Origin of the sequence: Bacillus sp. 22475, from assembly GCF_052044835.1 — a bacterium.
In the GTDB taxonomy this organism is placed as follows: domain Bacteria; phylum Bacillota; class Bacilli; order Bacillales; family Bacillaceae_G; genus Bacillus_A; species Bacillus_A cereus.
On sequence record NZ_JBQENW010000005.1, the window covers coordinates 221664 to 279334 of the forward strand.

Below are 57671 nucleotides of genomic sequence, written 5' to 3' on the forward strand. Positions count from 1 at the left end.
AGCGGCACGCCTTTTGACATATCAAGCGGCTTGGCTTGAATCAGAAGGGCTTCCGTATGGAAAAGAATCAGCGATGTCAAAAGTATTTGCAGGGGATACAGCGATGAAGGTGACGACTGAAGCGGTGCAAGTATTTGGCGGTTACGGTTATACGAAAGATTATCCAGTAGAGCGTTATATGCGAGATGCAAAGATTACACAAATATATGAAGGAACACAAGAGATTCAGAGGCTTGTAATTTCTCGTATGTTAACGAAGTAGGAACGAAAGCGTAGGTATTCTCCTACGCTTTTTCCTTCCAAAAAATAATAGAGAGAGGTGAAGGGAATGGTTAAACATAATGTACATGCATCGGTGAAAGATGAAAAATTAGTTGCGTTAAGACGTGAACAAATGATTAAAGGTGCGGTGCAACTGTTTAAACAAAAAGGATTTCCGCGTACAACAACGAGAGAGATTGCAAAAGCGGCTGGATTTAGTATAGGGACACTTTATGAGTACATTCGTACAAAAGATGATGTTTTGTATTTAGTTTGTGATAGTATATATGAACATGTAAAAGAACGATTAGAGGAAGTAGTGTGTACAGAAAAAGGGAGTATAGAAAGTTTAAAGGTAGCGATAACGAATTACTTTAAAGTGATGGACGAATTACAAGAAGAAGTATTAATTATGTATCAAGAAGTACGTTTTTTACCGAAAGAATCTCTCCCATATGTATTAGAAAAAGAGTTTCAAATGGTAGGAATGTTTGAGGATATTTTAGAACAGTGTACGGAAAATGGAACATTTATATTAAATAAAAAAGAAATACAGCTTCTTGCACATAATATTTTTATACAAGGACAAATGTGGGGGTTTAGACGTTGGGCACTGCAAAAACTGTATACGCTCGAAGAATATACAGAAATGCAAATTAGGTATGTGTTGCAAGGTGCCCATATGCTTCCGAAATAAGGAACAGACAAATTATTAATTTTATTACCATATAAAAGTTTCCCGTTTTTTTTGTAGCATATTTGTGCGACTTTTGTTTATAATGAATAGTATGGATTTTTTTAGGCAGACCGTTATATATAAGGTTATATTTGATGAAAGGAAGTGCCGCATAAGTGAATTTTAAGCAATATTCACCAGAAGAGCTAAAAGAATGTTCAATGATTGAAGTTGTACATAGCGTTTTAGGGGATAAAAGACAAGCAACGACATTCAACGAGTTGGTTCAAGAAATCGCTCAAGTGCTGGGACTATCTCAAGAGCAAGTTAATGCGAAACTCGCACAATTTTATACAGACTTAAACATCGATGGACGTTTCATTAATTTAGGAGAAAACCGTTGGGGACTACGCAGCTGGTACCCATATGAGCAAATTGATGAAGAAATCTTACCGCAGCCAAAACCGAAGAAGAAACGTAAAGTTGAAGAAGACGGTTTTGACGACTACATTGAAGAAGATGAAGATGACTTTGACGATGCAGAAGGAAATGCAGACGAAGAAGATGATGTAGAAGATTTGGACAAGGTTCTTGAAGATGAAGACGGAGATGACGACGATCTTGATGATTTAGAAGAGGATGAAGACGACGACTTCGCTGAAGAAGAACTTGAGTATGATGAAACTGAAGAAGAAGAGGAAGAACTGTAGTTCTTGACTTTTCATTATCGTCCATGTAGAATCATTTTTGGGCTCTTTAAAAAAGGACGATAATACTTTTAAAGTGTAAATATAAAAGAAAATTGCTCCCTACTTATTACTTTATGTGATGAGGGGAGCAATTTTCTTTTTTGTTTTTTGTTTAGAAAATAAAAAGAGTCTAACAATAAGATGGATACAGTGTTATCTACATACGTTGCGCTTTGCAACGGTGATTATATAACAGCAAAATAGAAGGGAGCTTTTTCATGACTAAGTATATTTTTGTAACAGGCGGTGTAGTATCGTCTTTAGGGAAAGGTATTACAGCAGCATCTCTTGGAAGACTTTTAAAAAATCGTGGTTTAAATGTAACGATTCAAAAGTTTGATCCATACATTAACGTAGACCCAGGGACTATGAGCCCATACCAACACGGTGAGGTATTCGTAACAGATGATGGCGCAGAAACTGACTTAGACCTTGGTCACTATGAGCGTTTTATCGACATTAACTTAAACAAATACAGCAACGTAACAACAGGTAAAATTTACTCTTCAGTTCTTCAAAAAGAGCGTCGCGGTGAATATCTAGGAGGAACAGTTCAAGTTATTCCTCACATTACTAACGAAATTAAAGAGCGCGTATATCGTTCTGGCCGTGAAACAAATGCGGATGTTGTTATTACAGAAATCGGTGGAACTGTTGGTGATATCGAGTCTCTACCATTCTTAGAAGCAATCCGTCAAATTAAGAGCGACATCGGTCGTGACAATGTAATGTACATTCACTGTACGTTAATCCCGTACTTAAAAGCAGCGGGTGAAATGAAAACAAAACCAACGCAACATAGCGTTAAAGAACTTCGTAGCTTAGGTATTCAACCAAACATTATCGTTGTTCGTACAGAACTTCCTGTTTCTCAAGATATGAAAGACAAGCTTGCATTATTCTGTGACATCGATACAAAAGCAGTTATCGAAGCTCGCGATGCAGATACTTTATATGCGGTTCCATTATCTCTTCAAGAACAAAACATGGACCAAATCGTTTGTGACCACTTAAAATTAGACAATCCAGCTGCAGATATGACAGAGTGGACTGCGCTAGTTGATAAAGTACGTAACCTTTCTAAGAAAACAAAAATCGCTCTTGTTGGTAAATATGTAGAACTTCAAGATGCATATATTTCTGTTGTAGAAGCACTTCGTCATGCTGGTTACTCATTCGACACAGATGTAGAAGTAAAATGGGTAAATGCTGAGCACGTAACAGCAGAAAATGTACAAGAATTAGTAGGAGACACAGATGGTATCCTTGTACCAGGTGGCTTCGGCGATCGTGGTGTAGAAGGTAAAATCGTTGCGATTCAATATGCTCGTGAAAACAAAGTTCCATTTTTAGGAATTTGCTTAGGTATGCAACTTGCATCAATCGAATTCGCACGTAATGTATTAGGTTTAGAAGGTGCTAACTCTTCTGAAATCAACCCTGATACGCCATATGCAATCATTGACTTATTACCAGAACAAAAAGATGTAGAGGACCTAGGTGGTACACTTCGTCTTGGTCTATACCCATGTAAGCTTGCTGAAGAAACAAATGCTTACAATGCTTATAATGAGCCGGTTGTATATGAGCGTCATCGTCATCGTTATGAGTTCAACAACCAGTTCCGTCCGGATATGGAAAAAGAAGGATTCGTATTCTCTGGTACAAGCCCAGACGGCCGTCTAGTTGAAATCATTGAATTAAAAGACCACCCTTGGTTCGTGGCAGCACAGTTCCACCCAGAACTTGTTTCTCGTCCAAACCGTCCACAACCATTGTTCCATGACTTCGTAAGAGCTTCTATTACGAATAAAGAGAGCAAGTAATAAAAAAAGCGCCGCCACTTTAAAGTGACGGCGCTTTTTTTAATATTCGTTTAACATTTCATCGATTGTAAATTTGATTCCGTGATAAGCAAATAAAGCTACTATTAAGCTTGGGAACCCGTAGCGATTACCTTCATCGTCTGGAATAAGACCTTTTAACAGTTTTGTATCAATATGTACGTCTGTATATTGTTCCAGTGATTCCGTACCTTCTTGAAGAGCAGAAATGCCGACAATAGAGTGTCCCTCTTCTTGTAGTTTTTTTGCAATTTCTACAACCGCTTCATCTGTTGAAAAACGGCTAATAAGAAGTACACGATCCGCAGAGGTTACTTCTGCTTCTTTACCATTTTCAAATAAGCGTTTTGCTTGCTTCATTGGTTCAGCACCGAATAGTGCTTCGGCAACAACGCCCTCCATTTCATTTGTACCATATAAATAAATGAAACCATCGCCAACTAGTGCTTGAGCAAGTAAACGAGCACTATCTTCTATATTCATTTCCTCTTTTTGAGAAACTCTGGAGAAATAACCACTTAATTGAGTTGAAAAAATTTTTAACATAATGTTACTCCCTTCGTACGTGTTTGCCGGCTTTCATTATAGTTTATTTTTTTAGAAAGGTGAAATCGTAGGGTAGCATAACAAAATAGGAAACGGTAAAATAAGAAAGAATAGGAAGGAATTTGCCAAAGAATAGCGAAAATAAATCGTTAAGATATAAGAAGCTTTAAATCTTGTACTTACACAGAAAGGTTGGGAATTATGGAAGGTAAAATTTTAATTGTTGATGATCAATATGGGATTCGTGTGTTATTACATGAAGTGTTCCAAAAAGAAGGTTATCAGACATTCCAAGCAGCGAATGGATTTCAAGCTTTAGATATCGTGAAAAAAGATAATCCAGATTTAGTAGTGTTAGATATGAAAATTCCAGGCATGGATGGTATAGAGATTTTAAAGCATGTAAAAGAAATTGATGAGAGTATTAAAGTCATTTTAATGACTGCTTATGGAGAGCTTGATATGATCCAAGAAGCAAAAGATTTAGGAGCTTTAATGCATTTTGCTAAACCATTTGATATTGATGAAATTCGTCAAGCTGTGAGAAATGAGCTCGCTGTAGAGGCGTAAAAATGAATTTTTTATAAAAAATATGGAAAAAAGCGTTTACATGGACTATTGTGCAGGTGAATACGGTTGAGTTTTTGAGTACAAGTTGTTATCCTATTGAGTGTAGAAAAAAGTCCGGTATGTAGATATACATATTTTACCTTATTCTGGTCATACTACCAGCGATAAGAACTTATCGGATACAAAAAACGTTTTTTAGGAGGATTCACCATGCCTTTAGTTTCTATGAAAGAAATGCTAAACAAAGCACTAGAAGGAAAATACGCAGTTGGTCAATTCAACATGAACAACTTAGAGTGGACTCAAGCTATCTTAGCTGCTGCGGAAGAAGAAAAATCTCCTGTAATCCTAGGTGTATCTGAGGGTGCAGCTCGTCATATGACTGGTTTCAAAACAGTTGTAGCTATGGTTAAAGCTTTAATCGAAGAAATGAACATCACTGTTCCTGTAGCGATTCACCTTGACCATGGTTCAAGCTTCGAAAAATGTAAAGAAGCAATCGATGCAGGTTTCACATCTGTAATGATCGACGCTTCTCACCACCCATTCGAAGAAAACGTTGAAACTACTAAACAAGTAGTAGAATACGCACACGCTCGTAACGTATCTGTTGAAGCTGAGCTTGGAACAGTTGGCGGACAAGAAGACGACGTAATCGCTGAAGGCGTAATTTACGCTGACCCAGCAGAGTGTAAGCACCTTGTTGAAGCAACAGGTATCGATTGCCTAGCTCCAGCTTTAGGTTCTGTACACGGTCCTTACAAAGGTGAGCCTAACTTAGGATTCGCTGAAATGGAACAAGTTCGTGACTTCACTGGCGTACCTTTAGTATTACACGGTGGTACTGGTATCCCAACTGCTGATATCGTAAAAGCTATCTCTTTAGGTACTTCAAAAATCAACGTAAACACTGAGAACCAAATCGAGTTTACAAAAGCTGTTCGTGAAGTATTAAACAAAGACCAAGAAGTTTACGATCCTCGTAAATTTATTGGACCTGGCCGCGACGCTATTAAAGCAACTGTTGCTGGTAAAATGCGTGAGTTCGGTTCTAACGGTAAAGCGTAAGAATAAAATTCCGTTTTGGAAACCGTCTAGTCTTTTAGACGGTTTCCTTTCGTTGTATAATGAAAGCGTGAACAAGTCGAAAGATTTTATCATTTTTGGTTTTTAAATAGAAAATAATGTGCATAGTCCTATTAATAAATGTGATAACGTATCTAAATTGATAAAGTAAATTCGATGAATAGTTGATCTTTATCTATTCGTGCTACAGGGGAAATAGAGATAATGGTTTCCTATTTATTGAGTTTTGGGATGGAAAGAGTAATTGAGATTCTTAAGGGGAGCTTTCTATAAAAAGATAGAAAGTAAATACATTCACAAGAAGGGAGCTCAATATGGAAAAATTGCTAATTGAAGGCGGAAGAGCTTTAAATGGAACAATTCGAGTAAGCGGTGCAAAGAACAGTGCTGTTGCATTAATTCCAGCGACAATTTTAGCAGATACTCCAGTAACTATTGGTGGTGTCCCTAATATTTCGGACGTGAAAATGTTAGGCGACTTACTAGAGGAAATTGGAGGGAAAGTAACTTATGGACAGGAGGAAGAGATGGTAGTCGATCCTTCTAACATGGTTGCAATGCCTTTGCCAAATGGAAAAGTGAAAAAATTGCGCGCTTCTTATTATTTAATGGGTGCGATGCTTGGCCGTTTTAAAAAAGCTGTTATTGGGCTTCCGGGTGGATGTCACTTAGGACCGAGGCCGATTGACCAGCATATTAAAGGGTTTGAAGCGCTAGGTGCACATGTTACAAATGAACAAGGTGCCATCTATTTAAGAGCAGATGAACTACATGGAGCACGTATTTATTTAGATGTTGTTAGTGTGGGGGCTACGATTAATATTATGCTAGCAGCTGTACGAGCAAAAGGTAGAACTGTTATTGAAAATGCAGCGAAAGAGCCCGAGATTATTGATGTAGCTACATTGTTAACAAGTATGGGAGCACGTATTAAAGGTGCTGGTACAGATGTAATCCGAATAGATGGTGTGGACTCTTTACATGGTTGTCACCATACTATCATCCCAGATCGTATTGAAGCTGGTACGTATATGATTCTAGGAGCTGCATCAGGAGGAGAAGTAACGGTTGATAACGTTATTCCTCAGCATTTAGAATCAGTTACTGCTAAGCTAAGAGAAGCTGGTGTTCAAGTTGAAACGAATGATGATCAAATTACAGTGAACGGTAATAGAAAGTTAAAAGTAGTTGATATCAAAACGCTTGTATATCCAGGTTTTCCAACAGATTTACAACAGCCTTTTACGACGCTTTTAACAAAAGCACACGGGACGGGAGTTGTAACAGATACAATTTACGGTGCCCGTTTCAAACACATTGATGAATTACGTCGTATGAATGCTCAAATTAAAGTAGAAGGTCGTTCGGCAATTGTAACTGGTCCTGTGTTACTGCAAGGTGCAAAAGTGAAGGCGAGTGATTTACGAGCGGGAGCGGCACTTGTTATTGCAGGGTTAATGGCAGATGGAATTACAGAAGTAACAGGACTTGAGCATATTGATCGAGGTTATGAGAATATAGTGGACAAGCTTAAAGGGCTTGGAGCAAACATTTGGCGAGAACAAATGACAAAACAAGAAATTGAAGAGATGAAGAACGCATAAGTGATACTTCCGTAAGGGGGAAGCGAAGCATCACTACTTGCGGAAGTACACTTTATAGAAAAACACGGTTCACAAAATACGGCAGAAATATAAAGACTTAAAGGAGAGGGATTATTGTGGAAAGAAGTTTATCTATGGAGTTAGTACGTGTAACAGAGGCTGCAGCATTATCATCAGCGCGTTGGATGGGGCGCGGGAAAAAGGATGAAGCAGACGGTGCAGCAACATCAGCTATGCGTGATGTATTTGATACAATTCCGATGAAAGGTACAGTCGTAATTGGTGAAGGTGAGATGGATGAAGCACCAATGCTATATATCGGAGAGAAATTAGGTACAGGATATGGACCACGTGTAGACGTTGCAGTTGATCCTTTAGAAGGGACAAACATCGTAGCAGCTGGTGGCTGGAATGCTCTTGCTGTTATTGCAATTGCAGACCACGGTAATTTGTTACATGCTCCTGACATGTACATGGATAAAATCGCGGTTGGCCCAGAAGCAGTTGGGGCAGTCGACATTGATGCGCCTATTATTGATAACTTACGTGCAGTTGCGAAAGCGAAAAATAAAGACATTGAAGATGTTGTAGCAACAGTTTTAAACCGTCCACGTCACCAAGCAATTATCGAAGAAATTCGTAAGGCTGGTGCTCGTATTAAATTAATTAATGATGGAGATGTAGCTGGAGCAATTAATACAGCGTTTGACCGTACAGGTGTAGATATTCTATTTGGATCTGGTGGAGCACCTGAAGGTGTATTAGCAGCAGTTGCTTTAAAATGTTTAGGTGGAGAAATTCACGGAAAACTATTGCCACAAAACGAAGCTGAATTAGCACGTTGTAAAAAAATGGGCATAGAAGACATTAATCGTATCCTTCGTATGGAGGACTTAGTAAAAGGTGACGATGCAATCTTTGCAGCAACAGGTGTAACAGATGGTGAACTATTACGTGGTGTTCAATTTAAAGGTAGCGTAGGAACAACACAATCTCTTGTTATGCGTGCAAAATCAGGTACAGTTCGCTTTGTAGATGGTCGTCATAGCTTAAATAAAAAACCGAACTTGGTTATTAAGTAAAAAGCGTAAGCGGCTCGTTCAGAAAGGTTAAAATGGTCGATCTTTTTAACTATCGGAGCCGGAACTAAATTAAATAAGAAGCGAAGACAAATTTTCTTGTCTTCGCTTCTTGTATTTGTGTTCCAACGTATTGATTAAAACTAGATAAAAGGGTTACAATAGTGAATATTACCCTACTTGAACTTATTGCCTTTCATTATTGATTATTTGCCTTCCGTATTTTTTCCCTTTACCCATGAAAAAAGAGAATAACGTTAAAGTGTGGTGTCTGAATGAATTTGTCAATTGCAGCATTAGAAAACATGAAATTAAAAGAGTTATACGAGCTTGCGAAAGAATTTAAGATTTCGTATTATAGCAAGTTAACGAAAAAAGAGTTAATCTTTTCTATTTTGAAAGCTCGAGCAGAAAAAGAAGGTTTCTTTTTCATGGAAGGCGTATTAGAAATTATTCAATCAGAAGGATTTGGATTCCTACGTCCTATCAACTATTCTCCAAGCTCAGAAGATATTTATATCTCAGCTTCGCAAATTCGTCGTTTCGATTTACGTAATGGAGACAAAGTTTCTGGTAAAGTACGACCTCCGAAAGAAAATGAACGCTATTTTGGGTTATTACAAGTTGAAGCTGTAAACGGAGATGATCCAGATTCAGCAAAAGAGCGTGTGCATTTCCCTGCATTAACACCATTATACCCAGATCGCCAAATGAAATTGGAAACGGAACCGAAAAAGTTACCGACACGTATCATGGATTTAATCGCACCAGTTGGATTTGGACAACGTGGTTTAATTGTTGCGCCTCCAAAGGCTGGTAAAACAAGTCTATTAAAAGAAATTGCACACAGTGTTACAACAAATCATCCAGAAGCAGAATTAATTGTGCTTTTAATTGATGAGCGTCCAGAGGAAGTAACAGACATTGAACGTTCTGTTAAGGGCGACGTTGTAAGTTCTACTTTTGATGAAGTACCAGAAAATCATATTAAAGTAGCTGAACTTGTGTTAGAACGTGCAATGCGTCTTGTAGAGCACAAAAAAGATGTTATCATTTTAATGGATAGTATTACCCGTTTAGCGCGAGCTTACAACCTCGTTATTCCGCCAAGTGGTAGAACATTATCGGGTGGTATCGACCCAGCGGCTTTCCATAGACCGAAGCGTTTCTTTGGAGCGGCACGTAATATTGAAGAAGGCGGTAGCTTAACGATTTTAGCAACAGCCCTTGTTGATACAGGATCTCGTATGGACGATGTTATTTACGAGGAATTTAAAGGAACTGGAAATATGGAACTTCACTTAGATCGTTCGTTAGCTGAACGTCGTATCTTCCCAGCGATTGATATTCGTCGTTCTGGTACACGTAAAGAAGATCTATTAATTCCAAAAGAGCATTTAGACAAGTTATGGGGCATTCGTAAAACAATGCGTGATACACCAGACTTTGTTGAAAGTTTCTTACGTAAGCTTCGTCAAACGAAGACAAACGAAGAATTTTTACAAAACATTGTTGCAGACTCGAAAAGATATGTAACAACTAAGTAAAGGGAAAAGATTGGGACTCGCTTATTTTATAGTAAGCGAGTTTTTTATGCCTTTTAGGTGATATTAAAGAGAGAAATAAGTGGGAGAACCTTAGCTGGTCAGAGCAGAACGAACCGCCTCCACTTTAAGGTGATATCTAGCTCCAGCGGCTAGAATGGTCGGTGGCTTCGCGTCTTCCTACGAGGTAAAAAGCACCTCTACATCAGAAGCTCCATCCCCCTCCCATTCTGAACGAGCCGCTTCTGCTTTTAAATTGTATCTAGTTCCGACGGCTAGCTCTTCGTGTCTAAGAACCTCCCGCCCGAAAGGTAAAAAGCACCTTTTGTGTGAGAGAACCTTAGCCAGTCAGAGCTAAACGAGCCGTCTACACTTTTAATTTCAAAAGACAAAAACAGGTAGTTGCAAAATGAAGTTAGCCTTGTTATAATTTCATCATATGTGTTTCATCAATATAGTTGTGTATGCAGCTGAAGATGAAAAACTCTGTTTCGAAAATGATTCAGGGCGGAAGGAGATGAAAAGAATGAAAGCAGGAATTCACCCAGATTACAAGAAAGTTGTATTCATGGACACAAACACAGGCTTCAAATTCTTAAGCGGGTCTACTAAAGGCTCTAGCGAAACTGTTGAGTGGGAAGATGGTAACACTTATCCATTACTAAAAGTTGAGATCAGTTCTGATTCTCACCCATTCTACACTGGACGTCAGAAGTTTGCTACTGCAGACGGACGCGTTGATCGCTTCAATAAGAAATACGGTATCAAGTAATAAAAACATAAAACAGGCAAGTGTATGTATTCGCTTGTCTGTTTTTTTTGTGAAAATATTATACCTTTACCCTACTTTTAACTAAAAAGTAGATGAAAGGAGAGCTTCATGTACTTAATAAATCAAAATGGCTGGATTGAAGTGATTTGCGGTAGTATGTTTTCTGGTAAATCAGAAGAGTTAATCCGCCGTGTGCGCCGTACGCAATTTGCGAAACAACATGCAATTGTATTTAAACCATGTATTGATAATCGCTATAGTGAAGAAGACGTTGTATCACATAACGGATTAAAGGTAAAAGCAGTTCCTGTTTCAGCTTCAAAAGATATATTTGAACATATCACTGAAGATATGGATGTAATTGCAATCGATGAGGTACAATTCTTTGATGGGGACATTGTGGAAGTGGTGCAAGTATTGGCAAATCGTGGCTATCGTGTCATTGTAGCTGGTTTAGACCAAGATTTCCGTGGTCTACCATTTGGACAAGTTCCTCAGCTGATGGCGATTGCTGAACATGTAACAAAGCTACAAGCAGTATGTTCTGCATGTGGATCTCCGGCAAGTCGTACACAACGATTAATTGATGGAGAACCAGCGGCATTTGATGATCCGATTATTTTAGTTGGGGCTTCAGAATCGTATGAGCCACGCTGTCGTCATTGTCATGCAGTTCCTACAAACAAAGATAAGTAAAACTCGCTGCGCAAGGCGGGTTTTTTTCAGAATAGAGAGTGTGGTTGGTGTGAGCCGCTTACACTTTTAAATATAATTTGCGTTTTTTTGAGTAAGTACCATATACTATTTGTATTAGATACTAGGATGTAGAGGTGAATGATGTGTTAGATCGTTTGCAAGCTGTAGAAAATCGTTATGAGAAGTTAAATGAATTGTTAAGTGACCCAGCGGTTATTAGCGATACAAATAAGCTTCGTGAATATTCAAAGGAACAGTCTGATATACAGGAAACGGTAGAGGTGTATCGTGAGTATAAGGATGTTCGTGAGCAATTAAAAGATGCGAAAGCAATGTTAGAAGAGAAGTTAGACGCAGAAATGCGTGACATGGTAAAAGAAGAGGTTTCTGAGTTAGAATCACAAGAAAAAACGTTATCAGAACGTCTGAAAATTTTACTAGTTCCAAAGGACCCTAATGATGATAAGAACGTTATCGTTGAGGTTCGTGGGGCTGCTGGTGGCGACGAGGCCGCTTTATTTGCTGGTGACTTATACCGTATGTATAGCCGTTACGCTGAGGTACAGGGCTGGAAAACGGAGATTATCGAGGCTAGCTATACAGAGTTAGGTGGATATAAAGAGATTATCTTTATGATTAACGGTAAAGGTGCTTTCGCGAAGCTGAAATTCGAGAATGGTGCTCACCGTGTACAACGTGTTCCTGAAACGGAATCTGGTGGACGTATTCATACATCTACAGCAACTGTAGCTGTATTACCAGAGGCAGAAGAAGTAGAAATCGACATTCACGAGAAAGATGTTCGTGTTGATACATTCGCTTCTAGTGGTCCTGGTGGACAAAGTGTTAATACAACGATGTCAGCGGTACGTTTAACGCATTTACCGACTGGTGTAGTTGTATCTTGTCAGGATGAGAAATCACAAATTAAGAATAAAGAAAAAGCGATGAAAGTATTACGCGCACGTGTTTATGATAAGTTTAGACAAGAAGCACAAGCTGAATATGATCAAAACCGTAAACAAGCTGTTGGTACGGGTGATCGTTCAGAGCGTATTCGTACGTATAACTTCCCGCAAAACCGTGTTACAGACCATCGAATCGGTTTAACGATTCAAAAGCTAGATCAAATCTTACAAGGTAAGTTAGATGATTTCATCAATGCCTTAGTGATGGAAGATCAGGCTCAAAGGATGGAGGCAGCTGAGTAATGCGTGTCTATGAAGCCCTGAAATGGGCTTCTTCTTTTTTACAGGAAAATGGACGAGATGAAAATGCGGGAGAAATTGTCCTTTGTCATGTATTAAAGATGAACAGAACAGGATTACTTATGAATATGCGCGAAGGAATAAATGAGGAACAAGAGGCAAGCTTTACGGAGTTTATCCACAAGCATGTAGAAGGTATTCCTATTCAATATATGATTGGTTATGAAATGTTTTATGGCCGATCGTTCTTTGTGAATGAAGAAGTATTAATACCAAGACCAGAAACAGAAGAGCTTATAGTAGGAGTATTAGAAAGAATTGAGCGCCATTTTGGCGACAAGGAACTACATGTAGCAGATATAGGCACAGGTAGTGGAGCGATTTCTATTACGCTTGCTTTAGAAAATAAAAATCTCCACGTGTATACAGTAGATATTGCACAAGAGTCGATTGAAGTTGCAAAAGAAAATGCAAAAGCTTTAGGTGCAGAAGTAACGTTCTATCACGGTGATTTATTGTCACCATTTGATAAAACGGGTCAAAAGCTAGATGTTGTTGTTTCAAATCCTCCATATATACCGGAAGAGGATTGGCGTGGTCTTTCTCCTGTTGTGAAAGAGCATGAGCCGAAGAGAGCACTTGTTGGTGGAGAAGACGGATTAGATTTTTATCGCCGTTTTATGGAAGAATTGCCGAATGTGTTGCAGGAGAAAGCAATTGTAGCGTTTGAAATTGGAGTAGGACAAGGTGAGGATGTAAAAAGATTGTTACAACAAGCTTTTCCACATGCCCATGTCGAGGTTGTTTTTGATATTAACGGAAAAGACCGTATGGTATTTGCAGAGATGGAGTAAGGTTCACACCTTACTCTATTTTTTTATGGGAAAATTCATATAGATTCTGAATTTAATAGTTTAGAAATATGAAAGTCTGTCCACACTGTTTGTAGAAGGGACGGTGGAGGAAATGAAAAAACAAGTTATTGCTTATCTTCTTATATTATTAATTGGTGCACAGTTACTTGTGCAGTTTGGATATATGAAAGCTGATGCGAAAGGGCCTTCAGTTATTCCGAAAGAGGCCGTTCGATTGCGAATTTTAGCAAATAGTGATTCAGATAAAGACCAGGCATTAAAGCGTAAAGTGCGTGATGAAGTAAAAGCACAAATTGATGGATGGGTAGCGGATTTAACTTCATTTGAAGAGGCACGCAAAGTAATTCAAAGTCATATTCCAGAAATCGAGAAAACGGTGGAAAATACGTTAAAAAGAGAAGGAAGTAAAGAATCATTTCAAGTGAAATTTAGTAAGAATGTAAAGTTTCCTACAAAGGTATATGGGAATTTTATTTATCCAGCAGGAGAATATGAAGCAGTATTGATCACAATTGGAGAAGGTGAAGGGGCGAACTGGTGGTGTGTATTATTTCCACCAATGTGTTTCTTAGATTTTTCGAGTGGGACAGCTGTAAGAAAAGAAGAGCACGTTGTGAAGGCGGAATCTCCTGAAGAGGAGCAGGTGAAACAACTAGATGAGGAAGTAGTAAATGCAGAAGAGAAGAAAGTGGATAAGGTAAAAGAAACGAAAGTTATAAAGCAGGAAGTGGTAAAAAAAGTAACATCTTCTGAAAAGAAAGTAGTAAAAAATGAAACAAAAGTTGAAGAGCAGCCTGTAAGTAAAGAAGAAACAAAAACTGTGGAAAAAGTGGAGAAACCTGTGGAGAAAAAACAAGAAAAGCAAAATGAGTATGTAAAAGTAGAAGAGGAAGAAGAAAAACCAGAAGTTAAATTGTTTATTGTAGAAGCTTTTACATCTTTATTCTCTAAATAGTACTATTGATAAATCCCTCCTCATATATAAAAATGAGGAGGGATTTATTATGAAGAAAGTGTATTTTGCTACGAAAGCAGATGTGGAAAGATTACATTCTTTTTTCGGACAAGCTAATAAAAAAGATGATAAAATAAATGAGTTGTACGCACAATTTATGATTTTGGAAGAGGCGGAAGAAATAAGAGCTGTAATTGGTTATGAACAAAGTGGGGAAGATGTACTTATTCGTTCTTGTTTATTCACACCTCATGTGGATAAACAGACTTTCTTATATTTTTTTGAAATGTTTTTGCAGTATATGAAAGAAAAAAGTGTTCAACAATTGTACTTACTAACAAATCATCCACAATCTGTACCGATCTTTCAGTTTTTTGACTTTTTTGCTATAGAAAAGGATGAGGTTCCAGAGGGAATTCAACAGCTAGAACATTTTTGTAAAAATATAAAAGAGCAGAATGCAATAATACTAAATTGTCAGCTATTCACAAAGTTATCCACGGATTAATTAGGTTTATCCACATTTTGTGGATAAACCTTGTTTGTCTTTTGGATAAATCTCATAGTAAACTAAAAATAGACAAGTATTTAAGGGTAGAAAAGGACGTGGAAAAAAATGCATACAAATATGTGGGTTGTGGATAATGTTGTGGAAAGAAAAAAATATTATCCACAGTTACAAGAAGCAGCAAAATTATTAAGAGAAAATGAGGCGGTTGCTTTCCCTACGGAAACAGTATATGGGTTAGGTGCAAACGCGATGGATGATGAAGCAATCGCGAAAATTTTCGAAGCGAAAGGAAGACCGAGTGATAATCCACTCATTGTCCACATAGGTACAAAATCTCAGTTAGATGGGATTGTGAAAGAAATTCCACCAGTTGCAGAGAAGTTAATGGCGCATTTTTGGCCAGGACCATTAACAATTATTTTGCCGAGAAAAGAAGGGATTTCAGAGAGGGTGACGGCGGGACTTAATACGGTTGGGGTAAGAATGCCTGATCATCCAGTTGCACTTGCTCTTATTGAAGAGGCGAATGTACCTGTTGCGGCACCAAGTGCGAATCGTTCAGGGCGTCCAAGTCCAACACTAGCTTCTCACGTATATGAAGATTTGAATGGGAAGATTGCAGGTATTGTTGATGGTGGTGCAACTGGAGTAGGCGTTGAATCAACAGTAATTGATTGTACAAGCACGGTTCCAACAATATTACGTCCAGGTGGGATTACGAAAGAACAATTAGAAGCGGTGATAGGTACCGTTTCTTTAGATCCAGCTTTAAAGGATGAGAAGGAAAAACCGAAATCACCTGGAATGAAATATACACATTATGCGCCGAAAGCACCACTTAGTATTGTTGAGGGCTCACGTGAGTTTATTCAGCATCTTGTGGATGAGAAAAAGGAAGAAGGATTTAAAGTAGGTGTATTAACGACGGAAGAGTATCAGCATGTATATAACGCAGATGTTATATTGTCTTGTGGTGTTCGAAGTGACTTAGCTAGCGTTGCGACTAAACTATATGATGTACTTAGAACATTTGATGCAAGTGAAGTGGATGTTATTTTTAGTGAGTCTTTCCCTAATGAAGGAATAGGAAATGCTATTATGAATCGTTTAACAAAAGCGGCAGGACATCATATTATTATTGAATGATAAGGTAAGGTTAGCAAACAGAATATTTCTCCTTGGATAAGCATATTGTGAAGTAGCACGTCCAAGGAGGGGCATGAATGACGTTTGAACAGCTAATACCTTTAATAATTATGGCATTCGCCTTAGGGATGGATGCGTTCTCGGTGAGTCTTGGTATGGGGATGATGCCCCTAAAGTTAAGACAAATCCTGTATATTGGTATGACGATAGGGATATTTCATATTATTATGCCGTTTATAGGGATGGTACTAGGTCGTTTTTTATCAGAGAAGTATGGAGAGATTGCACATTTTGCGGGTGCTATTTTATTAATCGGACTAGGTTTTTATATCGTATATTCGACCATTTTACAAAATGAAGAGACTAGAACTGCTCCTATTGGAATTAGCTTATTCGTATTTGCATTTGGCGTTAGTATAGATAGTTTCTCAGTAGGGCTTAGTCTTGGTATTTATGGGGCACAAACAATCATTACGATATTACTTTTTGGATTTGTTAGCATGTTATTAGCATGGATTGGTCTATTAATTGGTAGACATGCGAAAGATATGCTCGGTACATATGGCGAGATAGTAGGTGGCATCATTTTGGTTGGATTTGGATTATATATCCTTTTTCCTATATAATTTTATGTAGGAGGGAATTATGAACAAGCTATTGGAATGGTATGTTAAGTTTTTAACCTTCTTTCCTCGATGGCTAAGAAGACTTATAATTTGGGGTATTATTTTGCAAATTTCGATGTTAGGTTGGATTAAGTTAATTCGTGAATGGTGAGATAGTTCCTTTCTGTGAATATTTTGTTTGTACTATATTTATTGCACTAAAAATTACAGATATAGAAAGGATGAGATGAATGACGAGATTGAAGCAAGTTTTTGGTATTATTATTAGTTTTTTTGTTTTTTGGTTTAGTATGCTCGGTGTACAAATGTTTGCTGAGTTTTTAGATATTGAGTCATTGAAATTTGTTGCGGGAAAGACTGAGGCGGCGCGTGCCTTTTACTCTCCGTACCCGTTTTTAATTGTTTTTCTTATTACACTGCTTTCCCTATACTTCTTCGTAATGAAGCTAGGGAAACCGAAAAAAGAAAAACTGCCTACTTTAGAGGAAAAGAAGGAAGAATTACAATGATAAAAATCCCCTGCTAAAAAGCAGGGGATTTTTATGTTTGAGTGATGGCAGGATTCGATTCTGAGCGAGCCGCTTCCGCTTTTAGATATTATCCAGCTTCAGCGGCTAGAATCTCCGGTCATTTCGCTCTCTCGCATGAAGCAAAAAGCGCTTCAAGGTCGAGAGCTTGAAGTGCCCTGCGATTCTGAACGAGTCGCTTCCGCTTTTAAACTGGCCTAACTAATTCAAATTGTTCTCCTAATTTTGCATAGTTGTGTCCTGCTAGGCGGCTTATTGGTTTGAGTCCTTCTGCGTGAATGCGCCCTTTTTCATATAGATGTTCGGCAACGTGGAAACGAACGATGCGTCCAATTAGTAGATCACAAGCTGGTGAGTCTTCTGTTCCACCAAGTGGAATTGTACGTTCTAATACGCATTCCATTCGAATATTTGCTTCTTTTACACCTGGAACGGAGATGACTTCACTTTCAATTGGTGTTAGTTTTGCTAGTTCAATTTCACTTTCATTTGGCGGGAGATTAGCTGCTGTTTCATTAATTGCTGCTACATATGATTCGTCAGAAATATGTACGACAAATTCACCTTTTTCAATTGCGTTTCGGGAAGTGTCCTTTCTTTCTCCGGCTTTTCGTTGTACAGAAACGGAGATAAGTGGTGGATTAGCAGCGACAATATTGAAATAACTATAGGGTGCTCCGTTTAATACACCGTCTTTTGTTACAGAAGTAACGAATGCGACAGGGCGAGGGATGATACTTCCAGTAAGTAATTTGTAATTATCTTTTTCAGTTTGTTCATTTGGATTAATGGATAACATGCTTGTAATCCCCTTTCTAAATATGAATACTTATTGTTTGTTTACAAGATAACGATGAGAAAATCCTGCTGGAAATAATATTTTGTTTCATAAAAAGAACTTACTTCAATTGTAATGAAGTAAGTTCTTTTTCGAGAATCTCAAATTTGAGATAAAAATTAAAGTAAAACGTATGCGCCAGGTCCGATTAAAGCTACACCAACAGCGACAGCGATTAACATTAAGTTATATTCATATCCGTTTTGTGTTACCCAGTAACCATTTTTTCCGTGAACAGTGAAGATAGCCATTAACATTGTTCCAACGATAAATAATGAACCAACTACAATGAAAATACCTGATGCGAATAAGAAGCCACCTAGTAATTCAGTTGCGCCAGCCATAAATGCCATAAATACACCAGGACGTAAACCGATTGACTCCATCCAGCCACCTGTTCCTTTTAAACCGTAACCGCCGAACCAACCAAATAATTTTTGAGCGCCATGACCCATGAATGTAATTCCTATAATAAGACGAATAATAAGTAGACCGAAATCCATCATTTTTAAAAACCTCCTAAAAGTTATTAACTTACCTTACGTAAGTAATAATAAAATAGTTACTTACTTTAGTCAAGTGGATTTTGAAAAAAGTTTGAATTAAATTTTACAAATTAACAACAAAAAATAAAATGTAGTAAAGACCTCTAGACAAGTTGGGCAAAAAAAGAGAAAATATAAATAGAAGTTAACTTCTAATTGTTATTCAGACAATCAGAATTGACTGGAATTTTGTGAAGCGCTACAATAAGAGTCTATTAGTAATGACGTAATTTATTTCGAAAGCGTTTTTACAGTATAATATTCGAAGTATGAAGTCTTACATGTATCCCGAGCTTTACTAGGGATTGCCCTATAAACTTTTAGGTAAATTATAAGGAGGACTATCCTATGTTTAAAAAATTATTCGGTCTTGGTTCAAAAACAAATGAAGAAACAATCGTAGCTCCATTAACTGGAGCAGTGAAAAATATTGAAGAAGTACCAGATCCAGTATTCGCTGGTCGTATGATGGGTGACGGTGTTGCAATCGATCCTACTGAAGGTGTAGTTGTATCTCCAGTTGATGGTGAAATCGTACAATTATTCCACACAAAACATGCTATCGGAATTAAAGCGAAAAACGGCACAGAAATTTTAATCCACGTTGGATTAGAAACTGTAAAAATGGAAGGCGAAGGTTTCGAAGCTCACGTTTCTGAAGGCCAAGCTGTAAAAGCTGGAGATAAATTAATCTCATTCGACTTAGAATTAATCCGTGAAAAAGCGAAAAGCACAATTACTCCAATCGTTATTACAAACACAGATGCAGCTGAGTCTATTAAGACAACTGTAGGCGTAACAGCTACAAAAGGTTCAACAGAAGTAATGAAAGTTACAATGAAATAATTGCTGTATAAGAGGAATCCGTTTCGTATGAAATGGATTCCTTATTTTTGTTGCATATTCAGTAGGTATGTTAAAATACTCTGGGCACTTGGAAATAGGGTTTCACATATATGTGGATAAGGCGCATTTTTCTTAGAAAAAATATAAGAGAAATGCGCCTTTTGTATATTCACATTTCTTTTGTTCTATTCTAATGTAAGTTATGATGAGTGGTAAGAAATCGAATATAGGGGTGGGTTTGGATGAAACGAGTATTATTTATTTGTACTGGCAATACATGTCGTAGTCCAATGGCTGAGGCGTTGCTTCGTCATCACGGAGGAGATAGGTTTGAAGTACAATCTGCCGGTGTTTTCGCCTATCCTGGGAGCGATGCATCGGTACATGCGAAGGAAGCTTTAGCTGAAAAAGGGATTTCAATTGACCATACCGCGCAGCAAGTAAACGAAACTTTGCTTGATTGGGCTGATATTGTCGTAACGATGACAGAAAATCATAAACAAATTGTACTTGGGCATTATCCGAGTGTTGAAAAGAAATTGAATACGTTATATGGATTAACTGAAGGTATAGGCAAGGACATTTTAGATCCATTTGGAGGCTCGCTTTCTATTTATAAAGAAACGTTAGATGAGATGGAAAAACTTGTACAAACTTTACTGAAAAAACATTCAGTAGGTTGATGTTTCGTGTATAATACGATATTGGAGATCACTTCGTCCTATTGAGGTAGCGAGTGTGAAATGAAGATAATTGATTGAAACTTTGGAGGGGTAAAAATGAAAGTAGTAATAGCATCTGATCACGGCGGTATGAATATCCGCAAAGAACTTGTAAATTTATTAGAAGAGTTAAATATTGAATATGTTGATTTAGGTTGTGAATGTGAAGCTGGTTCTGTTGATTACCCTGACTTTGCGTTTCCAGCAGCTGAAATGGTAGCGAATGGTGAAGTGGATCGTGGTATTTTAGTTTGTGGGACAGGCATTGGTATGTCAATCGCAGCAAACAAAGTAAATGGTATCCGTTGTGCGTTAGTTCATGATACTTTCAGCGCGAAAGCAACGAGAGAGCATAATGACACTAACATGCTAGCAATGGGCGAGCGTGTAATTGGTGCTGGTCTAGCGCGTGATATCGCGAAAATCTGGTTAACAACTGACTATGAAGGTGGTCGTCACGAAAACCGCGTAGGAAAAATTAAAACATACGAAACAAAGTAATAGATTCTAACTATCAGTAGTGTGAAATATAATTTGGTGAACCAACCTGTGAAAGGAAGAGGCGTAATGACAGAAATCGTAAAGGTAAGAGAACAGCTACAAATGTCGCTTTCTGATTTCCAAGAACAAGCTTCATTACAAAGCGGTCAAATTTTTGTAGTGGGTTGTAGCACGAGCGAAGTGCTAGGCGAAAGAATTGGAACATCAGGAACGATGGAAGTAGCAGAGGCGATTTTTTCTGAGTTAAAACAATTTCAAGAGCAAACAGGTATTGAATTAGCGTTTCAATGTTGTGAGCATTTAAACCGTGCTTTAGTGGTTGAGAGAGAAGTAGCGATAAAATATCAATTTGAAATTGTAACAGTTACGCCTGTTAGATCAGCAGGTGGTGCATTGGGGACATATGCGTATCACAATTTGAAAGATCCGGTAGTAGTTGAGTTTATTAAAGCAGATGCAGGAATGGATATTGGTGATACGTTTATTGGTATGCATTTAAAACATGTAGCTGTTCCGGTTCGTACAAGTGTGAAGGCAATTGGAAGTGCACATGTAACGATGGCCAAAACACGTGGAAAACTAATAGGTGGAGCACGTGCTGTTTACGCGGTGGCGGAAGAGACTACCACTTGCAGTTAAAGATGAGAAATTAGGAAGTCATATAGTAGCTGTTTATCATAAGGTAAAAGGTATGTTGTCTGACTTTATAGTAGAAGAAAGAAAAGACCGATTTTCGGTCTTTTTTTTCTTTTATGATATAGAAAGTCATGTTAGAATGTAGTTGAAAACATGAAGGTTCGAAAGAATTACAACCTGAATTTTCGTTTTTTCTGAATAAATAAGAAAAAACTGTTGGGAATTGATGTAATTCGTTCAGAAAAGGGGGATTTTGGTGGATCATTTAAAACGTCAAGATGAAAAGGTATTTGCTGCAATTGAGGCAGAACTAGGAAGACAGCGTTCGAAGATTGAGTTAATTGCTTCGGAAAACTTCGTAAGTGAAGCAGTAATGGAGGCGCAAGGTTCTGTTTTAACGAATAAGTATGCTGAAGGATATCCTGGAAAACGTTATTATGGTGGCTGTGAACACGTAGACGTAGTAGAAGATATCGCACGTGATCGCGTGAAAGAAATTTTCGGCGCAGAGCACGTAAATGTTCAACCACACTCTGGTGCACAAGCGAACATGGCAGTATACTTCACGATTTTAGAGCAAGGCGATACAGTACTTGGTATGAATTTATCTCATGGTGGTCACTTAACACACGGAAGCCCTGTTAACTTCAGTGGAGTACAATATAATTTCGTAGAATATGGCGTGGATGCTGACTCTCACCGTATTAATTACGATGATGTATTAGCAAAAGCGAAAGAACATAAACCAAAATTAATCGTTGCAGGTGCAAGTGCATACCCTCGTGTTATCGATTTCAAGCGATTCCGTGAGATTGCAGATGAAGTGGGCGCTTATTTAATGGTTGATATGGCACATATCGCTGGTTTAGTAGCTGCTGGTTTACATCCAAATCCAGTACCACATGCACATTTCGTTACAACGACAACACATAAAACGTTACGTGGCCCGCGTGGTGGTATGATTTTATGTGAAGAGCAATTTGCAAAACAAATTGATAAATCAATCTTCCCTGGTATTCAAGGTGGTCCACTTATGCACGTAATCGCTGCAAAAGCTGTTGCGTTTGGTGAAGCACTTCAAGATGATTTCAAAACATATGCACAAAATATCATTAACAATGCGAACCGCTTAGCTGAAGGTCTTCAAAAAGAAGGACTTACACTTGTTTCTGGCGGAACAGACAATCACTTAATCTTGATTGATGTTCGTAACTTAGAAATCACAGGTAAAGTAGCAGAGCACGTATTAGATGAAGTTGGTATTACAGTGAACAAAAATACAATTCCATTTGAAACAGCAAGCCCATTTGTAACAAGTGGTGTACGTATCGGTACAGCAGCTGTAACATCTCGTGGTTTCGGTTTAGAAGAAATGGATGAAATTGCGTCACTTATTGCTTATACATTAAAAAATCATGAAAATGAAGCTGCATTAGAAGAAGTACGTAAGCGTGTAGAAGCGTTAACTAGCAAATTCCCAATGTATCCAAATCTATAATAGATTGAAGAAGACTGCCGAGACTTAATTGTTTTGGCGGTCTTTTTTGTGGACATATATTATTTTTAAAGTATGTATCCAAATCGTGAATAAATTTTGGCGATATAATGAAGGATACAGCTCCCATAATTGGTAAAGATACTAGATAGATTCATCGTAAAATCATGATTTTGCCAAATTTGCCCTTGAATATTAGTAGCGTTTTCTTTACAATCGTAAATAGTGTAAAAAAGCGTGCAAACGCATGAATATCATCTAAAGGAGAGATTCACATGGGAAAACTGTATGTATTTGATCACCCGTTAATTCAACATAAGATTACATATATTCGCGATAAGAATACAGGTACGAAAGATTTTCGTGAATTAGTGGACGAAGTAGCAAGCTTAATGGCTTTCGAAATTACTCGCGACCTTCCGCTTAAGGACATCGAAATTGAAACGCCTGTAAGCAAAGCGACAACAAAAGTGATCGCTGGTAAAAAACTTGGTTTAATTCCGATTTTACGTGCAGGTTTAGGAATGGTTGATGGAATTCTGAAATTAATTCCAGCAGCAAAAGTAGGACACGTTGGTTTATACCGTGACCCTAAAACATTGCAACCGGTAGAATACTATGTGAAACTTCCAACGGATGTAGAAGAGCGTGACTTTATCGTACTAGATCCGATGTTAGCAACAGGTGGTTCTGCGGCTGAAGCAATTAACTCTCTGAAAAAGCGCGGTGCGAAACAAATTAAATTAATGTGTATCGTTGCAGCTCCAGAAGGGGTAAAAGTAGTACAAGAAGAACATCCTGATGTTGATATTTATGTAGCAGCATTAGATGAGAAATTAAATGACCACGGATATGTAGTACCAGGTCTTGGTGATGCTGGTGACCGTTTATTCGGAACGAAGTAAGACAACTGACGAGCAGGGGAGATTCCCTTGCTCGTTTTTTTTGCTGTAAGCAAGTAGGGGAGGGGGAGGATAAATATACATCGTATATACAACATAAGTTGCATACACATCACATATAATATAGAAGTCTTACGTCTGAGGAACACTATATTATGGAAGGAAAGCGTTATATCTCGAAAATATAATAGTGACAAACTTGTGAACATTTCCTTCTATTATAAAGAGAAAACTGTTAGAAATTGCATATATGTAACCAGTATTTAGAAGGGGAACGTTTTCATTTTTGGGAGGAAATGCCTAATACTCAAATTTTTAGATTTTTTACGATTTCTCGTTGACACTGTTAATACCCTATTGTATGCTAACAACGGGGATAGATGGTAGGGCTTTCAGTGACAAAATTACATCTATTCCGTGACGAAAATGTAAACTTTTTGTTTTGTATAGGATTTATGCAAAAAAATGAGTTATTATTAACACATCGTGAATGAGGGTTACATATTGGAGGGATGAATCCTTGCAAAAAAACGATCGCAGCCATATAAAAGCATATGCTTTAATGTCAGGAATTCTTGCTCAGTTAGTCGGTTCTATACTTGTTGGAATCTTTGGTGGGCAGTGGATTGATAATAAGGTTGGAACGTTTCCATTGTTTCTTATTATAGGGTTATTACTCGGGTTAGGAACAGGGGTATACGCAATGATTCGACTCATTCGACATTACTATTCGGGAGAGCAATGATGATAGACGTACATGGACTTGTCCAAAGACAAAAGAAATATATGTACTACTTGCTTGCGCTTCTAGTGCTAGGATGGGGATTTACCTCTTACAAGGATGTATTTCTTGGGCTGATTATCGGAACGATTTTCAGTTTTCTTAGTTTGCGCATCATTGCACGTAGAACAGACAAGCTGTTAGATCGCGTAACAAATGGAGAAAACGTGAAGTTTAAGGCGACAGCTGTAAGTACATATTCAAGATTCGCCACGATTGGGTTATTAATTTTATTTGCAGCCAAATATCAAGAGTTAATTGCGATGTGGGGCTTAGGTGTAGGATTGCTGACAGGATACCTTGTCATGATCATAGATTTTCTTTATTTAGAGTATAAGAGCAGGGAAGAGAGGTGAATTACTAGTGGAACACGGTAAATTAGTTGAATTTCTAGGTTTAACGTTCGATTTGTCATCAGTTATGATGGTTACTGTAGCAGCAGTTATTGTTTTCTTAATCGCTGTTATCGGAACTCGCAGCTTAGCCCTTCGCCCAACCGGGATGCAAAACTTCATGGAATGGGTGTTTGACTTCGTGAAAGGGATTATCAATAGTACGATGGACTGGAAAACAGGTGGACGTTTCTTAACGCTTGGCGTTACGCTTATCATGTTTATCATCGTATCGAACTTCCTTGGTTTACCATTCATGTATTCAGCAACTGAAGCTGGCGAACATATTGCATGGTGGAGGTCACCAACGTCTGATCCAGCAGTTACATTAACATTAGCCGTGATGGTAGTTACCCTCACCCATTATTATGGAATTAAGATGAAGGGTACGAAAGAGTATGTTAAAGGTTATTTCCAACCTATGAAATTCTTATTCCCATTAAAGGTTATTGAGGAGTTTGCTAACACATTAACGTTAGGTCTTCGTTTATTCGGTAACATTTATGCAGGTGAGATCTTATTAGGATTACTTGCTAAGTTAGGCGGGGCATCATTCCTTGGAGCATTAGGTGCGCTTGTACCAATGTTAGCATGGATGGGATTCAGTGTATTCGTTGGATCAATCCAAGCATTTATTTTCGTTATGTTAACGATGGTTTATATGGCTCATAAAGTAAGTCATGACCATTAATATAATTTAAGTAAGAAAAAATTTATTTTTTTATAATACAAAGGAGGACAAATTAAATGAGTTTAGGTGTAATCGCAGCTGCAATTGCAATTGGTTTATCAGCATTAGGTGCAGGTATTGGTAACGGTCTTATCGTATCACGTACAATCGAAGGTGTTGCTCGTCAACCAGAATTAAAAGGCGCACTTCAAACAATTATGTTCATCGGGGTTGCTTTAGTTGAGGCACTTCCAATCATCGGTGTAGTTATTGCATTCATCGTAATGAACAAATAAGGGAGACTCCCCTTACATAGATGGCGAAGAGTGTTTTTCCGAACTTTCTTCGCCATTGCTTTATGAACGAAACGTATGTCTTTTTTTTTCATATGATCAATTTAGATATTTTGAAGGGAGTGAATCCTTGTGCCAACTTTATTATTAGGAGCTGCCATTCCATTTGGAACGATTGCTTATACATTGTTCATTTTCTTAATTCTATTAGTAATGCTACGCAAATTTGCGTGGGGTCCTTTAATGGGAATTATGAAAGAACGTGAAGAGCATGTTACTAATGAAATCGACGCTGCAGAAAGAAGTAACGCTGAAGCGAAGAAGTTAGTAGAAGAACAACGTGAAATGTTAAAACAATCGCGTGTTGAAGCACAAGAGTTAATCGAAAGAGCGAAAAAACAAGCTGTAGATCAAAAGGATGTTATTGTTGCTGCTGCGAAAGAAGAAGCAGAGTCAATTAAAGCATCTGCTGTACAAGAAATTCAACGCGAAAAAGAGCAAGCGATTGCTGCTTTACAAGAACAAGTCGCTTCTTTATCTGTTCAAATTGCTTCTAAAGTAATTGAAAAAGAATTAAAAGAAGAAGATCAAGTTAAGTTAATTCGCGATTATATTAAAGAAGTAGGAGAAGCGCGATGAGCAATGGGATTGTAGCAAAACGTTATGCTGTCGCTCTTTTTAAAATTGCAAAAGAAAAACACGTATTAGAAATGTTTGAAGAAGAATTACGCCTTGTACAAAACGTTTATGTAAAGAACGGAGAACTACATAGCTTTTTAACGCAACCGAACATTTCAAAAGAGCAGAAGAAAACGTTTCTTGCAAACGTATTCGGATCTGTTTCTGAATCAATTTTAAATACGTTATATATTTTAATTGATAACAAGCGTATTGATATCTTACCTGAAATTGCAGATGAATATGTTGTTCTTGCTAATGAAGAACGTAACGTAGCGGATGCAACTGTATATTCTATTCGTCTTCTATCTGAAGAAGAGAAGCTTAACATTGCAGAAGCATTTGCAAAGAGAACGGGAAAAGATGCAATTCGCGTGAAAAATGTTGTAGATGAAGATTTACTAGGCGGAATTAAAGTACGCATTGGAAATCGCATTTATGACGGAAGTTTACAAGGAAAATTAGCACGTATTCAGCGTGAATTAATGAAGAATAGATAGGGGTGAAGCACATGAGCATCAGAGCTGAAGAAATTAGCGCACTGATAAAGCAACAAATCGAGAACTATCAGTCTGAAATCGAAGTTAGTGATGTTGGTACAGTTATCCAAGTTGGTGACGGTATTGCGCGTGCTCATGGTCTTGATAACGTTATGGCTGGTGAGCTTGTAGAGTTCTCTAACGGCGTTATGGGACTAGCACAAAACTTAGAGGAAAACAACGTAGGTATTATCATTTTAGGACCTTACACAGAAATCCGTGAAGGTGACGAAGTTCGTCGTACTGGTCGCATCATGCAAGTACCAGTAGGAAAAGAACTAATTGGTCGTGTTGTAAACCCATTAGGTCAACCAGTTGATGGTTTAGGCCCAATCAATACAACAAACACTCGTCCAATCGAAAGTCCAGCACCAGGTGTAATGGATCGTAAATCTGTTCATGAGCCACTTCAAACAGGTATTAAAGCGATCGACGCTCTTGTACCAATTGGCCGTGGTCAACGTGAGTTAATCATCGGTGACCGTCAAACTGGTAAAACAGCAGTTGCACTTGATACAATCATTAACCAAAAAGATGAAGATATGATTTGTATCTATGTAGCTATCGGACAAAAAGAATCAACTGTACGTAATGTAGTAGAAACACTACGTAAGCACGGTGCATTAGAGTACACAATCGTTGTAACTGCATCTGCTTCTCAACCAGCTCCATTATTATACTTAGCTCCTTATGCTGGTGTAACAATGGGTGAAGAGTTCATGTACAATGGTAAACACGTATTAGTAGTATATGATGACTTATCAAAACAAGCAGCGGCTTACCGTGAGCTGTCATTACTATTACGTCGTCCTCCAGGTCGTGAAGCTTATCCAGGGGATGTATTCTACTTACATTCTCGCTTATTAGAGCGTGCAGCAAAATTAAGTGATGCAAGAGGCGGCGGTTCTTTAACTGCACTACCTTTCATCGAAACACAAGCAGGGGACGTATCAGCATACATCCCAACAAACGTAATTTCTATTACGGATGGACAAATTTTCTTACAATCTGACCTATTCTTCTCTGGCGTACGTCCAGCGATCGATGCGGGTACTTCTGTATCTCGTGTAGGTGGATCTGCTCAGATTAAAGCAATGAGTAAAGTATCAGGTACACTTCGTCTTGACCTTGCATCTTACCGTGAGTTAGAAGCGTTCGCTCAGTTCGGTTCTGACCTTGATAAAGCAACTCAAGCGAAATTAAACCGTGGTGCTCGTACTGTTGAGGTATTAAAACAAGGATTACACAAACCGTTACGTGTAGAGAAACAAGTTATCATTCTTTACGCTTTAACACGTGGATTCCTAGATGATATCCCAGTAGTAGATATCACTCGTTTCGAAGAAGAATTCCATGCTTGGTTAGATTCTAATGCGACTGACTTATTAGAAGAAATCCGCACAACTAAGAAACTTGCGGATGACGACAAATTTGCAGCAGCAATTAACGGATTTAAAAAAGTATTCGTAGCTTCTGAGTAATAAAAGCGGAAGCGGCTCGTCCTGAATGTGAGGGGGATGGAGCTTCTGACAAAGAGGCGGTCTTTGCCTCGTAGGAAGAAGTGAAGCCACCGAACATTCAAGCCGCTGGAGCTAGATAATAATATATATAGGCATCTCAATTTCTGAGATTGCTGACGGTTATGTAAAGGAAAAGAGTAGGTGCACCTATTCTTTTCCTTCAATCATGAGCAAGAATATCTTGCAACGTAGATTAGGAAGAGGATTCTTACTAATCGTGCCAACTTCCGGAAAAAAGGTGGTGAAAACCTGTGGCATCTTTACGCGATATAAAAGCGAAGATTACCTCGACAAAGAAAACGAGTCAAATTACGAAGGCGATGGAGATGGTATCTGCATCTAAGTTAAACCGTGCAGAGCAAAATGCTAAATCTTTCGTTCCGTATATGGAAAAGATTCAAGAAGTAGTAGCGAGCATTGCGCAAGGAAGTAAAGGAATTAATCATCCAATGCTAAATGCGCGTCCTGTAAAGCGTACAGGATACATCGTTATTACATCTGATCGCGGACTAGCAGGTGGTTATAACAGTAACGTATTACGTACAGTAAGTAACGTAATTCGTGAACGTCATAATATGGATTCAAATCAATATTCAATTATTGTACTTGGACGACTAGGACGTGATTATTTAAAACGTCGCGGCTTTAACATCATTGATGAAGTAGTTGGATTATCTGACCACCCATCATTTACTGATATTAAAGATCTTGCTTCTCGAGCAATTGCGATGTTCGCAGATGGTGCTTATGATGAGCTGTATATTTACTACAACCATTACGTAAGTAAAATTTCACAAGAAGTAACGGAAAATAAAATTTTACCGCTTACTGATGTGGCGTCTGACAAACCGACGACAGCTTATGAATTTGAACCTTCTGAAGAAGAAATTTTAAAAGTATTATTGCCACAATACGCAGAAAGCTTAGTGTACGGTGCATTACTAGATGGTAAAGCAAGTGAGCACGCAGCGCGTATGACAGCAATGAAGAGTGCTACAGACAACGCAATGGAAGTTATCGATTCACTTACACTTTCATTCAACCGTGCGCGTCAGGCAGCGATTACGCAAGAAATTACGGAAATCGTTGGTGGAGCAGCAGCGTTAGAATAGTATTAAAAGGCGTAAGCGGTTCGTTCAGAATGAGAGGGGGAGGGAGCTTTTGACGTAGAGGCGATTTGTGCCTCGTAGGAAAAAGCGAAGCCACCGAACATTCTAACCGCTGTAGCTAAACTAATAAAAAATTAAAAGCCGACTTCGCTTAGAAAGCTGGTTAATTAAAAGAAAGCTAGGAGGGAACCCGATGAATAAAGGGCGCGTTACGCAAATCATGGGTCCGGTTGTAGACGTTAAGTTTGATGGCGGAAAGCTACCAGAAATCTACAACGCCCTTACGGTAAAACAAAGCAACGAAAACGGAAGCATGAACTTAACATTTGAAGTTGCACTTCATTTAGGTGATGATACAGTTCGTACAGTTGCGATGTCTTCCACAGATGGACTTGTTCGTGGCACAGAAGTAGAAGATACTGGTAAAGCAATCTCTGTACCAGTTGGTGATGCAACACTTGGTCGTGTATTCAACGTATTAGGTGATGCAATTGACTTAGATGGTGAACTTCCTGCGGATGTACACCGTGATCCAATTCACCGTCAAGCACCTGCATTCGAAGAATTATCTACTAAAGTAGAAATTCTTGAAACTGGTATTAAAGTAGTAGACTTACTTGCTCCTTACATTAAGGGTGGTAAAATCGGTCTATTCGGTGGTGCCGGTGTAGGTAAAACAGTATTAATTCAGGAATTAATTAACAACATCGCACAAGAGCACGGTGGTATCTCTGTATTCGCTGGTGTAGGTGAGCGTACTCGTGAGGGTAATGACTTATACCACGAAATGAGCGATTCTGGCGTAATCAAGAAAACTGCGATGGTATTCGGACAAATGAACGAGCCACCTGGAGCACGTCAACGTGTTGCATTAACAGGTTTAACAATGGCTGAGCATTTCCGTGATGAGCAAGGACAAGACGTACTATTGTTCATCGATAACATCTTCCGTTTCACGCAAGCGGGTTCTGAAGTATCTGCCCTTCTTGGTCGTATGCCATCTGCGGTAGGTTACCAACCAACACTTGCAACAGAAATGGGTCAATTACAAGAGCGTATTACATCTACAAATAAAGGGTCTATCACGTCTATCCAAGCGGTATATGTACCAGCCGATGACTATACTGACCCAGCACCAGCTACAACATTCGCTCACTTAGATGCAACAACAAACTTAGAGCGTCGTTTAACACAAATGGGTATTTACCCAGCCGTAGATCCATTAGCATCTACATCTCGTGCACTTTCTCCAGAAATCGTAGGAGAAGAGCATTATGAAGTAGCTCGTCAAGTACAGCAAACTTTACAACGTTATAAAGAGCTTCAAGATATCATCGCTATCTTAGGTATGGATGAGTTATCTGAAGAAGATAAGTTAGTTGTACATCGTGCTCGTCGTATTCAATTCTTCTTATCTCAAAACTTCCACGTAGCTGAGCAGTTTACAGGTCAAAAAGGTTCTTATGTACCTGTAAAAAATACAGTTAGTGGTTTCAAAGAAATTCTAGAAGGAAAATATGATGACCTTCCAGAAGATGCATTCCGCCTTGTTGGTAGCATTGAAGAAGTTATTGAAAACGCGAAGAAAATGATGGCGTAAGGCCTTAGGAGGGACGAAGTATGAAGACATTTCCAGTCAGTATTGTAACTCCTGATGGACCGGTTTACGAAAAAGAAGTAGAAATGGTAAGTGTAAAAGCAGAGAGTGGGGAAATGGGGATCTTACCAGGTCACATTCCAACTGTTGCACCATTAAAAATTAGTGCAGTTCGTCTGAAAAATGGTGGACACACTGATTATGTAGCAGTAAGCGGTGGCTTTATCGAAGTTCGTCCAGATAAAGTGACTGTATTATCATCATCTGCTGAAGAAGCAAACCATATCGATATCCATCGTGCAAATGAAGCGAAGCGTCGCGCTGAGCAACGTATGCAAGACAAACAAGCACATGTTGACTTTAAACGTGCAGAAATGGCCTTGCAACGTGCCGTGAACCGTTTAAACGTTTCTGATATGAAATAAAAAAATCTGTAAGGGCTCTTGCCCTTACAGATTTTTTTTGTGTATTTTATGGATAATTTTACAAAACTGGTATAATTATATTGATGCTTGTATAAGTAGAAGTGTACAACAATTTATATTTTATGAAGGAGATGAATCAATGATTGGTGAAATGAAACGAGAAGCATTGTACTCTTTAAAGGGAAAATGGGGACTAGGTGTTGGATCAACGATTTTATATTTTATTTTAAGTTATGTCGTTTCGATGGCTGCAATGCTTATATTATTAATTCCAGGAATTATTATATTTTTCTTAGTTGTTAGCTTAGCTGGGTCAGTTGAGGCGGAAACGATGTCAATTGGAGCAGCTATTACATTTGGGATTTTCTATTGCATAATGATTATTTTGAGTAATGCATCTTATGGTATTACCTCATACGGTTACACGAATGTGTTTCTACAAATTAGTAAACGAGAAGATGCTAAAGTAGATTACTTGTTTGAAGGATTCCGTGGTTTTAAAAGAATGATGAAAACAATGTGGGCAATGCTTGCGATTTTATTATATACAGGTACATGGATTCCGATGTTGTTAACAGGTTTATTCATATTCTTAGGTGAAGAAGGAAATCTGTCGTTTACAATAGCTTTCTTCGTACTATTAGCAATTTCAATTGTTGGTATGATTGTGATGTATTTTTCTTATGCACTGACGTACTATGTGATGATTGAAAATCCAGAATATAGTGTTTCGCAGGCGATGAAGGAAAGTAAGAATCTTATGAGGGGTCATAAGTTAGATTTGTTTCTTTTGTGGCTGAGCTTCATAGGATGGGCTGTTTTAGCGCTTCTTACTTTTGGAATAGGATTTCTTTGGCTTAGTCCGTATATGAATACAACGACAGCACACTTTTATCGTTACATTTCAAAAGGTGAATTGCAATAGGAACATGCTATACTAATAGAATTATTGTGTATAGGAGGCGAGGCTACGCATGATTAGTGATTTAAAAGGAGAAGCACTAGATTCATTAGAAGGGAAATGGGGATTAGCTGTTGGAGCTACACTGCTCATTTCAATTCTTATCACAGCTTTTGATTTTAGTGTTGATTGGGGATTTTCTTTAATTTTTGGTTGGCAAAAAACAAACGGTTCACTTTCATTGAATATTCTTACATTTTTTGTTACTGGACCGTTAACTTTAGGTGGATATTACCTTGGTTTAAATATCCTTCGTGAAAATCAAGCCAGTATTGGTAATGTATTCATTTGGTTTTCAGAGGGAAAGAGATTTCTAAAATCATTTTTATTATATTTATTAGTAAATCTTTATCTTTTCTTATGGACGTTATTGTTCATTATTCCAGGTATTATTAAATCATTTTCTTATGCGATGACATACTTTATTATAAACGATCATCCTGAGTATTCACTGAACCAAGCTATTACAGAAAGTCGTCATATGATGGATGGACATAAGATGGAGTATTTTATTTTATGTTTAAGTTTTATCGGTTGGTTTATATTAAGTTGTATTACGTTAGGGATTGGATTCTTATGGTTAATTCCATATTTCTACACAACATCTGCGGCTTTTTACGAAGAGATCGCAGAAGAATATTATGAGAAAAATATTTAGCACTATAAAACCCCCAGTATGAATTATTTGTTCATACTGGGGTTTTTTTGTAGAAACTTTATAAATTGATTGCTAGTAAGTGGTTTACTGAAATAGTAACCTTGCATATATTTACATTTATGTTTTTGCAGAAACTTAAGTTGTTTTTCGGTTTCAATTCCTTCGGCAACGACTGAAAGATTTAAAGTGTTTGCGAGGGAAAGGATTGTAGAAACGATGGCTCGTTCTTCAGGACGATGATCAGCTAATTGTGTAAATTCTCTCGGTACTTTTAATGTGTCGATTGGAAAAATTGATAAATAAGCAAGAGAAGAATACCCAGTACCGAAGTCATCAATGGAAGTTTGGATACCGTATTCTTTTAATTGCTTCAGTCTTAATAACGTTTCTTTCTCGTCAATCATTGCAATTCTTTCTGTTAACTCAAGGGTTACATATTTTGGGTCGACTTGCACGTCGTTTAATATTTGTGAAATGTTTTCGATTAATTGATCTTGCCGGAACTCTTTTGCAGATAAATTAACACTTATTTTTAAATTTTGGTAGCCAAAGGTATGCCATATTTTTAATTGGAGACAAGCTTCTTGTAATACCCAATGTCCAAGTGGGACTACTTGTGGCGTCTCTTCTACAATTGGAATAAACTCACATGGTGAAATGTCACCTAATAGCGGGTGTTTCCACCGTATTAAAGCTTCAGCACCGATAATTTTATTTGTTGTCGTATCAATTTGTGGTTGATAAACGAGATAAAATTCTTTGTTTACTAAAGCGATTGGCAGATCTTTTTCAATTCGAGCTTTTCGCTCCATTTTTTTGTACAGTTCTTTCGTGTAAAGAGAGCTACCGTTTTTTCCTTTGTTCTTTGCTTCGTACATGGCCATATCAGCATGCTGCAAAATGGATAGTGGATCTTCACCTGCTTCAGGATATATTGCAATTCCGATACTTGGTGAGATTTGTAAATGTTGATTTTCGATTTCAAATGGCTCATTCATGGCCGCTACAATCATATCAGCCATTTTTTGGACATCTGGCTTTTTTTTGTAATTTTCGATAAGGATCGTGAACTCATCCCCAGCTAGCCGAGCGAGTTTCATATTTGATGTTGATATTCTTTCGAGCCTTTTTGCTACTGCGATAAGCAATAGGTCTCCTACTCGATGACCGAGGGTATCATTAATAACTTTAAAACGGTCTAGGTCGAGAAACATAACAGCAAAAGGCTTTTTCGATACTTTTGCTCGTGCAATTGCCTGTTCTAAATGTTTATGAAATGCACGACGATTTGCAAGCTCTGTTAAAGTATCATGGTATGCTAGGAAATTAATTTGTTCTTGTTGTTGTTTGCTTTCCGTAATATCTTTAATCATTAAATAAACCCCAGAAATTTTCTCCTTTAAAAAGATCGGTACGGCGGTAACGTGCAAGTAGTAAATATCTCTGTTTTTATGGTACGCTCGTATTTCTAAAGAGATAGAATATCCCTTTTTTACACGATGAAAGGCGTTAATCATTTCTTCTAAATCTTCTTCGTATATGAGTGAATAGTAAGGCTGGTTTAATAATTCATTCGTTTGATAACCAAGTAAAGTAGTACCAGCGTTATTTACTTTGAGAAAATTACCGTACAAATCTAATGTGAAGATTGGATCTGGATGATGCTCGTATAAAGATTTAAACATTTGTTGATTATGATAGAGTTCATTTTTCTGTTCTACTAAATCTTCTGTACGTAGTTCAATTTGTTTCTCGAGTTCTGAGTTGAATTGCATTTGAGCTAGCAATAATATTTTATTTTGTTTTCGAACTAAACTATGACGTATGAGAACGAAAGAGAAAGTTATTATAAGTCCGATTACTATAATAGGCGCAAAAACGTATTCGACTAATATAAAAACAATAAGCACTACTACCGAAATATACGGTAATGATAATCGGATTGCTTCACCAATTTTAAGTGTTAGTAGTACTTGTTCTTGTTTTTCAGGTTCTTTTGTATGGAGAATACAAGCAATTGCTACTAGTACTAAGGTTACTTGATAGAAAGGAGTAACTGTAAACATAGAATACTCTGGTATGAAGTATTTTATATAAGCATAAATCGCATCTGTAGTAGCATATAAAATTAAAGCACTGCCAAGAAGAGCACCAACCTTTTTAGGTAATAAGGATAGTGGTTTGAATAAAAGATTGATTCCTATTAAGAGAAAGAGTAAATCAGCCATTGGATAGGTAAGTTGAACAAATATGTCGATATAGGATGTTGTAAAGATGTGAATGGTTCGTTCAATAAGTAAGTAGTAACTTAAAGTAAATTGGGCTGTAACGATAATACAAATATCACATAGCATAAAAAGTTTTTCTAATAAATCTCGGTTATAAATGATTTCGTATAGAAAGGCAAATGCAAAACTAACTAAAAAAAGTAAGTAAAAAAAATCAGACGGATCAACGAACGTATAGAAGTCCTTTACAATTAAACGCTGATAGGCAACGACTATATCACCGATAAAATAAGAGAGAGCTCCAACAGATAATATGATCCAAAATAAACGAGGTAGCCCTTCTTTCATGTTTGAAAAGTAAAGAATATAACTACAAGCGATAATATCAATTAATAGGGTACTCGTTCCGATTAATAGCTGAAAAGGAAATGAGTATTCATATAGAAAAGGCATCGCTACGTAGTGAAGCGTTATGGACAGCAATACAATGCTTATAAGAATACTTACATGTGTTTGTTTTTTCATTTATATCACCTACGGTTCCTTGAAAAGCATATATAAGTTTTATATTTATTTTGCACAATTATAGCAAGTTGTAAAGATAGATTTTAATAATTCTTGTTTCTGTCTCCCAACATATCGACATAGGAATTTGAAGTTTGCTATAATGATTAGAATAGTTGTATTATTTAGAAAAATTTAAAAATAATAATTACTGCAACTAGGACATATTGTTTACTATGTGAACTTGTTCTTAATTTAGGGGGGAGGGTTTCACAATGGCAAGTGTATATGAAAATAGTTATATGATCGTTTTGATTTTCTTGCTATTAGGTATATTGCTGCCGGTAGTGGCTCTTACATTAGGAAGGATGCTGCGCCCAAATAAACCAAGTGCAGCAAAGGCGACGACGTATGAGAGTGGAATTGAGCCTTTTCATGATGCAAATATTCGGTTTCATGCTCGTTATTATATTTTCGCTTTATTGTTTGTGATCTTTGATGTAGAAACTTTATTTTTATATCCTTGGGCTGTTGCGTATGACAAGCTAGGTTTATTTGCATTAATTGAAATGCTCATCTTTGTTGTAATGTTGCTAGTTGGATTAGCGTATGCTTGGAAAAAGAAGGTGTTACAATGGTTATAAATTTTGAGGAATTACATCCAAATGAGCGAGCAGAATTAGAACGAAATATCTTTTTTTCTACATTGGAACAGTTGAAAGGATGGGCGAGGAGCAATTCTTTATGGCCGATGACATTCGGACTGGCGTGCTGTGCAATTGAAATGATGGGAGTAGGCTCATCACATTACGATTTAGATCGATTTGGGTCATTTTTTCGAACTTCACCAAGGCAATCGGACGTCATGATTGTATCGGGAACAGTAACGAAGAAGATGGCTCCTATTGTTCGGCGTTTATATGATCAAATGCCCGAACCGAAATGGGTTATTGCGATGGGATCTTGTGCGACAGCAGGTGGTCCGTATGTAAATTCATATGCTGTTGTGAAAGGTGTAGACCAAATCGTACCAGTTGATGTGTATATTCCTGGTTGTCCCCCAAATCCGGCTGCTTTAATTTATGGAATTAATAAATTAAAAGAAAAAATTCGTTACGAAGCAATGACCGGGAAGCAGGTGACGAATAAATGAGTAATCCAAACAAAGATTTAGAGGATCTGAAAAAAGAAGCAGCTAGGCGTGCAAAAGAAGAAGCGAGAAAACGCCTTGTAGCGAAACACGAGGCGGAAATAAGTGAGCTTGAGGCAGAAGATCAAGAAAAAGAGAAAGCGCTACCAAAAAATGATGATATTACTATAGAAGAAGCAAAACGACGTGCAGCAGCGGCTGCAAAAGCGAAAGCGGCAGCGTTAGCGAAGCAGAAAAGAGAAGGAACAGAAGAAGTAACGGAAGAAGAAAAAGCGAAAGCCAAGGCGAAGGCGGGAGCGGCTGCCAAAGCGAAAGCGGCAGCGTTAGCGAAGCAGAAAAGAGAAGGAACAGAAGAAGTAACGGAAGAAGAAAAAGCGAAAGCCAAGGCGAAGGCGGCAGCAGCTGCAAAAGCAAAAGCGGCGGCGTTAGCGAAACAGAAAAGAGAAGGGACAGAAGAAGTAACGGAAGAAGAAAAAGCGAAAGTCAAGGCGAAGGCGGCGGCCAAGGCAAAAGCGGCGGCGTTAGCGAAGCAAAAAAGAGAAGGAACAGAAGAAGTAACGGAAGAAGAAAAAGCGAAGCAGAAAGCCTCGCAAGGTGATGCGGATTCGGGAGATGAAAAGGCCAAGGCAATTGCAGTGGCAAAAGCGAAAGCAGCAGCAGCTGCAAGAGCGAAGACAAAGGGAGTTGAAGGTAAGAAAGAGGATGGGCCGAAGCAGGAAGAACCGTCCGTAAATCAACCGCATTTAAATCAGTATGTTGAGGCTATTAGGGAGAAGTTAGGAGAGGGTGCATTAGTAGATTCCTATATTAATAAATTGTCAAAGGATGTGCCAACTCTTGTGGTGAATCCCGCAAAATATTATGAAGTGATGGAGTCACTGCGATTCCATGAGGGACTTGCTTTTGATTATATGTCAGAGCTACATGCGACGGATTTTGTGACACATATGGAAGTGTATGTTCATTTGTTTTCATATGGTAAGAAACAATCGGTAGCGGTGAAGGTAAAGCTAGACCGGGAAGCGCCGCAAGTCGAGTCTGTGACAGCGCTTTGGAAAGGGGCTGACTGGCCGGAGAGAGAAGCGTACGATTTGCTCGGCATTGTATTTAAAGGGCATCCGAATTTAACGCGTATTTTAATGCCAGATGATTGGGTAGGATATCCGCTTAGGAAAGACTATGAACCGTATGATGTGGAGGTGTAGTTATGATCCGCACGGAAGAGATGCTTTTGAATGTAGGACCTCAGCATCCGAGTACACATGGTGTGTTCAGGCTCGTAATTAAGATTGACGGGGAAATTATTAAAGAAGCTACACCGGTTATTGGGTATTTGCATCGCGGGACGGAAAAGATTGCTGAGAGCTTACAGTATACGCAAATTATCCCTTATACAGATCGAATGGACTATTTATCAGCCATGACGAATAATTACGTCATTTGCCATGCTGTAGAGACGATGATGGGGCTTGAAATTCCGGAGCGTGCCGAATACTTGCGAGTACTTGCGATGGAGCTTGGAAGAATTGCGAGCCATCTCGTTTGGTGGGGGACAAATCTTCTTGATATAGGAGCGGTCAGCCCGTTTTTGTACGCGTTTCGTGAACGAGAGATGATTATAAATTTATTAAATGAATTATGTGGGGCACGGCTTACTTTTAACTATATGAGAGTTGGTGGTGTGAAGTGGGATGCGCCAGATGGTTGGATTGAAAAGGTGGAAGAGTTTGTGCCGTATATGAGAGAGCAATTGGCAGGTTATCATGATCTTGTTAGCGGTAATGAGATTTTCTTAAATCGTGTGAAAGGCGTTGGTATATATAGCGCGGAAGAAGCGATTTCGTATTCTTTAAGCGGAGCAAATTTGCGGTGCACTGGAGTAAACTGGGATCTTCGCAAAGATGAGCCGTATTCGATTTATGATCGTTTTGATTTTGATATTCCTGTTGGAAGCGTGGGAGATGCTTGGGATCGCTACGTTTGCCGAATGCAAGAAATCGAGGAGTCTTTAAAGATTGTTGAGCAAGCGGTTCAGCAGTTCCCGAAAGATGGAGCTGTGCTGGCAAAAGTACCGAAAATTATTAAGGCACCTAAGGGAGAAGCGTTCGTACGTATCGAATCGCCGCGCGGAGAGATTGGTTGTTATATCGCAAGTGATGGAAAGAAAGAGCCGTATCGTTTGAAGTTTCGTAGACCATCTTTTTATAACTTGCAAATTTTACCGAAGTTATTAAAAGGTGAAAACATCGCTAATTTAATTACGATTTTAGGTGGAGTTGATATTGTACTTGGGGAGGTTGATGGCTAATGATTGAGACGCTCTTACAATCACCTTCAAGCTGGACGAATTTCTTCATTTTTTTCGGATTAGCGGTGCTTCTACTATTTGCAGTCCTTGGCTTCGTTACATATGGAATTTTGGCAGAACGGAAAGTGATGGGGTTTATGCAAGGGCGGATTGGACCAAACCAGGTTGGAGGCCGATTCGGTTTACTACAAACGGTAGCTGATGTTTTAAAACTATTATTGAAAGAAGATAGTATTCCGAAAGCAGCAGATAAACCGCTGTTTATATTAGCGCCTGTCATTGCATTTGCACCAGCATTTATGGTGCTTGCAGTTATCCCGTTCACTGATAAATTTCAATTTGCCGATATTGGAGTCGGGCTACTTTATTATATTGCTGTTTCCGGTATTACGACGATAGGTGTTGTAACTGGGGGATGGGCATCAAATAATAAATATTCCCTTTTAGGAGGGATGCGTGCGGCGGCGCAAATGATTTCTTATGAGATTCCGCTTGTAATGAGTGTAATTGGTATCGTTTTGCTAGCTGGGAGCCTGAATTTAAATGAGATTGTAGCGGCGCAGGAGAAGGTTTGGTACATTTTCGTACAGCCAATTGGCTTCGTCGTTTTCTTAATCGCAGCAGTTGCAGAGTTAAATAGGACGCCATTCGATTTGCCAGAAGCGGAGTCAGAACTTGTTTCTGGATACCATACGGAATACTCAGGTTTTCGCTGGGCGTTTTTCATGCTTTCAGAGTACGTATATTTCTTCGGGATGGCATCGTTAATTACAGTGCTCTTTTTAGGAGGATGGAATCCAGTCATGTTTCTTGGATTTATCCCAGGTGCCGTATGGTTTGCTTTGAAATTTAGCAGTGTAGTCTTTCTATTAATTTGGTTCCGCGTTACATTCCCGCGTATAAGAGGTGACCAGTTAATGGAGTTTGGATGGAAAGTATTATTGCCGATTGCACTTGCAAATATTTTCTTAACGGCATTGATTAAGGAGTTATTCTTCTAATCTATGAGGGGGGTGCCAGTAAGAGATGAAAGGACTATTTAAAGGATTAAAATATACATTAAGTAATTTAAGCAAGAAGAAGGTAACGTATGATTATCCAAATCAACCGTTGCCGTTGCCAGACCGTTTTCGGGGAATTCAAAAATTTTATCCGGAAAAATGTATTGTTTGTAATCAATGCTCTAACATTTGTCCGACAGACTGTATTCAGTTAACAGGAAAGAAACATCCGGATCCTACGAAAAAAGGAAAAATTATCGACACGTATGATATTAATTTTGAAATTTGTATTCTTTGTGATTTATGTACAGAAGTTTGTCCGACAGAGGCAATTGTCATGACAAATAACTTTGAACTCGCGGAATATTCACGTGATGACTTATTTAAAAATTTGCAGTGGCTTGACGAAAACGACGAAAACGTCAGGAAGGAGAATAAGGCATGAATGGCGAGTTTGTAGCATTCTTTATACTATCCTTGTCTGCAATTATCGGCGGTGTTCTTATGTTGAACTTAACGAAAGTTATGCACATGATGCTAGCTCTCGTTCTGACATTTCTCAGTATTGCAGGTTTGTATTTTCTTTTATCAGCCGAATTTATAGGCGTTGCACAAATTTTACTTTACTCTGGTGCAATCACAATTATTATGATTTTCGGCATTATGTTAACGAAACATAACGCGGAAAATGAATCGCATCTTACTCTTCGAAAATGGATTATCTTCTTTGCAGTTGTAGCATTTGGAGCGGTTATGTATTTCGCTGTTAATAATGTTGATTTTGCAAATGAAAGCACACAAGGAAGTTTACCTCTCCATGAAAACAACACACTCCAAATCGGTACGCTTCTCTATTCAAAATATATTATTCCATTTGAACTAACTTCAGTTATTTTACTTGTAGCACTTGTTGGCGCGATTATACTTGCGAAAAAGGACGAGAAAGAGGAGGATTCCAATGAGTAGTGTTCCGGCTTCTGCATATTTAACACTTGCGATTATTTTGTTTTGCATCGGTTTATTTGGAGCTTTAACAAAGCGGAATACAGTAATCGTATTAGTTTGTATCGAATTAATGCTGAATGCTGCCAATTTAAACTTAGTGGCGTTTAGTAAATTAGGCCTATTTCCGAATTTAACAGGTCAAATTTTCTCACTGTTTACGATGGCTGTAGCGGCAGCGGAAGCGGCGGTAGGACTCGCTATTTTAATTGCTTTGTATCGTAATCGTACGACAGTTCAGGTGGATGAAATGGATACTCTCAAAGGATAGCATTGTGACCGAAAAAGGGGGAAGGAAACAATGATCGATTATGCATGGCTCATACCGCTTTTCCCACTCGTTTCGTTTTTGTTACTTATTATATTCGGGAAGAAAATTAGAGAAGGAAGCAGCGTACTTAGTATTTTTTTCGTCTCTCTCTCCTTTATACTTGCGGTACTTGTGTTAATAGAAAGATTTTCAGAAGCAAGTGTGAAGCATAAGTGGATGTGGCTTAGAGCCGGAGATGTTGATATATCATTCGGCTTTGAAGTGACTGCATTAGGAGCTTTAATGTTGTTTATCGTTACGCTTGTGAGTCTGCTTGTACATGTGTATTCGAAAGGTTATATGAAAGGTGATGAACGATTACCAACCTTTTACGCATATTTAGGACTCTTTACATTTGCGATGTTAGGGCTTGTTATATCAACGAATTTATTACAGCTTTATATATTTTGGGAATTAGTTGGCCTTGGCTCATTTTTACTTATCGGTTTTTATTTCTTTAAAGAAGAAGCAAAGGCTGCTGCAAAAAAGGCTTTTATTATGACCCGTATTGGGGATGTTGGTTTATTTATCGGGATGATTTTAATTTTTTGGTATGCAGGTAGTTTTGAATATGACGCAATATTTAGGGCGATTTATACAGGGGATTTACCTCCTTACATGATTACGATAACGGCGATATTAATTTTTATCGGGGCGATGGGGAAATCAGGTCAGTTCCCGCTTCATACGTGGTTGCCAGATGCAATGGAGGGGCCAACGCCTGTTTCGGCACTTATTCACGCGGCGACGATGGTTGCAGCGGGCGTATATTTAGTAGCGACGATGTTCCCATTATTTTCGGCAAGTGCGGTAGCGATGCAGACAGTGGCAATCGTTGGAGCTTTCACTGCAATCTTTGCGGCCTCTATCGGTCTTGTGCAAACAGATATAAAGAGAGTACTTGCTTATTCTACAGTTAGCCAGCTTGGATATATGATGCTCGCGTTAGGTTCTGCCGGTTATGTAGCCGGTGTCTTCCATTTAACGACACACGCCTTTTTTAAAGCACTACTATTCTTGGCAGCAGGAAGTGTAATTCATGCAGTGCATACGCAAAACATTAATAAAATGGGCGGTTTACAGAAGAAGATGAAAGTAACTGGTACGCTATTTCTAATAGGTACCCTTGCCATTAGCGGTGTTCCGCTCCTTTCCGGTTTTTTCAGCAAAGATGAAATTTTAGCGGCGACTTGGATGAATGGCAATTACGTTTTATTTACTTTAGCAGTAATTGCGGCGTTTTTGACAGCGTTTTATATGTTCCGCCTATACTTTCTTGTCTTTACCGGAGAAACGAAGACGAAGGAAGATGTGCATGAGTCGCCCCGCGTTATGACGTATCCAATGATTGTTCTCGGCGTTCTTGCGGTAGTGGCAGGATATATAAATACACCATGGTTTGGGACGTTTCTCGGAGATTGGTTGACGAAAGATGTAGGGTTTAAGGTTGAAGAAGTGCATGGTCCAGTTTGGATTATGATTGTTGCGACGCTCGTTTCATTTGCGGGAATCGCTCTTGCATATTTCATATATGGCAAGAAATCAATTTCTAGAGATTGGGCTGGGGGTACGGAAACATCGCTTTATAATATTTTGAAAGAAAAATATTATGTGGATGAACTATACAATATGACGGTGATCCCTATTACGAAAGGAATCGCTCATGTGCTTCGCTTATTTGAAGTGTATGTAGTCGAGGGAATTGCAGTTTTAATTGGAAGCGTAGTTAAAGGCACAAGTAATCTTGGATCGAAACTTCAAAACGGGAATGTACAAGTGTACGGTACTGTAACGGCGGTTTCGCTCGCTGTACTCGTCATTATTTTGCTCTATACGGGAGGGGATTTACGATGAATGATTTGTTGTTAACGTTCTTCATTTTTTCCCCGCTTTTAGGAATTTTATTGCTTGTATTAACACCGAAAAAGGAATTGCGTACAGTGCGGGCGCTTGGCTTATTTGGGACGGCACTTCCATTTGGAATCGCTATCGTCCTCGCTTGTACATATGCTTCTGGAAAGAGCTTGTCACTATTTGATGAAAAGGTGAAATGGATTAAGTTCGGAGATTTTACAGCGGTGGATAAAAGGTGGTTTTCTATTTATTACGAGCTCGGTATTGATGGTTTATCGCTTGTTATGATGGTACTGACGGCTCTTCTAGCGATGCTTGCAGCAATTGCAGCCTTTTCTATTAAAAGAAATTTAAAAGCATTTTATATGCTGTTACTCATGCTAGAAATAGGGATGCTCGGCGTCTTTGCTGCTCAAAACTTAATGTTGTTTTTTATCTTCTTTGAAATTACGTTGCCACCAATGTTCTTATTGATTGGGAAGTGGGGAAAATTGTCGAGCGAAAAGGCTGCGTATAGTTATTTAATATATAACGGTATTGGCTCAGCTATTTTGCTCATTGTTTTTTCGATTTTGTTCGCGAAAACAGGTACAACAAATATTGTGGAGCTAAAAGAGATATTAAGAAGCGTAAGTGCAGAAGGAGAACTCGTCATCCCAAGTAGCTTGCAGCTTGGCGTATTTATCGCCATAATGATTGCCTTTGCAATTAAACTACCTGTTTTTCCGTTGCACCGCTGGATGGTCAATGTGCACATAGAAGCGCATCCAGCTGTAGTTATGCTTCATGCTGGTGTTTTGTTAAAGATTGGAGCGTACGGTATTATTCGCTTCGGGAAAGGGCTATTCCCGGAATATTTTCACGATGTTGCAACGCTAATTGCGATATTAGGTGTAATTAATTTATTATATGGTGCCTTTTTAGCGCTCATCCAAACGGACTTTAGGAAAGTACTGGCTTACTCTAGTATTTCGCATATGGGAATTGTTTTAATGGGGCTCGCGGCACTTAATGCACCGGGTACACAAGGGGCGTTATTCCAGGTTGTATCGCACGGTTTAATTGCAGCCTTGCTGTTTTTCTTACTCGGTGTTATAGAACAACGTTTCGGAACATCAGACATTACAGCGCTTGGTGGACTCGCAAAAAGTGTCCCAGTACTTAGCGGCTTCTTCTTAGCAGGAGGAATGGCATCGCTTGGATTACCAGGGATGTCTGGGTTTGTTAGCGAATTTCTTGCCTTTCTCGGTTTATTTCAAGGAGAGCCCGTCATTGCTGCAGTCGGTGTGATTGGCATCATTTTAACCGCTGTATATGTATTAAGGGCGACACTTCAAGTGACATTTGGAAAGAAAGAGTGGGAAGCAAAATCTGATATACATGGATGGGAGTATGTCCCTGTCTTACTGCTTATCTTTTGTATTATTGCAATTGGAGTTATGCCAGAGATACTAGGGGATCCGCTTCAAAATACATTGAAAACATTGGGGGTGAAGTAGGATGGATATGAATACGTTACTTAGCTTATCGTGGCATCTAATGGTGCCAGAATTTATTATTCTCGGGGCCGCCATCCTTCTTTCCATATGTGATTTGTTTTTTAAGCTGAATCATAGATATGTAGCTCTTGGTGCGATCGCTGCCATCGTATTAGCACTTGTGTCATTAATTACGCTATATAGCGAACCAGCTGGAGATATTTTAAACGGATCGTTTGTGTTAGATGGATTTTCAAAAGGGTTTAAAACGTTGTTATTAGGCGCCTCAGCTCTCATTTTATGCATCGCAATGAGCGATGATAAGAAGAATCCGATTGAAGATAAGGGCGAATATTATTACTTATTTTTAATGGCACTTCTTGGTGCGATGTTCATGGCTTCTAGTGTTGACTTTATCACCCTTTTCGTTGGTTTAGAGTTACTTTCACTTTCTTCTTATATTTTAGTAGGAATACGAAAAAAGAGCCGTGCATCAAATGAAGCGGCAATGAAATACGTCATTAGCGGAGGAATTGGAACGGCGATTACGCTCTTCGGAATGAGTTATTTATACGGTATTACAGGTTCAACTAACATTGTAGATATGCAAAATGTACTCACTGGGGAGCTCGCTAGTGGTATTCAGTTATTGCTAGCACTCGCATTTCTTTTATTGCTAGTCGGTCTCTCATTTAAAATTGCCACAGTGCCGTTTCATATGTGGGCACCTGATGTGTATGAAGGAGCGACTACACCTGTTACTGCCTTTCTTGGAACGATTTCTAAAATTGCTGGGTTCCTACTCATTATTCGTTTGTTCCTTATGGTTTTTGCAAGTGTATTAATACAAGGAGATATGCAATCTTTATATGGGCATATGAGTATATATATTGCGGTGCTAGCAAGTATTACGATGATTGTTGGGAATGTAGTCGCGTTAAAACAATACAACATAAAACGTTTATTTGCTTATTCAGGCATTGCGCATGCTGGGTATTTGCTCGTTCCACTTGTGGCATTATCACCATTTACGCTGGATAGCATGTGGTTTTATATGTTGGCATACATGCTTATGAATATAGGCGCGTTTGCCATTATCCACGGCTTAATCTTACAAAACGATAAGGAAAATATAACGATTTTCACCGGATTATATAAGAAATCACCATTTGCAGCGATCATGATGACAATCTTTATTTTATCGCTGGCCGGGATACCAGGGACGGTTGGCTTCATTGGAAAGATTAACATCTTTTTAGGCGCGCTTCATGTAGAGCCAGCACATTACGTACTAGCTTCGATTATGATGGGTACGACAGTTGTTTCATTCGTATATTATTTCCGTATTTTACAACAAATGTTTTTCCGCACCGGAGAGACAGAAGAGAGGATACGGTTACCATTAAATATAAAGGTTGTTATGAGCCTTTGTGCAATTTCGATTGTAATACTAGGGATTATGCCGATGATTGGGTACAATTTCTTTTATGAATATTTTCCATTAATGAAAGATTTCTTCTTCTTAGGGAACGTGGTACAATAGTGAAAATAAAAGGTGTGGAGTCAGTACTCTGCGCTTTTTATTTTGTGTTAACTTGCAATGTAGATATACGTTTTTTGAAAGAAAATCACGATGTAAAATGTAAGATGTCTATGTGCATTTGAAAAAGTGTGGCTCCTACTTATTATGGTATCGTTTTTATATTCTTTCATAAGTAGTAGCTGAGTAAAAAGGGGTCGATTTTTTGGCACAACTTTTAGGGCAACAAGCACTGATTGCCATTGTTTCGCATTTATTGTTTATTACCATTACGTGGTGGGCTTTGCAAGGCATTCACATTGAGCGTTTAATGAAGTCCGGAAAAGTGCTGCAGACGCGAGTATTACTCATCTTAATTACAATTGCAATTGGGACATCTGTAAGTAACTTTTTCCTTGATTATTTAGGCTATTCGAAGAGTTTAACGTATTTAGTAAAGTAAGTGTATAGAACCTCAAATCTCCGTTAACAATGGGGATAGGAGGGGATGAAATTGAAGCTTAAAGCCATTCTTATTGTTGCACTTAGTGTTGTTTTATTTTTGGTTGGATATAGAGAGATGAAACCGATAAGCGATGAACAGAAAATGGAGAGCATGATCAAGGCTTTAGAGAAAAATGATGCTAAAGTAGAAAAATGGTCATGGTTAGCTAGAGAAACAAAAACAATTTCTAATATACATACGTTTCAAAAGTTGTTAAACGATGTGAAGGACAAGGCAAATATTCAAAAGTGGGAAGTAGAGCAATCTCCAGATGGATATAAAGCTACATCCTATAAAAAGTTTGCTTCTCATGAAGAACGAGTAGTAGTAACTTGGAGTAAAGAAAATACTAAAGAAAACACTTTCATTATCTTTGAAGTAAGTGGAGCGAAATGGGACCCGAAGTATGTTCAAAAAGTAAATAAAATTTTTAGTGAAAAACCTATAATTTACACTTGTGTTCAAGGTGTACTGAATGATAAGATTGAAGGTGTTTTGCAAAATAAAACCAATCAGGTTTTGAAAGATCTTTCAGCAAGAGCGATCGAACAAGTAGAAGAAAGAGCATTTGTGTCAGTCTCCGCATACAATAAAAAGTGGGATGACGCTCTTTCAACAAATAGAGAGAAAATAAATGTGCAAATAGCAATACGTTCTACAGACAACAAAGATACAATTGTGGTTGGCACACCGATCATAACTTCTGAGTATTGAGTGAATAGATACTGAAAAAAGGACACGGAGGGGAATAATTTGGAAAAGATCATCGTCCGTGGCGGAAAGCGGTTAAACGGCACAGTGCGTGTTGAGGGCGCAAAAAATGCTGTATTACCTATAATCGCTGCAGCCCTATTAGCGAGTGATGGAAAGAATGTACTATCTGAAGTACCAGTTTTGTCTGATGTATACACAATTAATGAGGTATTACGTCATTTAAATGCTGAAGTCGTATTTGAAAATAATCAAGTAACAATCGATTCTTCTAAAGAACTAAACATTGAAGCACCATTTGAATATGTACGTAAAATGCGTGCATCTGTTCAAGTAATGGGACCATTATTAGCACGTAACGGTCGTGCTCGTATTGCACTTCCTGGTGGATGTGCAATCGGTTCACGTCCAATTGACCAACATTTAAAAGGCTTCGAAGCAATGGGAGCAAAAGTACAGGTTGGTAACGGTTTTGTTGAGGCATATGTTGAGGGAGAACTAAAAGGAGCTAAAATCTACTTAGACTTCCCAAGCGTAGGCGCGACAGAAAACATTATGTCTGCAGCTACATTAGCAAAAGGGACAACAATTCTTGAAAACGCAGCGAAAGAACCAGAGATCGTTGACTTAGCTAACTTCTTAAATGCGATGGGAGCGAAAGTACGCGGAGCTGGAACTGGAACGATTCGTATCGAAGGCGTTGATAAATTATATGGTGCAAACCACTCTATTATTCCTGACCGTATTGAAGCGGGAACATTCATGGTTGCAGCAGCAATTACTGGTGGAGACATCTTAATTGAAAATGCTGTACCTGAACATTTACGCTCAATTACAGCGAAAATGGAAGAAATGGGTGTTAAAATTATTGAGGAAAACGAAGGTGTACGTGTTATCGGCCCAGATAAGTTAAAAGCGGTTGATATTAAAACTATGCCTCACCCAGGTTTCCCAACAGACATGCAATCACAAATGATGGCATTATTACTACAAGCTGATGGAACAAGCATGATTACAGAAACGGTATTCGAAAACCGCTTTATGCACGTTGAAGAATTCCGTCGTATGAATGCTGATATTAAAATTGAAGGTCGTTCTGTTATTATGAACGGTCCAAACAGCTTACAAGGTGCTGAAGTAGGCGCAACTGATTTACGTGCTGCAGCTGCATTAATCTTAGCTGGTTTAGTATCAGAAGGTTATACTCGTGTAACTGAGTTAAAACATCTTGACCGTGGTTATGTAGATTTCCATAAGAAATTAGCTGCATTAGGTGCAACTATTGAACGTGTAAACGAAAAAGTAGAAGAAGTGAAAGAACAAGAAGTTTCTGATCTTCACGCTTAATTGAAATAGTCTCTATGTCTTTTGACATAGGGGCTATTTTTTTGGGTTATTACTGTTATAGTCAATAAATTCTATACTTATGCACGTACCAGTAAAAATATTTAGAAAATTTCCGTTTTATGCTCTTCCCCTTAAGTATGTTCTAAAAGAAAGAGTTGTTCCATAAGAATGAATGGAGTAAAGCTTTTATATTGGGGGAAAATAGGATGAAATTTTCAAAGCCACTTTTTATTACAGTAGCGCTCTTAATAGCGCTCGTTATCATTGTACCTGCAGCCCTTGTTATCCCATTTGCGAAAGCGAAAGTAGGGGAAGAAACGGCCTCTAAAACTCCTCCAGCGATAGAAAGTATACCAGCTCCAGGAAAAGTAGATACAGCGGTTCAAGTTGCTGTATATCGTGAGAAACAAAAGAAGGTAGAATCATTACCTATGGAGGAGTATGTGACCGGTGTAGTAGCTTCTGAGATGAATGCCAGTTTTGAAATAGAGGCACTAAAGGCACAGGCATTAGCAGCAAGAACATTTGTAGTACAACGTATGCTAAGCGGAGGAAAGAAAAATAATGCAGACGTGACAGATACGGTGAAAGATCAAGTGTACAAAAGCAAAGATGAATTGAAGAAGCAATGGGGCAATAACTACGAAAATAATTTGAAGAAAATCGAAGAAGCTGTTTCGAAAACAGCAGGACAAGTTTTAACGTATGATGGAAAACCAATTTCAGCATCCTTCTTTTCAACGAGTAATGGCCGAACAGAAAATGCGGCTGATTACTGGGGAAATGATTATCCGTACTTAAAGAGTGTAGATAGTCCGTGGGATCAAGCTTCCCCGAAATTTACGAGCGAGCAAACATTTACAGTAGCTGATTTTCAAAAACGTCTCGGTGTGAAGGTGCTAGCAGACGGGAAGGTTGGAAACATTAAAGACCTTACGGAAGGAAAGCGCGTAAAGGATGTAGCTTTTCAAGGAAAAACATTAACAGGAAAAGAAGTTCGTGAAAAGTTAGATTTACGTTCTTCTGATTTCACGTGGAAACAACAAGGAGATAAAATCATCGTTACGACGAAAGGCTTCGGTCACGGCGTTGGTATGAGTCAATACGGGGCGAACGGCATGGCAGCGGAAGGAAAGAAATATACAGATATCGTCGCTCATTACTATAAAGGCGTTGAAATAAAGACGATGAATGATTATGAAGGAAAATTGATGGTGAAGAAATAGGTGTCAGAACTCTGGCACCTATTTTTTTCTGTTTAAAATATCATAATTTTCCATTAACTGTTTGATATAATAGGATAAAAAGGCATTTGGGGGAAATGAAATGGCGTTACTAGAGTTGAAACAATTAGGGAAGGCGAACCAGTTACCGGCAATTGAGCTAGAGGTGGAGAAGGGACAATGTATTGTTTTGCAATGCAATAATCATACAGCTAAAGTGTTACACCGCATCATTATTGGTGAAGAAGAGGCGTCGACTGGCAATGTACTGTTTGAAGGGGAAGCAATTGGAAAGAAAAATTATTCCCGCATCGGTTTTTGTTTTTTGAAAGATGAGGCATATGATCGTTTGAAGGTGAAAGAATACTTTAAATTTTTATTAGGGCTTTATGAATCAAAGATAAGTATAGAAGAAGTTGTGCAGTCTGTTGGTCTCCTAGATAAACTAAACGTTAAAATAGAAAAATTATCATTTTCAGAGAAACGCCGTCTTCATATCGGGCGAGTGATGATTCATAATCCGGATTTAGTTATTTTGGAAGAGCCAGAGCAAAATGTAGATATAGAGAGTACGGTTATTATTCGAAAAGCAATCATGAAAATGAAAGAACAAGGAAAGGCGATTTTTATTACGTCATCTTTCCTATCGGATGCCCTTTCGTTAACGGAAGATGTATATATACTAAACAATGATGGTGTGAAAAAAGTAGAAATTGAACAAGAGGAAGCAGAAAAAGTCGATGAAGAGAAGGTCGTTCAAATAATTCCGCAAATGAAGTTAGAAAGAATACCTGCGAAAGTGAACGATAAAATCATTTTACTTGATCCGATGGAAATCCATTTCATTGAAACGCAAAACGGAGTGACACATATTCACGTTCGTGAAGGGGATTTTGTATGTGCATTAACATTAAGCGAACTAGAAGCGAGATTAACAGGTTTTGGTTTCTTTAGATGTCATCGCTCGTACCTTGTAAATTTACAAAGAGTACGAGAAGTGATTACTTGGACTCGTAACAGTTTCAGTTTAATTTTGGATGACGAAAGAAAAAGTTCAATTCCGCTTTCAAAAGGACGCATGGATGAATTAAAAGGTGTGATTGGGCTATAAAAAGTGCTCCAATAAGCTCAACATGCGATTCATTCACCGGTAAAAATACTCCTTTTACCGGTATTTTACTGCGTAAACCCTTTGTTTTTCATATGATTGAGTCAAGAAAAGCGAAACAAACAAACGAAAAGCGCTAAAGCGACTTTCATCTATAAAGAAGAAAAACAAAGGGGATGAAGAAATGAAATTGGCAATTGAAATGAAAGATGTAATGAAAAGTTTCAGTGGAAAAACGGCACTTCGAAATGTAAATATTGAGGTGAAGCAAGGAGAGATATTCGGATTCCTCGGACCGAGTGGATCTGGTAAGACGACAACAGTAAAAATTTTAACTTCTCAATTGCTTCATAGTGTTGGAACGGTAAGAGTATTAGGGAAAGATATTACAGGACCAAGTAGCATCGATTACAAACGAATTGGTATTTTAACAGATAACAGCGGCTTATATGAAAGACTTAGCATTTATGATAACTTATTATTATTTTGTGACTTATACGATTGTAAAAAAGAAAGAATCGATGAAGTACTAACACAAGTAAATTTATTAGATGATAAAAAAACACCAGTAAAGAAACTATCAAAGGGAATGAAGCAACGCGTCACACTGGCAAGAGCAATCCTTCATAAACCAGATATCCTCTTCTTAGACGAACCAACATCTGCACTCGATCCAGTAAACGTACAAAACATTCATAAAATCTTAAAAGACTTAAATGAAGAAGGAACGACAATTTTCTTAACGACTCACAACATGGATGAAGCAGAAACGCTTTGTAACCGTATTGCCTTCCTTTGTGGCGGAGAAATTGTAGCGCTGGATACTCCAGAGAACCTACGCTTACAATACGCTAAGGATCAAATACAGGTCGTATTAAAAGATAAACAAAAAGAAGTAGTGCAAAAAGATGAATTAGGTGCAAAACGTATTTCAGAATGGATGAACAAAGGAGAATTACTATCCATTCATTCACACGAACCAACGCTAGGTGATATCTTTATTGAAGTTACTGGGAGGGGATTATAATGACTTTTTCAATGAGACGTGTATCAGCTATTTTTAGAAAAGAAGTACAAGATTTTAAGACAAATTCACAAGTGTTGTTAATGGCATTTTTACCAATTATACTTTCATTTTTGTTTAGCAGATTTGGAGTGGGAAAGGAAATGTTAGGCATTACTACTATAACGGCCTTCCTATTTGTCGCAGGCTTTGTTCAATCTATGGTAATTGCAGAAGAAAAAGAAAAACATACATTGCGTGTATTAATGCTATCACCAGCATCTTCGGTTGAAGTTCTACTTGGAAAAAGTATATTAACAGCATGTTTGACATTGGGCATTTGTATTGTGAACTTATTTATTTTGGATCAATTCAGTGGAAATCTATTATTGCTAGGATTTATTTTCTTATGTGGAACAATTCTATTTATTGTGATTGGAACAATGATTGGATTGTTAGCTGCATCTGTACCACAAACATCAATAATTGGAATGCCGATATTAATGACGATGTATTTGGCTGTACAGTTTGAGCCAATGGTTGAAAATAAAGTAATTAAGACGATGATTGGATATCTTCCAACATCTCATATTGTGAAAGCACTTAACAGCTTAGTAGGTGGGGCGGGGTTTAGTAGTATTAGTGGGCATGTATTAAATGTTGCAATTTGGCTTATTATTGCGCTTATTGCATGTTTAATCGTATATAAGAAGAAACAAATGGACTAAAAACTGGGCCGAAACGCTCAGTTTTTTCTTTTTTCTATCATTTCCTCGGAAATTTTACATTTCTTATACATATTTTTACAAATTTTGTCGAAAAGTAATTAGTTATACGTTGTATAGGATACGTGAATATTGTTCAAAATGATTGCTGAGGTGATGATGGAATGCGAGGAAGAAATAATAAAAAGTCGCAAAAGGTAGTACATTTATTTCAAAAAAGATGGGTGTTTCCGGCACTATACATTGCTTGTGCAGCGGTAATCTTAATGGTTGCGCTATGGTTCCAAGGAGCTAATCCGAAGAAGACTCCAAACCACGATCAAGCAACACCGTATACACAATCGGAAGATCCAGCAGTACCAGTAACGAAATCTTCAGAAGTAGTGAAAATGCCAGCTGCCGCGAATGCGGAAGTAGTCGTACAAAAGAAATTCTATGAAGATGCAGCAACTGAGGCGGAACAAGAAAAAGCACTTGTCTTTTATAACAACACATATTCCCCAAACAAAGGAATTGACATTGCTGCGAAGAATGGAAAAGAATTCAATGTTGCCGCTGCTTTAAGTGGTACAGTAACGAAAGCTGAAAAAGATTCACTTCTTGGTTATGTTGTAACAGTTGATAGTGGAAATGGTGTAGCGGTATCTTATCAAAGCTTAGGCAGTGTGAAAGTAGAAAAAGGTGCAAGAGTTGCACAAGGTGAAGTATTAGGAACATCCGGTCTAAGTGCAATGAATAAAGAGGCAGGCTCTCACGTTCACTTTGAAGTACGTAAAGACAATGTGGCTGTGAACCCTGAACGTTACTTAAATAAATCAGTAACAGAAATTAAAGCTGATGCAGGTGCTGCAAAGGCTACGAATGCTTCTGGTAAAAAAGCTGATGACAAATCTCAAAAAGAAGAGAAGTCAACGAGCACGAAACCAGAAAATAAAACAGAAGACAAGTCTCAAAAAGAAGAGAAATCAACAAGCGGTTCAACTAGTGACAAAAAAGAAGAACCGAAGAAAGAAGAAAAATCAACAAACGGTTCTACAGAATCATCTAACGATTCTTCTTCACAAGAATAATAAAGTGAAAAAATCAGTTCTCACTAGGGGAGCTGATTTTTTTATTTTTATATAAAAATAATCAATTTCGAGAAAAAAGTTGTAAAAACAAGGAAAAATGACGAGATTCTCGAATATATATTACAAAAGGGAGGGGATACTGTGTCATTTTTGTTTGTTCTGTCGACTGCTATTATTTTATTGTTTGTTTTATTCACTTTATATTATTATATTGCCGGTAAGAAAGAGGTTCCCCACCATCAGTTGTTAGAAGAAGAATTGGAACGAGAAGAATGACGCCTTTTATACAAGGTGTCATTTTTTTTGGCCATAATAGTCAGTTTTAACGTATTTCTCACAAAAAAACGTAATTTTTCTTAACTTAGTCCGCAAAAATAGTGAACATGTAGCATATATCAGTAGTGCGGGCAATACAATGGTATAAACCAAAGCAAAGAGAGTGTTTGAGGTGAGAAATCGTGAATCATTTCATTATAAATCCAAGAATGTTTAACGCTTACAAACAGCACTCACACTTACTTCTTAGTCGTATGCAGCGAGGCTCATTTCACCCTTCTCACATCCAAATTAGGGAGGCGAGTGGTGTGCACGATTACATCAAAGAGAGAACTATCAAGATTGGTAAGTATATCGTGGAGACAAGAAAGACAGTGCGTGTCATTGCAAAGGAATTTGGGGTATCAAAGAGTACAGTCCATAAAGATTTAACAGAACGTCTACCAGAGATTAATCCAGAGCTCGCAAATGAAGTAAAAGAAATTCTTGATTATCATAAGTCTATTCGTCATTTAAGAGGTGGAGAAGCAACAAAGCAAAAGTATAGAAAAGAAGATGTAGAGAAGCCTGTACGTCAATAATGTTACAGTAGCAAACATTCCGTTCACATTCGGTAATATTTTTCAGAAGAATTCTTTTTGCGAATATTACGTTTCTGTTAAATTTATGATAAAATCAGAAATTAGGTGAAAAGAATTCGGGTGTAACCTGATTTTGAATATCGAGGAGGAAAAAACGGGAATGTTTGCGCGAGATATCGGAATTGACCTAGGTACGGCTAACGTATTAATTCATGTTAAAGGTAAGGGTATTGTATTAAATGAGCCATCTGTTGTGGCCATTGATCGTAATAGTGGTAAAGTATTAGCAGTCGGTGAAGAAGCGAGAAGTATGGTGGGACGTACGCCTGGTAATATTGTAGCAATTCGTCCACTTAAAGATGGTGTAATCGCAGATTTCGAGATTACAGAAGCAATGTTAAAGTATTTCATTAACAAATTGGACGTAAAGAGCTTCTTTTCAAAACCTCGTATTTTAATTTGTTGTCCAACAAATATTACATCAGTAGAACAAAAAGCAATTCGTGAAGCTGCTGAACGTTCAGGTGGTAAGACAGTATTTTTAGAAGAAGAACCAAAAGTAGCCGCAGTTGGTGCTGGTATGGAAATCTTCCAACCAAGCGGTAACATGGTTGTTGATATTGGTGGAGGTACAACAGATATCGCTGTACTATCTATGGGTGATATTGTTACCTCTTCCTCTATCAAAATGGCTGGCGATAAGTTTGATATGGAGATCTTAAACTATATTAAACGTAAGTATAAGCTATTAATCGGAGAACGTACTTCAGAAGATATTAAAATTAAAGTTGGTACAGTATTCCCAGGTGCACGTAGCGAAGAACTTGAAATTCGCGGACGTGACATGGTAACAGGCTTACCACGTACAATTACAGTATGCTCTGAAGAAATTACAGAAGCATTAAAAGAAAATGCAGCTGTTATTGTACAAGCTGCAAAAGGCGTATTAGAGCGCACACCACCAGAATTATCTGCAGATATTATCGACCGCGGTGTTATTCTAACAGGCGGTGGAGCTTTACTACATGGTATCGACATGCTTCTAGCAGAAGAACTAAAAGTACCAGTATTAATTGCTGAAAACCCAATGCACTGCGTTGCGGTTGGTACAGGTATTATGTTAGAGAATATCGACAGATTACCAAAGCGTGCTTTGAGATAATTTGAAAGAACTAAGGCTAATGCCTTAGTTCTTTTTTTCGTTTTTATATTTTTTTATTTTGTTTTTTGCGAAAATGGAAGGAAAATAGAGAAATATGAAGGAAACAGGTAAAATATTCATATATATGGTTAAATTTAATATTTCCTTAATTGAAAACGTTTATAATATAATGAGTCGAATACGACATTAAGGCAAATAATGTTTCAATACATATTGCCTTTCCCTAATTTGGGCATACACTCTTTTCTACCTCCGTGTCAGTTGCAAAAATGTGCAACTATTTTAATGGGATAGAGTGTGTGCATTTTTTTTAGGAAGTTGTGCTAAATATAAAATGTTACTTTGTAATGACAAACAATAAACAAAATGGGATAATAGCAATATGTCCAAGTGGTAAGACCAATATTACAAAAGGGGCGATTGTTACATGCTAAATATAGAACAAATTAAAGAAATCATTCCTCACCGCTATCCATTTTTACTTGTTGATAAAATATTAGAAGTAGATGAAGGCAAAAGAGCGGTTGGGATTAAAAATGTATCCGCAAACGAAGAATTCTTTAACGGACACTTCCCTGACTATGCAGTTATGCCTGGTGTACTTATTGTAGAAGCATTAGCGCAAGTCGGAGCAGTTGCAGTATTAAAGAAAGAAGAAAACCGCGGAAGACTTGCTTTCTTTGCAGGTATCGACAATTGCCGTTTCAAAAAACAAGTACGCCCAGGTGATCAGCTTCGTCTAGAAGTAGAAATGACACGCGTACGCGGCCCAATTGGAAAAGGAAAAGCAATCGCAACAGTAGATGGTGAAGTTGCATGTGAGGCAGAAATTACATTTGCGATTGGTGATAAAAAAGAATAGATAGTACTAAAAAATCTCCTTGTGAAAAGACAAGGAGATTTTTTAATTTATGATATATAACGATGAAACAATAATATACAAACTAATCAGAAAATTACTTGTAAATAGATGGAAATTACCATATACTTACTTTATTATTTATCTAGAAAACAGGATAAGTGATAAAGGTAATAAAGAAATAAGGGCATTGTCATATTGTTAAGGTACTTAAATAAGACAAAGTAGAATGTTATTGATTATGATGAAATGTGGGGAAATCAGCAAGAATATTAATTAGACGTATGAAATCGAGCATAAGAGAGAGAAAAGGGAAATGTCGCATTTCACAAAAGGAGATTATGAATATGTTCGGGAGAAAGAA

At 38.0% G+C, this 57671-nt stretch carries 66 protein-coding genes (2 of these 66 cut by a window edge); 62 read left to right on the forward strand and 4 right to left on the reverse strand.

Going from position 1 to position 57671, the window contains the following annotated elements:
* From acdA to pyrG, 4 genes are all read left to right on the forward strand, one after another.
* Positions 1–262, forward strand: the 3' portion of a protein-coding gene (acdA, locus tag ACTJJY_RS11150) for an acyl-CoA dehydrogenase AcdA (protein ID WP_000545539.1). It extends 878 nt beyond the left edge of the window; the window shows 262 of its 1140 coding nt (coding positions 879–1140); its start codon lies off the left edge, out of view; its stop codon occupies positions 260–262.
* Positions 263–328: 66 nt separating this feature from the next.
* The gene (locus tag ACTJJY_RS11155; protein ID WP_000238601.1) at positions 329–958 is read left to right on the forward strand and encodes a TetR/AcrR family transcriptional regulator; all 630 of its coding nucleotides are present in this window, start codon (positions 329–331) and stop codon (positions 956–958) included.
* Between the two features lie 155 nt (positions 959–1113).
* Positions 1114–1647 (forward strand): DNA-directed RNA polymerase subunit delta, encoded by a 534-nt coding sequence (gene rpoE, locus ACTJJY_RS11160; protein WP_440605524.1) that lies wholly within the window; start codon positions 1114–1116, stop codon positions 1645–1647.
* 257 nt (positions 1648–1904) lie between these two features.
* Entirely contained in the window at positions 1905–3512 is a 1608-nt protein-coding gene (pyrG, locus tag ACTJJY_RS11165; RefSeq protein WP_060632967.1) for a CTP synthase, read from the forward strand.
* A 39-nt stretch (positions 3513–3551) separates the two neighbouring features.
* Here pyrG and ACTJJY_RS11170 read toward each other — a convergent pair whose 3' ends face one another.
* Positions 3552–4076, reverse strand: coding sequence for a DUF2529 domain-containing protein (locus ACTJJY_RS11170; protein WP_000912413.1), 525 nt, complete (start codon positions 4074–4076; stop codon positions 3552–3554).
* A 201-nt stretch (positions 4077–4277) separates the two neighbouring features.
* On the opposite strand from ACTJJY_RS11170, the gene spo0F reads away from it, so the two are divergent.
* The 15 genes from spo0F to ACTJJY_RS11245 all read left to right on the forward strand — a co-directional run bounded on the left by spo0F (position 4278) and on the right by ACTJJY_RS11245 (position 17257).
* Complete coding sequence (gene spo0F / locus ACTJJY_RS11175; RefSeq protein ID WP_000398594.1) at positions 4278–4646, forward strand: sporulation initiation phosphotransferase Spo0F; 369 nt, start codon at positions 4278–4280, stop codon at positions 4644–4646.
* Between the two features lie 210 nt (positions 4647–4856).
* Complete coding sequence (locus ACTJJY_RS11180) at positions 4857–5714, forward strand: class II fructose-bisphosphate aldolase (protein WP_001131856.1); 858 nt, start codon at positions 4857–4859, stop codon at positions 5712–5714.
* A gap of 332 nt (positions 5715–6046) precedes the next feature.
* The gene (murA, locus tag ACTJJY_RS11185; RefSeq protein ID WP_000413248.1) at positions 6047–7336 is read left to right on the forward strand and encodes a UDP-N-acetylglucosamine 1-carboxyvinyltransferase; all 1290 of its coding nucleotides are present in this window, start codon (positions 6047–6049) and stop codon (positions 7334–7336) included.
* A 116-nt stretch (positions 7337–7452) separates the two neighbouring features.
* On the forward strand, positions 7453–8418 hold the full coding sequence (gene glpX / locus ACTJJY_RS11190; RefSeq protein ID WP_000442336.1) for a class II fructose-bisphosphatase: 966 nt from the start codon (positions 7453–7455) through the stop codon (positions 8416–8418).
* A 272-nt stretch (positions 8419–8690) separates the two neighbouring features.
* Complete coding sequence (rho, locus tag ACTJJY_RS11195) at positions 8691–9962, forward strand: transcription termination factor Rho (RefSeq protein ID WP_001053903.1); 1272 nt, start codon at positions 8691–8693, stop codon at positions 9960–9962.
* 523 nt (positions 9963–10485) lie between these two features.
* Positions 10486–10731, forward strand: a complete 246-nt coding sequence (locus ACTJJY_RS11200; protein ID WP_000643435.1) for a type B 50S ribosomal protein L31 — start codon at positions 10486–10488, stop codon at positions 10729–10731.
* A 108-nt stretch (positions 10732–10839) separates the two neighbouring features.
* The gene (locus ACTJJY_RS11205) at positions 10840–11427 is read left to right on the forward strand and encodes a thymidine kinase (protein ID WP_000280851.1); all 588 of its coding nucleotides are present in this window, start codon (positions 10840–10842) and stop codon (positions 11425–11427) included.
* 143 nt (positions 11428–11570) lie between these two features.
* Positions 11571–12638, forward strand: a complete 1068-nt coding sequence (gene prfA / locus ACTJJY_RS11210) for a peptide chain release factor 1 (RefSeq protein ID WP_140971865.1) — start codon at positions 11571–11573, stop codon at positions 12636–12638.
* Positions 12638–13489: a peptide chain release factor N(5)-glutamine methyltransferase gene (gene prmC, locus ACTJJY_RS11215; RefSeq protein WP_440605525.1), complete on the forward strand. Its 852-nt coding sequence runs from the start codon at positions 12638–12640 to the stop codon at positions 13487–13489. Before prfA ends, prmC begins: the two co-directional genes overlap by 1 nt.
* A gap of 112 nt (positions 13490–13601) precedes the next feature.
* The gene (gene spoIIR, locus ACTJJY_RS11220) at positions 13602–14465 is read left to right on the forward strand and encodes a stage II sporulation protein R (RefSeq protein ID WP_440605526.1); all 864 of its coding nucleotides are present in this window, start codon (positions 13602–13604) and stop codon (positions 14463–14465) included.
* A 49-nt stretch (positions 14466–14514) separates the two neighbouring features.
* On the forward strand, positions 14515–14973 hold the full coding sequence (locus tag ACTJJY_RS11225) for a mechanosensitive ion channel protein (RefSeq protein WP_097988116.1): 459 nt from the start codon (positions 14515–14517) through the stop codon (positions 14971–14973).
* Positions 14974–15081: 108 nt separating this feature from the next.
* Positions 15082–16122 (forward strand): L-threonylcarbamoyladenylate synthase, encoded by a 1041-nt coding sequence (locus tag ACTJJY_RS11230; RefSeq protein ID WP_000557356.1) that lies wholly within the window; start codon positions 15082–15084, stop codon positions 16120–16122.
* A 77-nt stretch (positions 16123–16199) separates the two neighbouring features.
* Complete coding sequence (locus ACTJJY_RS11235) at positions 16200–16748, forward strand: manganese efflux pump MntP (protein WP_000142477.1); 549 nt, start codon at positions 16200–16202, stop codon at positions 16746–16748.
* A gap of 19 nt (positions 16749–16767) precedes the next feature.
* On the forward strand, positions 16768–16899 hold the full coding sequence (locus tag ACTJJY_RS11240; protein WP_001037634.1) for a hypothetical protein: 132 nt from the start codon (positions 16768–16770) through the stop codon (positions 16897–16899).
* A gap of 79 nt (positions 16900–16978) precedes the next feature.
* The gene (locus tag ACTJJY_RS11245; RefSeq protein WP_000197475.1) at positions 16979–17257 is read left to right on the forward strand and encodes a DUF3935 domain-containing protein; all 279 of its coding nucleotides are present in this window, start codon (positions 16979–16981) and stop codon (positions 17255–17257) included.
* Between the two features lie 205 nt (positions 17258–17462).
* Here ACTJJY_RS11245 and ACTJJY_RS11250 read toward each other — a convergent pair whose 3' ends face one another.
* Positions 17463–18074, reverse strand: coding sequence for a flavin reductase family protein (locus tag ACTJJY_RS11250; protein WP_440605527.1), 612 nt, complete (start codon positions 18072–18074; stop codon positions 17463–17465).
* A gap of 158 nt (positions 18075–18232) precedes the next feature.
* Positions 18233–18619: a DoxX family protein gene (locus ACTJJY_RS11255; protein ID WP_000968616.1), complete on the reverse strand. Its 387-nt coding sequence runs from the start codon at positions 18617–18619 to the stop codon at positions 18233–18235.
* 387 nt (positions 18620–19006) lie between these two features.
* Here ACTJJY_RS11255 and ACTJJY_RS11260 point away from each other — a divergent pair, with 387 nt between their 5' ends.
* The 19 genes from ACTJJY_RS11260 (at position 19007) to ACTJJY_RS11350 (ending at position 33383) form a co-directional block, all read left to right on the forward strand.
* Positions 19007–19504, forward strand: a complete 498-nt coding sequence (locus ACTJJY_RS11260) for a PTS sugar transporter subunit IIA (protein WP_000473666.1) — start codon at positions 19007–19009, stop codon at positions 19502–19504.
* A 242-nt stretch (positions 19505–19746) separates the two neighbouring features.
* On the forward strand, positions 19747–20187 hold the full coding sequence (locus ACTJJY_RS11265) for a low molecular weight protein arginine phosphatase (RefSeq protein WP_440605528.1): 441 nt from the start codon (positions 19747–19749) through the stop codon (positions 20185–20187).
* Between the two features lie 96 nt (positions 20188–20283).
* Entirely contained in the window at positions 20284–20727 is a 444-nt protein-coding gene (rpiB, locus tag ACTJJY_RS11270; protein WP_000869539.1) for a ribose 5-phosphate isomerase B, read from the forward strand.
* Between the two features lie 66 nt (positions 20728–20793).
* Positions 20794–21366 carry a TIGR01440 family protein gene (locus tag ACTJJY_RS11275; protein WP_000136377.1) on the forward strand — a complete coding sequence of 191 codons (573 nt, stop codon included), beginning with the start codon at positions 20794–20796 and terminating at the stop codon, positions 21364–21366.
* A gap of 253 nt (positions 21367–21619) precedes the next feature.
* Entirely contained in the window at positions 21620–22861 is a 1242-nt protein-coding gene (gene glyA / locus ACTJJY_RS11280) for a serine hydroxymethyltransferase (RefSeq protein ID WP_000349806.1), read from the forward strand.
* Between the two features lie 272 nt (positions 22862–23133).
* Positions 23134–23763, forward strand: coding sequence for a uracil phosphoribosyltransferase (gene upp, locus ACTJJY_RS11285; RefSeq protein WP_000517539.1), 630 nt, complete (start codon positions 23134–23136; stop codon positions 23761–23763).
* Positions 23764–24140: 377 nt separating this feature from the next.
* Positions 24141–24254 carry a DUF4024 domain-containing protein gene (locus ACTJJY_RS11290; protein WP_000232962.1) on the forward strand — a complete coding sequence of 38 codons (114 nt, stop codon included), beginning with the start codon at positions 24141–24143 and terminating at the stop codon, positions 24252–24254.
* Between the two features lie 26 nt (positions 24255–24280).
* Entirely contained in the window at positions 24281–24505 is a 225-nt protein-coding gene (locus ACTJJY_RS11295; RefSeq protein WP_001171223.1) for an AtpZ/AtpI family protein, read from the forward strand.
* Complete coding sequence (locus ACTJJY_RS11300; RefSeq protein ID WP_000567600.1) at positions 24505–24897, forward strand: ATP synthase subunit I; 393 nt, start codon at positions 24505–24507, stop codon at positions 24895–24897. Before ACTJJY_RS11295 ends, ACTJJY_RS11300 begins: the two co-directional genes overlap by 1 nt.
* Positions 24898–24904: 7 nt before the next feature.
* Positions 24905–25624 (forward strand): F0F1 ATP synthase subunit A, encoded by a 720-nt coding sequence (gene atpB, locus ACTJJY_RS11305; RefSeq protein ID WP_000399870.1) that lies wholly within the window; start codon positions 24905–24907, stop codon positions 25622–25624.
* 56 nt (positions 25625–25680) lie between these two features.
* Positions 25681–25899 carry a F0F1 ATP synthase subunit C gene (gene atpE, locus ACTJJY_RS11310; protein WP_000052064.1) on the forward strand — a complete coding sequence of 73 codons (219 nt, stop codon included), beginning with the start codon at positions 25681–25683 and terminating at the stop codon, positions 25897–25899.
* Positions 25900–26028: 129 nt separating this feature from the next.
* A complete protein-coding gene (atpF, locus tag ACTJJY_RS11315; protein WP_001142615.1) occupies positions 26029–26535 on the forward strand; it encodes a F0F1 ATP synthase subunit B in 507 nt (168 codons plus the stop codon).
* A complete protein-coding gene (gene atpH, locus ACTJJY_RS11320) occupies positions 26532–27074 on the forward strand; it encodes a F0F1 ATP synthase subunit delta (RefSeq protein ID WP_000064682.1) in 543 nt (180 codons plus the stop codon). Before atpF ends, atpH begins: the two co-directional genes overlap by 4 nt.
* Positions 27075–27085: 11 nt before the next feature.
* Entirely contained in the window at positions 27086–28594 is a 1509-nt protein-coding gene (gene atpA / locus ACTJJY_RS11325) for a F0F1 ATP synthase subunit alpha (RefSeq protein WP_000027521.1), read from the forward strand.
* Between the two features lie 290 nt (positions 28595–28884).
* A complete protein-coding gene (atpG, locus tag ACTJJY_RS11330; RefSeq protein ID WP_000157703.1) occupies positions 28885–29745 on the forward strand; it encodes a F0F1 ATP synthase subunit gamma in 861 nt (286 codons plus the stop codon).
* 190 nt (positions 29746–29935) lie between these two features.
* Entirely contained in the window at positions 29936–31342 is a 1407-nt protein-coding gene (atpD, locus tag ACTJJY_RS11335; protein ID WP_001032596.1) for a F0F1 ATP synthase subunit beta, read from the forward strand.
* 20 nt (positions 31343–31362) lie between these two features.
* Entirely contained in the window at positions 31363–31764 is a 402-nt protein-coding gene (gene atpC, locus ACTJJY_RS11340; RefSeq protein WP_000847214.1) for a F0F1 ATP synthase subunit epsilon, read from the forward strand.
* A gap of 139 nt (positions 31765–31903) precedes the next feature.
* A complete protein-coding gene (locus tag ACTJJY_RS11345; RefSeq protein WP_440605529.1) occupies positions 31904–32689 on the forward strand; it encodes a DUF975 family protein in 786 nt (261 codons plus the stop codon).
* A 49-nt stretch (positions 32690–32738) separates the two neighbouring features.
* Positions 32739–33383, forward strand: coding sequence for a DUF975 family protein (locus tag ACTJJY_RS11350; protein WP_440605530.1), 645 nt, complete (start codon positions 32739–32741; stop codon positions 33381–33383).
* 23 nt (positions 33384–33406) lie between these two features.
* Here ACTJJY_RS11350 and ACTJJY_RS11355 read toward each other — a convergent pair whose 3' ends face one another.
* Positions 33407–36136, reverse strand: coding sequence for an EAL domain-containing protein (locus ACTJJY_RS11355; RefSeq protein WP_440605531.1), 2730 nt, complete (start codon positions 36134–36136; stop codon positions 33407–33409).
* 254 nt (positions 36137–36390) lie between these two features.
* Here ACTJJY_RS11355 and nuoA point away from each other — a divergent pair, with 254 nt between their 5' ends.
* The 24 genes from nuoA to ACTJJY_RS11475 all read left to right on the forward strand — a co-directional run.
* Positions 36391–36759, forward strand: a complete 369-nt coding sequence (nuoA, locus tag ACTJJY_RS11360) for an NADH-quinone oxidoreductase subunit NuoA (protein ID WP_000179273.1) — start codon at positions 36391–36393, stop codon at positions 36757–36759.
* On the forward strand, positions 36750–37268 hold the full coding sequence (gene nuoB / locus ACTJJY_RS11365) for an NADH-quinone oxidoreductase subunit NuoB (RefSeq protein ID WP_023523556.1): 519 nt from the start codon (positions 36750–36752) through the stop codon (positions 37266–37268). The genes nuoA and nuoB overlap by 10 nt, the downstream gene beginning before the upstream one ends.
* Positions 37265–38470 carry an NADH-quinone oxidoreductase subunit C gene (locus ACTJJY_RS11370; protein WP_440605532.1) on the forward strand — a complete coding sequence of 402 codons (1206 nt, stop codon included), beginning with the start codon at positions 37265–37267 and terminating at the stop codon, positions 38468–38470. The genes nuoB and ACTJJY_RS11370 overlap by 4 nt, the downstream gene beginning before the upstream one ends.
* Before the next feature lie 2 nt (positions 38471–38472).
* The gene (gene nuoD, locus ACTJJY_RS11375) at positions 38473–39573 is read left to right on the forward strand and encodes an NADH-quinone oxidoreductase subunit NuoD (RefSeq protein WP_000621434.1); all 1101 of its coding nucleotides are present in this window, start codon (positions 38473–38475) and stop codon (positions 39571–39573) included.
* Positions 39573–40574, forward strand: a complete 1002-nt coding sequence (nuoH, locus tag ACTJJY_RS11380; protein ID WP_000573426.1) for an NADH-quinone oxidoreductase subunit NuoH — start codon at positions 39573–39575, stop codon at positions 40572–40574. Before nuoD ends, nuoH begins: the two co-directional genes overlap by 1 nt.
* A gap of 25 nt (positions 40575–40599) precedes the next feature.
* Positions 40600–41019 (forward strand): NADH-quinone oxidoreductase subunit NuoI, encoded by a 420-nt coding sequence (gene nuoI, locus ACTJJY_RS11385; RefSeq protein ID WP_000677191.1) that lies wholly within the window; start codon positions 40600–40602, stop codon positions 41017–41019.
* Positions 41016–41540 carry an NADH-quinone oxidoreductase subunit J gene (locus tag ACTJJY_RS11390; protein WP_422423051.1) on the forward strand — a complete coding sequence of 175 codons (525 nt, stop codon included), beginning with the start codon at positions 41016–41018 and terminating at the stop codon, positions 41538–41540. The genes nuoI and ACTJJY_RS11390 overlap by 4 nt, the downstream gene beginning before the upstream one ends.
* Positions 41533–41847, forward strand: coding sequence for an NADH-quinone oxidoreductase subunit NuoK (gene nuoK, locus ACTJJY_RS11395; RefSeq protein WP_000100079.1), 315 nt, complete (start codon positions 41533–41535; stop codon positions 41845–41847). The genes ACTJJY_RS11390 and nuoK overlap by 8 nt, the downstream gene beginning before the upstream one ends.
* A 30-nt stretch (positions 41848–41877) precedes the next feature.
* Positions 41878–43740 carry an NADH-quinone oxidoreductase subunit L gene (gene nuoL / locus ACTJJY_RS11400; protein WP_440605533.1) on the forward strand — a complete coding sequence of 621 codons (1863 nt, stop codon included), beginning with the start codon at positions 41878–41880 and terminating at the stop codon, positions 43738–43740.
* Entirely contained in the window at positions 43737–45239 is a 1503-nt protein-coding gene (locus tag ACTJJY_RS11405; protein WP_063549153.1) for an NADH-quinone oxidoreductase subunit M, read from the forward strand. Before nuoL ends, ACTJJY_RS11405 begins: the two co-directional genes overlap by 4 nt.
* Positions 45240–45246: 7 nt before the next feature.
* Positions 45247–46761 (forward strand): NADH-quinone oxidoreductase subunit NuoN, encoded by a 1515-nt coding sequence (gene nuoN, locus ACTJJY_RS11410; protein WP_440605548.1) that lies wholly within the window; start codon positions 45247–45249, stop codon positions 46759–46761.
* A gap of 202 nt (positions 46762–46963) precedes the next feature.
* Complete coding sequence (locus ACTJJY_RS11415) at positions 46964–47200, forward strand: DUF1146 family protein (protein WP_000057889.1); 237 nt, start codon at positions 46964–46966, stop codon at positions 47198–47200.
* A gap of 51 nt (positions 47201–47251) precedes the next feature.
* Positions 47252–47956 carry a YwmB family TATA-box binding protein gene (locus ACTJJY_RS11420; protein WP_000767913.1) on the forward strand — a complete coding sequence of 235 codons (705 nt, stop codon included), beginning with the start codon at positions 47252–47254 and terminating at the stop codon, positions 47954–47956.
* Between the two features lie 39 nt (positions 47957–47995).
* Entirely contained in the window at positions 47996–49300 is a 1305-nt protein-coding gene (gene murA / locus ACTJJY_RS11425; protein ID WP_000411275.1) for a UDP-N-acetylglucosamine 1-carboxyvinyltransferase, read from the forward strand.
* Between the two features lie 206 nt (positions 49301–49506).
* The gene (gene spoIID / locus ACTJJY_RS11430) at positions 49507–50526 is read left to right on the forward strand and encodes a stage II sporulation protein D (protein ID WP_000672651.1); all 1020 of its coding nucleotides are present in this window, start codon (positions 49507–49509) and stop codon (positions 50524–50526) included.
* Positions 50527–50626: 100 nt separating this feature from the next.
* On the forward strand, positions 50627–51634 hold the full coding sequence (locus ACTJJY_RS11435) for a LytTR family transcriptional regulator DNA-binding domain-containing protein (protein WP_053563319.1): 1008 nt from the start codon (positions 50627–50629) through the stop codon (positions 51632–51634).
* Between the two features lie 181 nt (positions 51635–51815).
* A complete protein-coding gene (locus ACTJJY_RS11440) occupies positions 51816–52658 on the forward strand; it encodes an ATP-binding cassette domain-containing protein (protein WP_440605534.1) in 843 nt (280 codons plus the stop codon).
* On the forward strand, positions 52658–53362 hold the full coding sequence (locus ACTJJY_RS11445) for an ABC transporter permease (protein ID WP_000144445.1): 705 nt from the start codon (positions 52658–52660) through the stop codon (positions 53360–53362). Before ACTJJY_RS11440 ends, ACTJJY_RS11445 begins: the two co-directional genes overlap by 1 nt.
* Positions 53363–53523: 161 nt before the next feature.
* Complete coding sequence (locus ACTJJY_RS11450; RefSeq protein WP_001214922.1) at positions 53524–54429, forward strand: M23 family metallopeptidase; 906 nt, start codon at positions 53524–53526, stop codon at positions 54427–54429.
* A gap of 141 nt (positions 54430–54570) precedes the next feature.
* Positions 54571–54705: a hypothetical protein gene (locus ACTJJY_RS11455; protein WP_000008903.1), complete on the forward strand. Its 135-nt coding sequence runs from the start codon at positions 54571–54573 to the stop codon at positions 54703–54705.
* A 308-nt stretch (positions 54706–55013) separates the two neighbouring features.
* Positions 55014–55286: a sporulation transcriptional regulator SpoIIID gene (gene spoIIID, locus ACTJJY_RS11460; protein WP_000544012.1), complete on the forward strand. Its 273-nt coding sequence runs from the start codon at positions 55014–55016 to the stop codon at positions 55284–55286.
* 160 nt (positions 55287–55446) lie between these two features.
* Complete coding sequence (locus tag ACTJJY_RS11465; RefSeq protein ID WP_000457978.1) at positions 55447–56448, forward strand: rod shape-determining protein; 1002 nt, start codon at positions 55447–55449, stop codon at positions 56446–56448.
* A gap of 427 nt (positions 56449–56875) precedes the next feature.
* A complete protein-coding gene (fabZ, locus tag ACTJJY_RS11470; RefSeq protein ID WP_000931959.1) occupies positions 56876–57310 on the forward strand; it encodes a 3-hydroxyacyl-ACP dehydratase FabZ in 435 nt (144 codons plus the stop codon).
* A gap of 344 nt (positions 57311–57654) precedes the next feature.
* Positions 57655–57671, forward strand: the 5' end (the start) of a protein-coding gene (locus ACTJJY_RS11475) for a CpsD/CapB family tyrosine-protein kinase (protein ID WP_440605535.1). The gene runs 661 nt beyond the window's last position; the window shows 17 of its 678 coding nt (coding positions 1–17); the start codon lies at positions 57655–57657; its stop codon lies beyond the right edge, outside the window.

What these genes read in the sequence shown, in the direction of transcription:
- ACTJJY_RS11405 (WP_063549153.1), top strand. Translation starts at nt 43,737, where the DNA reads ATGAATGATTTGTTGTTAACGTTCTTCATTTTTTCCCCGCTTTTAGGA.
- atpH (WP_000064682.1), top strand. Translation starts at nt 26,532, where the DNA reads ATGAGCAATGGGATTGTAGCAAAACGTTATGCTGTCGCTCTTTTTAAA.
- ACTJJY_RS11440 (WP_440605534.1), top strand. Translation starts at nt 51,816, where the DNA reads ATGAAATTGGCAATTGAAATGAAAGATGTAATGAAAAGTTTCAGTGGA.
- ACTJJY_RS11370 (WP_440605532.1), top strand. Translation starts at nt 37,265, where the DNA reads ATGAGTAATCCAAACAAAGATTTAGAGGATCTGAAAAAAGAAGCAGCT.
- atpC (WP_000847214.1), top strand. Translation starts at nt 31,363, where the DNA reads ATGAAGACATTTCCAGTCAGTATTGTAACTCCTGATGGACCGGTTTAC.
- ACTJJY_RS11255 (WP_000968616.1), bottom strand. Translation starts at nt 18,619, where the DNA reads ATGATGGATTTCGGTCTACTTATTATTCGTCTTATTATAGGAATTACA.
- ACTJJY_RS11155 (WP_000238601.1), top strand. Translation starts at nt 329, where the DNA reads ATGGTTAAACATAATGTACATGCATCGGTGAAAGATGAAAAATTAGTT.
- spoIIR (WP_440605526.1), top strand. Translation starts at nt 13,602, where the DNA reads ATGAAAAAACAAGTTATTGCTTATCTTCTTATATTATTAATTGGTGCA.
- nuoB (WP_023523556.1), top strand. Translation starts at nt 36,750, where the DNA reads ATGGTTATAAATTTTGAGGAATTACATCCAAATGAGCGAGCAGAATTA.
- nuoI (WP_000677191.1), top strand. Translation starts at nt 40,600, where the DNA reads ATGAAAGGACTATTTAAAGGATTAAAATATACATTAAGTAATTTAAGC.
- ACTJJY_RS11235 (WP_000142477.1), top strand. Translation starts at nt 16,200, where the DNA reads ATGACGTTTGAACAGCTAATACCTTTAATAATTATGGCATTCGCCTTA.
- ACTJJY_RS11205 (WP_000280851.1), top strand. Translation starts at nt 10,840, where the DNA reads ATGTACTTAATAAATCAAAATGGCTGGATTGAAGTGATTTGCGGTAGT.
- ACTJJY_RS11450 (WP_001214922.1), top strand. Translation starts at nt 53,524, where the DNA reads ATGCGAGGAAGAAATAATAAAAAGTCGCAAAAGGTAGTACATTTATTT.
- nuoD (WP_000621434.1), top strand. Translation starts at nt 38,473, where the DNA reads ATGATCCGCACGGAAGAGATGCTTTTGAATGTAGGACCTCAGCATCCG.
- ACTJJY_RS11355 (WP_440605531.1), bottom strand. Translation starts at nt 36,136, where the DNA reads ATGAAAAAACAAACACATGTAAGTATTCTTATAAGCATTGTATTGCTG.
- rpiB (WP_000869539.1), top strand. Translation starts at nt 20,284, where the DNA reads ATGAAAGTAGTAATAGCATCTGATCACGGCGGTATGAATATCCGCAAA.
- ACTJJY_RS11290 (WP_000232962.1), top strand. Translation starts at nt 24,141, where the DNA reads ATGGTAGGGCTTTCAGTGACAAAATTACATCTATTCCGTGACGAAAAT.
- nuoL (WP_440605533.1), top strand. Translation starts at nt 41,878, where the DNA reads ATGATCGATTATGCATGGCTCATACCGCTTTTCCCACTCGTTTCGTTT.
- ACTJJY_RS11435 (WP_053563319.1), top strand. Translation starts at nt 50,627, where the DNA reads ATGGCGTTACTAGAGTTGAAACAATTAGGGAAGGCGAACCAGTTACCG.
- ACTJJY_RS11180 (WP_001131856.1), top strand. Translation starts at nt 4,857, where the DNA reads ATGCCTTTAGTTTCTATGAAAGAAATGCTAAACAAAGCACTAGAAGGA.
- atpE (WP_000052064.1), top strand. Translation starts at nt 25,681, where the DNA reads ATGAGTTTAGGTGTAATCGCAGCTGCAATTGCAATTGGTTTATCAGCA.
- spoIID (WP_000672651.1), top strand. Translation starts at nt 49,507, where the DNA reads ATGAAATTTTCAAAGCCACTTTTTATTACAGTAGCGCTCTTAATAGCG.
- ACTJJY_RS11200 (WP_000643435.1), top strand. Translation starts at nt 10,486, where the DNA reads ATGAAAGCAGGAATTCACCCAGATTACAAGAAAGTTGTATTCATGGAC.
- atpD (WP_001032596.1), top strand. Translation starts at nt 29,936, where the DNA reads ATGAATAAAGGGCGCGTTACGCAAATCATGGGTCCGGTTGTAGACGTT.
- nuoN (WP_440605548.1), top strand. Translation starts at nt 45,247, where the DNA reads ATGAATACGTTACTTAGCTTATCGTGGCATCTAATGGTGCCAGAATTT.
- ACTJJY_RS11445 (WP_000144445.1), top strand. Translation starts at nt 52,658, where the DNA reads ATGACTTTTTCAATGAGACGTGTATCAGCTATTTTTAGAAAAGAAGTA.
- ACTJJY_RS11260 (WP_000473666.1), top strand. Translation starts at nt 19,007, where the DNA reads ATGTTTAAAAAATTATTCGGTCTTGGTTCAAAAACAAATGAAGAAACA.
- ACTJJY_RS11225 (WP_097988116.1), top strand. Translation starts at nt 14,515, where the DNA reads ATGAAGAAAGTGTATTTTGCTACGAAAGCAGATGTGGAAAGATTACAT.
- nuoK (WP_000100079.1), top strand. Translation starts at nt 41,533, where the DNA reads ATGAGTAGTGTTCCGGCTTCTGCATATTTAACACTTGCGATTATTTTG.
- upp (WP_000517539.1), top strand. Translation starts at nt 23,134, where the DNA reads ATGGGAAAACTGTATGTATTTGATCACCCGTTAATTCAACATAAGATT.
- ACTJJY_RS11250 (WP_440605527.1), bottom strand. Translation starts at nt 18,074, where the DNA reads ATGTTATCCATTAATCCAAATGAACAAACTGAAAAAGATAATTACAAA.
- ACTJJY_RS11345 (WP_440605529.1), top strand. Translation starts at nt 31,904, where the DNA reads ATGATTGGTGAAATGAAACGAGAAGCATTGTACTCTTTAAAGGGAAAA.
- ACTJJY_RS11350 (WP_440605530.1), top strand. Translation starts at nt 32,739, where the DNA reads ATGATTAGTGATTTAAAAGGAGAAGCACTAGATTCATTAGAAGGGAAA.
- ACTJJY_RS11245 (WP_000197475.1), top strand. Translation starts at nt 16,979, where the DNA reads ATGACGAGATTGAAGCAAGTTTTTGGTATTATTATTAGTTTTTTTGTT.
- ACTJJY_RS11265 (WP_440605528.1), top strand. Translation starts at nt 19,747, where the DNA reads ATGAAACGAGTATTATTTATTTGTACTGGCAATACATGTCGTAGTCCA.
- nuoH (WP_000573426.1), top strand. Translation starts at nt 39,573, where the DNA reads ATGATTGAGACGCTCTTACAATCACCTTCAAGCTGGACGAATTTCTTC.
- murA (WP_000413248.1), top strand. Translation starts at nt 6,047, where the DNA reads ATGGAAAAATTGCTAATTGAAGGCGGAAGAGCTTTAAATGGAACAATT.
- spo0F (WP_000398594.1), top strand. Translation starts at nt 4,278, where the DNA reads ATGGAAGGTAAAATTTTAATTGTTGATGATCAATATGGGATTCGTGTG.
- atpA (WP_000027521.1), top strand. Translation starts at nt 27,086, where the DNA reads ATGAGCATCAGAGCTGAAGAAATTAGCGCACTGATAAAGCAACAAATC.
- ACTJJY_RS11170 (WP_000912413.1), bottom strand. Translation starts at nt 4,076, where the DNA reads ATGTTAAAAATTTTTTCAACTCAATTAAGTGGTTATTTCTCCAGAGTT.
- pyrG (WP_060632967.1), top strand. Translation starts at nt 1,905, where the DNA reads ATGACTAAGTATATTTTTGTAACAGGCGGTGTAGTATCGTCTTTAGGG.
- ACTJJY_RS11465 (WP_000457978.1), top strand. Translation starts at nt 55,447, where the DNA reads ATGTTTGCGCGAGATATCGGAATTGACCTAGGTACGGCTAACGTATTA.
- ACTJJY_RS11275 (WP_000136377.1), top strand. Translation starts at nt 20,794, where the DNA reads ATGACAGAAATCGTAAAGGTAAGAGAACAGCTACAAATGTCGCTTTCT.
- fabZ (WP_000931959.1), top strand. Translation starts at nt 56,876, where the DNA reads ATGCTAAATATAGAACAAATTAAAGAAATCATTCCTCACCGCTATCCA.
- ACTJJY_RS11230 (WP_000557356.1), top strand. Translation starts at nt 15,082, where the DNA reads ATGCATACAAATATGTGGGTTGTGGATAATGTTGTGGAAAGAAAAAAA.
- ACTJJY_RS11390 (WP_422423051.1), top strand. Translation starts at nt 41,016, where the DNA reads ATGAATGGCGAGTTTGTAGCATTCTTTATACTATCCTTGTCTGCAATT.
- nuoA (WP_000179273.1), top strand. Translation starts at nt 36,391, where the DNA reads ATGGCAAGTGTATATGAAAATAGTTATATGATCGTTTTGATTTTCTTG.
- ACTJJY_RS11300 (WP_000567600.1), top strand. Translation starts at nt 24,505, where the DNA reads ATGATAGACGTACATGGACTTGTCCAAAGACAAAAGAAATATATGTAC.
- prmC (WP_440605525.1), top strand. Translation starts at nt 12,638, where the DNA reads ATGCGTGTCTATGAAGCCCTGAAATGGGCTTCTTCTTTTTTACAGGAA.
- rho (WP_001053903.1), top strand. Translation starts at nt 8,691, where the DNA reads ATGAATTTGTCAATTGCAGCATTAGAAAACATGAAATTAAAAGAGTTA.
- ACTJJY_RS11240 (WP_001037634.1), top strand. Translation starts at nt 16,768, where the DNA reads ATGAACAAGCTATTGGAATGGTATGTTAAGTTTTTAACCTTCTTTCCT.